A 55,041-nucleotide genomic window follows, 5' to 3' on the forward strand; every position below is an offset into this window, starting at 1 on the left:
CGCCGCCGACATCAGCGCCGAACAGGTGCAGAAAATGCGCGCCGACGCCGGACTCCCTCAGCCGCCGACGGTTTTGCAGGCCGACAACCCTTAACCGGCAGGCATTATCCCACCAGGGCAATGCCGCCGTTGCCCTGGTGAATCCCCTCTCACACTTCCCGCTGAAAATAATTGATTGTTTTGTCATAAGAATTTAGAACTGAACGACAATAATTCAAACACACGGGGATGGGGATGGGCACACAAACAACGGTTATCGACGCACGCCAGTCGCGTCAGGCATTGCTGGCCGGATCGGTCGGCAACTTTATCGAATGGTATGAATTCGGCGTTTACGGCTTCCTCGCGACCGTGATCGCCGCCAATTTTTTCACCCTGCAGGGTGAAAGTGAAATCACCAGCCTGATCCTCACCTATGCCGCCTTTGCGCTGGCCTTTTTCTGTCGCCCGATAGGCGCGGTGATTTTCGGCCGCATCGGCGATCGTATTGGTCGCCGACCGACGTTGATCGCGGTATTGCTGCTGATGACGGTGGCTACCGCCCTGATCGGCGTGATGCCGACCTATGCCTCGATCGGCGTTGCCGCCCCGCTGTTGCTGACCCTGCTGCGCATGTTTCAGGGGTTGTTTGCCGGCGGGGAGTTCGGCGGTGCGGTCTCGCTGATGACCGAGTTCGCGCCGAAGGGCAAACGCGGCCTGTTCGGGGCCTGGCAATCGCTGACCGTGGCCTTCGGGCTGCTGGCGGGGGCCGGACTGGTGGCCTTGTTAGCCGCGCTATTAACCCCCGAACAGTTGCATGACTGGGGCTGGCGCATTCCCTTCTTGCTGGCGCTGCCAATGGGGGCGGTAGCGCTGTGGCTGCGGCTGAAACTGCAGGAAACCCCGACCTTCACCCAGGCCCAACAAAATCGCGGCGCTACCGCCCAGGCCCCCACCGTGAAGCTGAGCGGCGTGGTGAAAACCATTGCGATCGGCATTGGCCGCATGATGGGCTGGTCCGCTGCCGGTTACACCTTTTTGGTGGTGATGCCGTCCTACCTGCAAACCTCGCTGCACGCCACCTTCCAACAGGCGCTGGTGGCCACGGTGCTGGCCAATATTGGCTTCGCCCTGACCATTTTGCCCGCCGGTATCCTCAGCGATAAGCTGGGACGCAAAACGGTGATGCTGACGGCGGTGGTGGCAGTGATCCTGTTTACCTTCCCGCTGCTGCACCTGCTGCAAGACCCGCAAAGTTCGCTGCTGGCCAAAGGCATCGCGGTAATGATCGCCGGGGCGGTCGTCGGTTTGCTGGCCGGCCCCGGCCCGGCAATGCTGGCAGAGATGTTCCCCACCCAGGTGCGCTATACCGGGCTGGGGTTGGCCTATTCGCTCTCCAACGCGGTGTTTTCCGGTTCGGCGGGGTTGATCATCACCGGCCTGATCAAACAGACCGGCAACCTCGACATCCCGGCCTACTACGTGGTCGCCACCTCGGTGGTCAGCCTGTTCGCGCTGATGACCCTGCGGCGCGACGACCATCTGCGCTCGCTCAACGAGCGTTAACTCCCCAGGGGCGTGCAGCGCCCCGCTATTCTCTCGCCGGGTGATTTAGATCACACCAGTAAAATGTTAACGTTAACTTTTGTGATTAACATCGCAATCCCTCGCATTGATGGCTTTATTTGCTTTAAAGTTAACGTTAACAATAGGGCCAATTTCATCCATCAGGGCATCTCCATGAACCGCGAAACAAAAAAATATTATGTGCTCCTCAGCGGCCTGTTGTTTTTCTTCTTTTTTACCTGGTCATCCAGCTTTTCACTGATCTCCATCTGGCTGAACCAGAAGATCGGCCTGAAGGGCACGGAAACCGGTCTGATCTTCTCGGCCATGTCGATCATGGCGCTGTGTGCGCAACCGCTGTACGGTTTTATTCAGGACAAACTCGGGCTGCGTAAACATCTGCTGATGTTTGTCGGTGTGTTGCTGTTGCTCACCGGCCCGTTCTTTATCTACGTCTACGCCCCGCTGCTGCAAACCAATCTGGTGGCCGGTGCCTTGGTCGGCGGCGTGTTCGTCAGTCTGGCATTCAACGCCGGGATTGGCGCGCTGGAATCCTATACCGAAAGGGTCAGCCGGATCGTCGGCTTCGAATTCGGCCGGGCGCGCATGTGGGGGTCACTGGGCTGGGCCAGCGCCACCTTCTTCGCCGGTTTCATCTACAACATCAACCCCAATATCAATTTCTGGATCGCCTCGGCCTCGGCGGCGGTGTTTCTGCTGTTGCTGTGGCAGGTGCGTGAACTGAAACCCAACGCCATGGCCGGTCTGGAATACGGCAAACCGGAAAACCTCAAGCTGCAGGACGCGCTGGCGTTACTGTGCCTGCCGGGGTTTTGGGCGCTGGTGGTGTTCGTGCTCGGCACCAGCATCTACGGTGTGTTCGACCAGCAGTTCCCGGTGTATTTCGCCTCGCAGTTTGCAACGCACGAAGAAGGCAACCGCATGTACGGTTTCCTTAACTCGCTACAGGTGTTTCTGGAAGCCGGCGGCATGTTCCTGGCCCCCCTGCTGGTCAATCGCATCGGCATCAAACAGAGTTTGCTGCTGGCCAGCAGCGTGATGGCGCTGCGCATGTTCGGTTCCGGCTTCGCCAGCGGCGCACTGATGATTTCCGCCATGAAACTGCTGCACGCCGTAGAGCTGCCGATCCTGCTGGTGGCGATGTTCAAGTACATCACCACCCGCTTTGACAGCCGCCTGTCCTCGACGCTGTACCTGGTGGGCTTCCAGTTTATCAGCCAGATCGTCGCCGGCTTGCTGGCACCGCTGGCCGGTTACGGCTACGACCGCATCGGCTTTGCCGACACCTATCTGCTGATGGGCTGCGCGGTGGCCGGTACCACGCTGATTTCCTGCTTCCTGCTGCGCGGTGAAACCATCGTCCGCACGCCTCAATTTCAATCAACGATAAAAACAAGTGAGCCAATCCAATGAAAAATGCCTTAGCTCAAGCCGACCACGCGGTCGAAGCACTGCGTGCACAGCGTCAGGACGATTACTACCCGCAATTTCATCTGGCGGCCGCCGCCGGCTGGATCAACGACCCCAACGGGCTGGTGTGCATTGACGGCGTCTACCATGCGTTTTACCAGCATCACCCCTATGACCAGAACTGGGGGCCGATGCACTGGGGACACGCCACCAGCCGGGATCTGGCGCACTGGCAGCACCAGCCGATCGCCCTGGCCCCCGGCGACAGCTACGACAAAGACGGCTGTTTCTCCGGCTGCGCAGTGGATGATAACGGCGTACTGACGCTGCTCTACACCGGCCACGTCTGGCTGGGCAAAGAAGGCGATGACGATCAGGTGCGCGAAGTGCAGTGCCTGGCCACCAGCGAAGACGGGGTGCATTTCATCAAGCACGGCCCGGTTTTGACGCCGCCGGAAGGCATTCAGCACTTTCGCGATCCGAAAGTCTGGCGGGCAGGAGATCGCTGGTGGATGGTGGTGGGTGCTAAAGAAAATGGCTTGGGTCAGGCGCGGCTTTATCGCTCGAACGACCTGCGCGATTGGCAGTTCGATCGCGTGCTGGCCGGCGCGCAGTCGTCGCATCAGGGTTATATGTGGGAGTGCCCGGATTTCTTCCCGCTCGGCGAAAAACAGGCTCTGCTGTTCTCGCCGCAGGGGCTGGCGGCACAGGGTTATCGCCATCGCAACCGCTTCCAAAGCGGCTACCTGCTGGGCCACTGGCAGCCGGATGAGGATTTCAGCGTCACTCAGCCATTTTGCGAACTGGATGGCGGACACGATTTCTATGCACCGCAAACCTTCACTGCCGCCGACGGTCGACGCATGTTGTTCGCCTGGATGGACATGTGGGAATCCCCGATGCCGAGCAAGCCGCACGGCTGGGCCGGTGCGCTCACCCTGCCCCGTGAATTGACGCTGTCATGCGAAGGCAACGTGCTGATGAACCCGGCACGGGAGTTGACGGCGTTACGCGGTCAGCCACAGGCGTTTGACGCCCTGTCGGTGCGCAACCAACGGCAGCCTCTGGCTGACGGGGTGCAAGAACTGGCGCTGACGCTGAATGTGGCGGCCAGCGATGCTGAACGCTACGGCATTGCCATCGGCACCGCCGCACGCCTGTACGTCGACAATCAAGCACGTCGGCTGGTATTGGAACGTTTCAGTGAGGAGCCGGGCTTGTGCGGCTGTCGCAGCGTGCCGCTGCCGGAGGCTGATATTTTATCGCTGCGGATATTTATCGACCGTTCATCGCTGGAAGTGTTCGTCAATCAGGGCGTAGCCTGCCTGACCAGCCGCATCTACCCGAGCGACGGGCAACGCGGCGTCAGCCTGTTTGCCGAGAGTGGATTGGCGCAGTTTGGCGCGGCGCAGGCCTGGGAGTTGGAAAGCATTTGGGCGTGATCTGAGACGAAATCGATGTGCAGGGCGCGGCGGTGAATGAACTGCGCCCTGTAGGGTCACAGTGAGTCGCGCAGTAACAGCGGACAAGCCACCTTCACCCTGTCACTGTGATCCAATTGATTAATCAGATGCAGCGCCGCCTGGCGGCCCAGTTCGTAATGCGGCAGTTGCACCGTGGTCAGCGGCGGCAGGAACAGTTGACCGATGCCGACCATATTGTCATAGCCCAGCACCCCGACCTGCTGAGGGATTTTCCAGCCCTGCGCCAACAGCACCTGATAGACCAAAAACGCCACCCGATCGTTCCCGCACACCACCACATCGCAATCGCGCTGCCCCGGTGAAAAATGCCGTTCCAGCAAGGCCACGCTGTCGCGGTAATGCTCGTCGCCCTCGGTCAGATCGAGATGGTATTGCCGTAATTGGTCGACCTCGCCGCCTGCTTCACGCCAGGCGCGTTCCAGCCCGTGACGCCGCAGCCCGGCCGCCAGGGTACTTTCGGGCAGGTGAATGCACAGCGGCGCGCGATAGCCTTTGGCGATCAGCGCGCGCATGGCGTCATACTGGCCCTGCTCATCATCGGGAATGTAACTGGCTACCGGATGCTCCTGGCTGAGGCAGTTGGCCATCACCAGTTTTTTATCCAGCAATTTAGCCGGCACCGCCACCTGGCGCAGCCCCATGGTGGTGAAAATCACCCCGTCCGGGCGGTGCGCCAGCAGCAGATCTATGGTGTGTTCCGCGCTGTCGTCGGCAAACAGGTTGACCACAAAGCTGTTCCAGCCGTGTTCACGCGCCGTTTTTTCAATCGACAGGATCATCTCCACCGAGAAAGGCGTCGTCGCGGTATCCAGCGCCAGTACGCCGATAGTCTGTACCCGACTGCTGTCGCCGCGAATACGCCGCGCGGCGAGATCGGGCACGTATTCCAACTGGTCGATCGCCAGTTTGACGCGTTGGTAGGTTTCCGGCCGCAGCTTATCGGGCTCGTTGATGGCGCGGGATACCGTCATCAAGGATACCCCGGCAAGTTTTGCAACGTCTTTCAGCGAGGCCATGCGCCCTTCTCAATCTGGGATAATGTGGGATAGAAGTGCAGATCATCCCACAACTTAGCGCTGGACTCTAGCGCGGTTTAGCCGGGTGTGATATCGGCCCACAGAATGACGCTATCTTCCGCCAATGGCGTCAATCTGCCACTGAACTCGCCCGCAGACCACCAAGCCCCCTGCCGTGCGCCCAGCGTGATGCCGTCCGCCAACCGCCAGCGCCCCTGCAATACATACAGCACCCCGGCATGGGGTTCCGGCAAGGTGGTCGCCGCAGTGATGCGCTGCACATTGGCCGCCCGGCGGCCGCGCCGGGTCATGATATTGAAATCCTGGCTGCTGCCCCCCAGCAAGGTCGCGTGCAACGCCACATCGCCGGAGAAGGCGAAGGGTTCGCCGACCTGCGACAAATGATGATCAATCTGCCCAGCGCTGAACAGGTGCACGCCATCGCCTTCCAGCAGGGTGATCGAACGGTCGATGCCGCTGAAGGCTGAAAATGGGCCATCCTGCGCGATGGTGGCGATACTGGCACGCCAGTCAAAATCCTGTGCGCCTGACGGCCAGCAGGCGATCTCTCGGGTTTCCCCACCGCCATTGCGCCAGGGCGTGACCGGCAGTGAGTCAAAATCAAAACGCGTCAGGTTCATCACGCCTCCTGCTGAAAGGTTTTCAATACCTGCAAGAACGCCGCGCTACTCTGTTGCTGCAATGCGTGACGCCCCTGGTCGATCACCTGTCGCCCGCCGACAAACACATCGCGGATCTGTTCTTTGCCACCGGCGAACAACCAGCGGTTGAGAATCGAAGCGTCTGGCGCCGCGGCCAGATAAGGATCGTCACCGTCCAGCACCAGCCAGTCGGCACGGTAGCCGCTCTGCAGCCGACCGATCGGCGCGCCGCAAGCCTGCGCCCCGCCCTGCAGGGCCTGCTGGTAGAGAACGTCGGCCACGGCCGGTTGCTCCAGGGTGGTCAGGCGGTTACGACGCTGGTCGCGCAGGCGCTGGCCGTATTCAAACCAGCGCAACTCCTCCACCACGTTGAGCGACACATGACTGTCGGAGCCGATGCCCCAGCGCCCCTGCTGCTGCAAGTAGGCGTCGCCGGGGAAGATGCCGTCACCCAGATTGGCCTCGGTGGTCAGACACAGGCCCGCCACCGCCTTGCTGCGCGCCAACTGCTCCAGCTCATCGCGATCGAGATGAGTGGCGTGCACCAGACACCAACGCGCATCCACCGGCAGATGATCGAACAACCAGGCCACCGGACGACGACCGCTCCAGGCCAGGCAGTCGTTAACCTCTTTCTGCTGCTCGGCAATGTGAATATGCACCGGCAGCGAAGAGTCCGATGCCGCCAGGATCTGCTGCATCTGACTCAGCTCCACCGCCCGCAGCGAGTGGAAACATAGCCCCTGATTCTGCAACGGCTGGTCCGCCAACTGCCGTGCGATCGCCTGCTGTTGCGCCAGATAGCAGTCCGCATCCTGAATAAAACGCTGTTGCCCCGGCTGGGCAGGCTGACCGCCGAAACCGGCGTAGCTGTACAATACCGGCAGCAGGGTCATGCCGATCCCCGCCTGCGCCGCCGCCTGGCTGAGTCGGCCGGTCATTTCGCCGCGATCGGCGTAAGGCTGTCCCTCGGTGCCGTGATGCAGATAGTGGAACTCGGCGACCTGGGTATATCCCCCCTTCAGCATTTCGATATACAGTTGACGGGCGATCACCTCCACCTGCTCCGGCGTCAAGCGCTGCACCAGGCGGTACATCAGATCACGCCAGGTCCAGAAACTGTCCTGCGGGTTGCCCGCAACCTCTGCCAGCCCGGCCATCGCACGCTGGAAGGCGTGAGAGTGGAGGTTCGGCATGCCCGGCACCGCGTCGCCGTGCAGACGGGTACAGCCTTCGGGATCGGCGTCGGCAGTCACCTGGGTCAGGTAACCTTGCGCATCCACGTCCAACCGGACGTTATGCGCCCAACCTTCAGGAAGCAGAGCGCGTGAGGCAAAATAAGCAGGCATGGCAGTATTCCACTGTTAGTGTAACGGCTAATAACGCGCGATAATCGCGCATCCGAAAATACACGGGCCCAGCGCATTGCTGTGGCGCACCGGCCCCTAGTTGTATATACATATACATACGCCGACATCAACAGTAAACTGGTGTTATTATTTTTTTATTTGACGAGGTTAACGTCGTGGTTGATCAACAGACCGTGCTGCAACTGGCTGCTGCAATGAGCGATACCCCCGCCCCTATTTATCAACGGGTCAAGCAGGCGATCGTGAACCAAATCCGTGCAGGCCATTGGGTGGCGCACCAACGCGTCCCCTCGGAAAGCGAACTGGTGGCCGAACTGGGCGTCAGCCGCATGACCATCAACCGCGCGCTGCGCGAGCTGACCACCGAAGGCTACCTGATCCGCATGCAGGGTGTTGGCACCTTCGTCGCCGAAGCCAAGGCGCACACCGCGCTGCTGGAAGTGCATAACATCGCCGATGAAATCGCCGCCCGCGGTCATCGTCACAGCAGCAAGATCCTGCAGCTGAAAGCACGCTCGGCCAGTGAAGAAGAAGCGCTGGCGTTGGGTATTCAGCCTGGCCAACAGCTTTTCTATTCGCAGATTGTGCATTACGAAAACGACCTGCCGGTGCAGGTGGAAGACCGTTGCGTCAATCCCCTGATCGCGCCCGACTACATGAAACAGGATTTCGACCGCGTCACGCCCTATATCTACCTGACGCAGGCCGCACCGCTGACCGCCGGTGAGCACATCGTCGAAGCGGTGGTACCGACCCGCCAGGAGCGTGAGCTGCTGCAGTTGGAAGACCACGAACCCGGCCTGTTGATCCACCGCCGCACCTGGTCCGGCAAAACCGTGGTGACCTCGGCGCGCCTGCTGTACCCCGGCAGCCGCTATCAACTGTTCGGCCGTTTCACCAGCGAAGTCTGATCCCCTGCGGGTGCCGTTTTTGCACCCGCCCTTCCACAACGATCACATCCCGATAACAAATTTTTATCCCGCCCCTTGTGACAACTCGATGAATGCGCTAGGTTGTTTTTAATTGTATATACAACCATGTGGGAGCCACGGCTCCGGCGGAGAAAAGCCATGACCTCTGAGATTCACTGCGACAGCCTGTGGCACGGGGCCGATGTCGTCACCATGCGCGACGGCAAATATCACACCATCAGCAACGGCGCGATCGCCGTGCGTGACGGCAAGATTGTCTGGCTGGGCGAACATGCGGCGTTACCGGCAACCTTGATCGCGGATGAAACGGTGAAATTCGACGGCGGCATCATCACGCCGGGCTTGGTCGACTGCCATACCCATCTGGTGTTCGGCGGCAACCGCAGCGGCGAATTCGAACAACGCCTGAACGGGGTGAGCTATGCCGATATCGCGGCCCAGGGCGGCGGCATCATTTCCACCGTAAAAGCCACCCGCGACGCCGATGAAGAACAACTGCTGGAGCAAGCGCTGTTCCGGCTGCGCCCGCTGCTGGCGGAAGGCGTAACCTGCGTGGAGATCAAATCCGGTTACGGGCTGACGCCGGAAAGCGAACTGAAAATGCTGCGCGTGGCACGCAAGCTGGGCGAACTGTTGCCGGTGGAAGTGAAAACCACCTGTCTGGCAGCACACGCGCTGCCGCCTGAGTACGCCCAGCGCGCCGACGACTATATCGATTTGGTGTGCAACACCATCATTCCACAGGCCGCCGCCGCCGGACTGGCGGATGCGGTGGATGCCTTCTGCGAGCATCTGGCGTTTTCGCCGGCGCAGGTGGCACGGGTATTCGCCGCCGCGGAAAAAGCCGGTCTGCCGGTGAAACTGCACGCCGAACAACTTTCCGCCCTGGGCGGCAGCGAATTGGCGGCACAGCACCATGCGCTTTCCGCCGATCACCTTGAATACGCGACCGAACAGGATGCCCGCGCGATGGGCGATGCCGGCACCGTTGCGGTGCTGCTGCCGGGGGCCTATTACCTGCTGCGTGAAACCCAATGCCCGCCGGTCGATCTGTTCCGCAAACACGGGGTGGCCATGGCGATCGCCAGCGACGCTAACCCCGGCACCTCACCGGCGCTGTCCTTGCGGTTGATGATCAACATGGCCTGTACGCTGTTCCGCCTGACGCCGGAAGAGGCGCTGGCGGGGGTAACGGTTCACGCGGCCAAAGCGCTGGGCCTGCAGGCCAGCCAGGGCACGCTGGAAACCGGCAAGCGAGCGGATTTCGTGCACTGGCCGCTGTCGCGTCCGGCTGAACTGGCTTATTGGTTGGGTGGACAACTGCCCTGTACGGTGATTTTCCGAGGAGAAGTACGTCAATGACCATTCGCGATGCTTTTGATTTCCACGCCGGCAGCCTGCCGCTGCTGATCAGTGTTCCCCACGCCGGCACCCGATTGACGCCGGCCGTCGAGGCCGGCTTGACCGACGAGGCACGGCCGCTGCCCGACACCGATTGGCATATCCCGCAGTTGTACGACTTTGCCCGCACCATGGGGGCCAGCGTACTGGTCGGCAATTATTCCCGCTTCGTGATCGACCTCAACCGCCCGGCCGATGACAAACCGCTGTACACCACCGCCACCACCGGCCTGTATCCCGACGTGTTGTTTGACGGCCGCCCGAGCTTTCTGCCCGGTAAAGCCCCATCAGACCAAGAGCGTGCCGGCTATCTGGAGCAGATCTGGCAGCCGTACCACCAACAGCTGCAAGACGAACTGGCACGTCTGAAAGCCAAGCACGGTTATGCGCTGCTGTTTGACGCGCACTCAATCGCTTCGGTGATCCCACGCTTGTTCGACGGCAAACTGCCGGACCTCAACCTGGGCACCAACGGCGGCGAAAGCTGCGCCCCGGCGCTGAGCGATCGTCTGGTCGCCTGCTGCGAGCAGCAACACCAATTCACCCACGTGCTTAACGGCCGCTTCAAAGGCGGTTACATCACCCGCGCGTATGGCCGACCGCAAGAGCAACAGCATGCCATTCAATTGGAGCTGGCGCAGGTGAACTACATGTCGGAACAGTATCCGTTTGCCTTTGAACCCCAGCGCGCGGCGTCCCTGCAGCGCCTGCTGAAACAAATGATCGACAGCCTGCTGGCCAGTGGCGGTCAGCTGCATTAATCCTGTTCGACTCTGATGCGGGGTGACGCTGGTGCCCCGCAGCAACCTTGCCTTCTCCGCACTCCGCAGCCCCCTCTTTAGCCTCCTGAGTTTGTGGCACACCTCTTGCTACCTCCCGGTCACCCTTTCGATTTGCGTACTGCATCGCAATTTTGATTGAAAATCACCGGATCTGGTCGGAACAGCGCACAAAACAGCGGCCCACCGATCGTCCGGTACGCGACAATCTGGCGAAAAGCCCGTCGAGGCACAAATTGACAAGAATACTCTGGAGGCCCCTATGTCCGAAATCCCGCTAAACTGGCGCACCGCTCAGGCCGTCGCCGATCGGCTGCTGGCTGATTGGCAATCCGACAACCAACCCGGTGGGGCGATAACCCTGTTCGACGCTGCACAAATGCGGGCGACCGCCTGTGCCGGACGGGCCGATCTGACGCAAAACACCCCCTTTACCGCAGACAGCGTGGTGCGTTACGCCTCGGTCACCAAACATATTTTCGCCGCGCTCGCGCTGAACGCCACTGACCACGCCCTGAGTCTGGAAGACCGCCTGGGCGATTTGCTGCCCGAGCTGCATGCTCCGCTGGCGGAGGTCACCGTAGGCCAGGCACTGGACATGACCAGCGGACTGCCTGACGTGCGTGAAACGCTGGGGCTGTTGGGGATTTCGGTACACACGCGCAGCGAGGCGCAACCGATTATGCAGTTCCTGCAGGGGCTTGGCGGGCTGAACTATCCGGCCGGCAGCGAGATCACCTATACCAATACCGGCTACCGGCTGGTTGAAGCGGCCCTGCAGGCCAAGGGGTATGACTTCGACAAACTGGTGCAACAGCACATCGCCCAGCCGTTGCAGGTGCAATTACGGGCACCGGAAAGCTGGTATGACGTGGTGCCGGGCTTGGCCCCCGGTTACTGGCACGCCGAACAGGGTTGGCAGTTGGCCAGCGCCGGTTTGCACCTTTCCGCCTCCGGCAGCCTGACCGGCAGTGCCAATGCCCTCACCCGCTGGCTGCAAACGCTGCTGGCCGATCAGGGCCCTGGCCGCGGCGTCCTCGCGCAACTGAGCGCGCCGCGCCGGCTCGACCAGGGGCAGCTCAGCGCTTACGGGCTGGGGCTGGCGCAAACGCCGCTGGGGGAACACCGCTTGTTGGGCCACGGCGGTTCGCACGCCGGCTACAAAACGTATTTCCTGTTGGCGCCCGATCGGCAGGCCGGTGTTGCGCTGGTGGCTAACCGCGAAGACTGCGACAGCTTTGGCATGGTGCTACAGGTGATGGCCGCCTTGCTGGGCGAAGCACTGCCGGAACGCAGCACCGCCATTCCCGACGGCGTTTACACCACGGTGGCAGAGCCTTACTGGCTGGAAGTGAAAGACGGCAACGTCGCCTATCTGGGAAGTGATGAGCCGCTGTATCAGGCCGATGACGGCTACGCGGTATCGCTTTGCGCCCATATGCCAATGCGGCTGAAATGGACCGGGGAAGCGGTTGAAGGTGAAGTGTGCCACGTGCCGCGCCGCTTTTTGCCGGTCACCGCCAACCGCGACTGCCTGAAACACGTGCAAGGCCTGTGGTATCACCCGCAGTACCGTACCGCCTTTGAGATTTGCGGTGACCGGATCCACATTGGTGTGGGTCCGGCGGCGCAAACCGGGACTATCAGCTCACTGGGCCAGGGCCGCATGCTGGTCGAAAGCCGCGACGGCCCGTGGTTGAAACGCTTTTGCCTGTATTTTCGCGGCTACAGCGTGGATTTGATCGCCAATCGCAGCCGGGTGCTGACCTTCCAGCGCAGCAACGTCGGTCGCGATTAGCGCTCTCGGCTCACCCTGCCTTGGCGGCCCTGACGGCCAATAAGGCGGTAAATAGCCGTTGCTTGTCGGCCTCGCTGAGGTTGTTCTGATCAAGGGCCTGAATAAAACGGCTGCGTGCGGCCTCCGTCAGCGGCCCGGTTTTCAACTCCTGAGCCAGTCGCTGCAAAATACGGCTGCTCAGCTCGGCGATCTGCGGCCGCACCTGATCGAGTGGGCGTGGCTGCCAGTCGCTTTCCGGCTGCGCCAGCCAGTCCGCGCGATAACGGTATTGAATCGCCTTGGCGGCGTCCATTTGCGCCACGATAAACGCCCGCACCGAAAGCGGATCCAAACCTAACCGCCCTGCCTCTGCCTGAGTGCTTGCCAACACCTTGGCTTCCTGCGCCAAGTCCTCGATCGGCAAATGCTGCTGCGCCTTGTAACCGGCCACGTCTTTCATATAAGCCAGCCGCTGATTGACCAGTTCACCCAGCGCCGTCCCCCCGTCCGCCAGCGCGGAAAAGCTGACCAGACAGCAGGCAATCAATAACATCCTGAACATCACAATTTCCTTATGCAGCGAAAATATCAGCAAAAGAGTTCACCACGATCCCCTGCTGCAGGCAAATAAAAAGCCCCGCCGAAGCGAGGCCTTAAAGCAGAATGACAGAAAATTAATCAAACACGCCGTTGATGACCGAAGCGACCAGAGCGGTACTCAACGCCACCAGCACCAGATCGTCACCGGCGATACGCCACTCATAGCCCGGATAATAAGGCAGATCGTGCAGCATTGAGGACGGTACCATTTTTTTGGCGATGCCCGGTGGCAACGGCTTGCCACGCGCCAGATTTTTGGCGATGCCCGGCGGCAAAGAACGGTAGCCGGTCAGGCCATAGTTTAATGCCAAAGAACGCGCTCGCTCATGGGAAATACTGACGGAAACCAACCCATGGTCGCTGTCGTTGCCTTTGGCCTTATTGCCATGTTTACCATTGTTGCCGTTATTACCATTATTACCGCTATTGCCGTGATTACCGCTGTTGCCATGGCCATTACCGCCGCCGTTGCCATTGCCCCCTTTATCGGCCAGCGCCGGTGTGGATGACAGGCCCAGCGAGGCAATCAGTGCCAACACTGTGAGAGTAGTACGACGTTTGCTCATTTTGTGACTTCCTGCGTGGGTTATTACATTCACTATAGATGTAATTTCCCCCATAAAGCATGAGGAAAACTCCGAGATATTGCCCGTTTGAGAAGCCGACAGTCAGGCCAGATGACAGAAGATTATCCCAACGCAAAACTATTCGAAAAAACCGAATTTCAGTCTAAGATTTTTCTTGCAGCGAAATAAGCCATGCAGTAGTTTGGCTAGGTCACAAAAAAGAGTTAGCCTGCTCTTTTTCGTCGCACCTCAAATCATCTTTTTATCACCCAAAGTGATATCACTGAATGCTTCCCGCCTCTCCGTGCGGGATTCTTTTTTACCCTGGCATCGACATTGGATGCACCATGGCGGTGCTTTTTGTTGAGATTTGGTTGCCAATACTTTAAATTCGGCGTCTGAGAAACCTTAACCTCCCACGGTGGCCAGTTGGCAACGGGTGGGCGTTCAGGAGCAAAAGACATGCAAATGACCCTCATGGAATACATCACGCAGCACTTTAATGGCGATCTTCACCGCTACGCGCAATCCGAAGGCGTTAGCCGTGAACAAATCATCAATTGGATCGATAATGAATGCCACGTAATCAAAGGACGATTATTTATGCCGGTGCGGCATCTGCCCGGTGAACACGCGCAGTGATGACGAAAAAAAACCCCGCCGAAGCGGGGTTTTCTGTTTCTGATACCACGGAAAATCAGAAGTTATAACCGGCCACGATGTAGTAGCCCCAGCCGGTAGATTTGATTGGACCCTGTGGGGTACCGATATCCACCCCATCCTGCCACTGGCCGCCGTTATGGAAGTAACGGGCCACGAACGAGTAGTGCCAGTGATCGTAGTTCAGCGCCAGAATGTGGCTGGAAGCGATTGAGTTGCTGGTGCGCGCCTGACGACCGTTAACGGTGAAGTCGTCTTTGCCCAGATCGGAACCAAAGTCAAAGTTGGTGAAACCGATGTAGCTCAGGTTGCCGCCCCACACCTGGGTCAACGGCACAAAGTATTTCACTTTGAAGCGGTAACCATCCCAGCTGTTTTCGTTGGCCGCCTGGTAGTTTTCCCACTGGTATTTGGCATAGATGTTCATCGACAGGCTCATTGGCAAGCCGGTATCGATGTCGGTACCCAGACCCATGTACCAGGTGTTCTGGCGACCGTCGGCGTTGTGGCCCAGGTCATAGATGTAGTTGTTGGCGAAGTACCATTCTTTGAACGGGCCGAAGCTCAGATCGGTGCCGGTCAGTTTGTCGATGGAGAAACGAGGTTCGATCTCCATAAACATCGGTGAGCCTTTGTCCCAGATACCGCGATCTGGCGTGTTGCCTACGCCGAAGAATTTAGGCACATCGACGTAGCCATAGAAGTCGAACCAATCTTTTTTAGCGAAGGCTTCATATTCCAGGTACAGATCATTATTCAACTGAGGTCCGAAACGGGTGTGGTAGCTGCCCACCACGTTAACGCTCTGGTGCCACCAATCCGAGACGTATTGGCTGTCTTTGCTATCAGCCATTGAAGATGCACTGTAAGACGCTGCGAGCAGTACACCTGCTGCGAGAGCTATTTTTTTCATTTTTATTACCACATGCTTAAAGGGCCATTTCCTGCCCGTTAGAAAAGATGACAATGAGTCTGACGACACCTGGCGTTGCCTTCGCTTACAAACTCTCGGGCGACGCGCGCATTATAGAAATCACTGGGTGTAAGAAACTGTGATCCAGTTATGCATTTCGCGAATAGGTAATCGATTGCGTTCACATTTGTCAAATTATGTTTCATGCAAATTCACGATCGCTGTGATTTTTGTCATGCCCGGTGATTTTTAAAGCAGTTTCTGTGCCAATTGTGTTCAACACAAAAAAGTAACCGGGTCTGTCAGGAAAATGAAAATGCCGGCGCTGCATACGCCGGCATGGTTTGGAATTTGACTGCGGTCAACGGGAAGACAGAACGCCTGACGGGATGAAACTCAGCGAACCGAGGGCAGCGCTTTGGCAATATTTTCCTGACGGAAAATCACCTCCTGCCCCGGTGCTACCTCCCACTCTTTGGGCGGAATATCCACTTTGGGTGCGGCAGCGATCACCGAACCAATGATCAGCTTGCCTTCCCGGCGTAAAATGCTGACATCCAGCTGGTATTCGTGGCGCAAATTGGCGGTGGTCAGGCGCACGGTATCACCGCGCATAAAGCTTTCGTCGTCAATCACTGGCTGCGGAATGAATTGGATATCGTCTCTCATTTTGTATGTTCCTTCAGGCAGAATCGCTAGTTAAATTCTAGTTCAACCTGGGCTGAGCGACGGATAATTTCCGTTAATTTCCTCGGGTTGCTCGCCAGCAAATGAGCGATCCCAGCGTGACCATCACCACACCTTGCCAAAAATTGACGGTCAGCACGGTATCCAGCACCAGCGCGGCAAATACCGCCGACAGCACCGGCGTAAAGTACGACGCCGTCGCCAACAAGGTCATGTTGCCGCGCAGAATACCGACGTTCCACGCCGCATAGCCCGCCCCCATCGCCATACCGGCACACAACAGCGTCAGAGTCACCGGCAGCGTGAATTGCATGCCGCTTTCACTGCTGAAGGCGTATTTCAGCCACAGCGCCACCGCGGTCAGCGTGATAAACACCACCACGCCGTTATGGCCCTGGGCGATTTTCTTGGTCAGATTGCAATACAGCGCCCAAATCACCGCACCGCCAAAGGCCAGCGAATAGCTCAGCGGATTGCTGCGCACGTTCTCCAGCATTTGCGTCGGCGACCAGCCGCCCTCGCCGCTCATGATCCAGCCAATGCCGAACAACGACAGCAACAGCCCGGGCAACAGCCACCATTTGGCCTTTTGCCCATTAAACACCAGCGCCATCAGCACGGTAAAACAGGGCCACAGGTAGTTGATCATCCCCACTTCGATCGCCTGCAGGCGAGTATGGGCATAGCCCAGCGACAGCGACAGGCAGATCTCATAGCTGACAAACAGCAGACTGCCGAGGATCAGGTAGGCTCGCGGGAACAATCGCAGCTTCGGCAAAGGCAGCACCAGCAACAAAAACACCGCGCTGACGCTGTAGATCATGGCCGCCCCGCCTATCGGGCCCAACCCTTCGCTGACGCTGCGTATCAGGCCGACCACGCTGCTCCACAGCAGGATCGCCAACAGACCCAGCAAAGTGGCTTTATAGTGCGCGGGGAGAGAAGACATGAAAGGGATCCAATCAGTTATTTTTTATCAGGATTTTCACTCTACTGCCCGGCGGAAAAAAAAGAAAGGCGGGAAACCCCGCCTGATGGGTTATTGCTGCGGTTGTCGTTCAAACTGCGGTGGCGGCTGACGGAAGCGCCGGGTGAGATACGCCAGATAGGCGAAGCCCAGCCCGGCCCAGATCAGCCCCATGGTCAGCGAGCTTTTTTCCAGGTTCAGCCACAGCACGCCGACCGTTAACGCCCCGACCAACGGCAGGAACAGGTAGTTAAAACGGTCCTTCCAGCTTTTGTTACGCCCCTCGCGGATATAGAAATGGCTGATCACCGACAGGTTAACGAAGGTGAAGGCCACCAGTGCCCCAAAGTTGATCAGCGCGGTGGCAGTGACCAGATCGAAAGACAGCGCGGACAGAGCCACCAGCCCAACCAGCAACACGTTCAATGACGGCGTGCGCCACTTCGGGTGGATATAACCGAAATACTTTTCCGGAAACACGTTATCGCGCCCCATCACATACAGCAGCCGCGAAACGCTGGCATGCGAGGCCAGACCTGACGCCAGGGTGTTGATAAAGGTAATGCACAGGAAGATCGACTGGAACAGCTTGCCGCCCACGTACAGCGCAATTTCCGGCAGCGCCGCGTCCGGTTGGTGAAAGCGCTGAATGGACGGGAAAAACAGCTGAATAAAGAACGAGACGCTGATGAAGATCACCCCGCCGTACAGCGCAGTCAGGAAGATAGCCTTCGGGATCACCTTGGCGGCATCGGGCGTTTCCTCACACAGGGTGGTGACCGCATCAAAGCCGAGGAACGAGAAACATAAAATGGTGGCCCCGGTAATGATCGGCAGCAAATGCGCATTTTCACTGATAAAGGGTTGCAGGCTCCACACCGTCCCCAGCCCTTCGCCGTTGTGCAGCCCGCGCACCACCAGGTAGATAAACACTACAATGATCGCGATCTGAGCCAAGACAAACAGGGTGTTAAAGTTAGCCACCAGATTGACGCTTTTCAGGTTGATGGCGGTAATGATGATCACAAAACCCACCACCCACACCCACGGCGGCACCTCGGGGAACAGCGCAGTCAGGTAAATCTTCGCCAACAGGGTATTGATCATCGGCAGGAACAGATAATCGAGCAGCGAGGACCATCCCACCAAAAAACCGACGTGCGGATTAATGGCTTTTTGCGCGTAGGTATAAGCAGAACCGGCGGTCGGGAACTTGCGCACCAGTTTGCCGTAACTGATGGCGGTGAACAGCACGCCGGCCAATGCCAGTAAATACGAGGCGGGTACATGACCGTCGGTCAGGCCGGAGACGATGCCAAAGGTGTCAAACACCGTCATTGGCGTCAGATAGGCCAGGCCCATCATCACCACTTGCCACAGTTTCAGGGACTTGCGCAGTTGCGGCTTGGCCGCCGGGTTGGCGTTAATCGCATTAATCGTCATAGCGCTTCCCCTCGTTGTCCTCTGCTGGTAACCGTTTAACGTCATTCAGAGAGGCCGCGGGGAAACTGCTGCTCAGGCGGCGGAAGGGGCGATGCAAAGACAAAAAAACTCGGCCAGCGGATGGCCCGTATTCACTGCGGCACAGGCAATCGCCCGCGCAGGCTGATGGTGCAGTTATGGCTGTCATGGTTCTTTCCTCGCCGGCGTCCTGTACGCCAAAGTGGAAGAAATGCTTTACCGCTGCGCGCAGCTTCGCAGGCCACAGGATAGCCGGCGGAATGCGCCAGACGCGCGCGGTAGGATCGGGATTGAGCGGGTTTAGGCGTTTTTCAACATCCACTCGATTTCGGTTTCGGTGATCAGGCGCTCAAATTGCACCAGCTCATCCGTTTTACAGGCCAGGTAAACATGGCTGAACCTTTCTCCCAGCAACGCATTCAGCACCGGCTGATGCTCAAATTCGTACAGCGCGTCGCTTTGGCGGATCGGGAACGGCAGGCCGTCCTGCTCCAGCCCGTTGCCGGTGACCGGTTCTTGCAGCGGCAGTGGCGTTTCCAGCCCGTAGACGATGCCCGCCAGAATGGTCGCCATCACCAGATAAGGGTTGGCATCGGCCCCGGCTACGCGGTACTCCACCCGGTGGCTGTCGCGATCGCCGCAGGGAATGCGCAACGCGACGGTGCGGTTGTTGTGGCCCCAGGACGCCTGGGTCGGCACATACATACCCGGCTGGAAGCGGCGGTAAGCGTTGACGTTCGGTGCCAACAGCGCAATAGAAGAAGGCATCAGGGCAATCATGCCCGCCAGCGCCTGTTTCAGCAGCGTCGAGTCTTCACCGTCGTCGTCGGCGAGGACGTTGTTGCCCTGCCGGTCCAGTATGCTGATATGCACATGCATGCCGCTACCGGCGTGTTCCTCGTACGGCTTGGCCATAAAGGTGGCTTGCATATTGTGGTTTTCCGCCACCATGCGGATCAGGCGCTTTAATGCCAGCGCATGGTCGCAGGCCTGCAGCACGTTGTCGGTATGGTGCAGGTTAACCTCAAACTGGCCGGGCGAGGCTTCCGCCACCGCGCCGTCCGCCGGCAGGCCCTGCATGCGCGCCAGTTCGTCGATCTCACTGAGCACCTCGGCAAAGTGGTTAAGGTTATCGACCGAATAAACCTGGCTCTGGGTGTTGCGTTCCTGGGTACCCGGCGCGCAAGGCGGCTGCAGATAACCTTCCGAATCGCGCTGACGATCGATGAGATAGAACTCCAACTCTACCGCTACTACGGGGGATAGCCCGCGCTGACGCAAACGCTGCCACACTCGGTTCAGCACATTGCGCGGTTCAACGTCAAAGGGAGTACCATCTTCATCCAGCATGGTGAGCAGAACCTGACCGATATATTGCGGGTCTGCCGCCGACGGCGTCAGCGTGCCCAGCACCGGTACGCAGATATGATCCGGCTCACCCAGTTCCTGCCCCAACCCGGCCTCTTCGACCACGTTGCCAAGAATGTCCATCGCAAACACCGACGCCGGGAAGTAACAGCCCTTCTCCAGCTTGCTCAGCCCGCCGACAGGAATGCGTTTGCCGCGGAAGCTGCCGTTAAGGTCGGTCAACAGAACGTCAACGTGCTGAGTTAATGGATAACGTTCCAGATACTTCTTCACTTCACGTTGGAACGCGCTACTTCGCTTTTCTTCGTGGTGCTGAACAAAGTTTTCCACTTCTACTATGTTGGTCTGCATGATTCACCCGCCATGTATGTTTTTGTCTGTGGTTCTCACACTTATTGCCGTCGATGTTTTTTGACCATCTTGCTCAATATAATGTCCACCAATGAAACATAGATGCAACAAAATTGTTTTGCAAGTGTTACTTTGAGTTTGAATATTGCCCACTTGACTGCTAGATTTATAAAATATTGAACGAAAACGGCAGTGGAGAAGCTTATCGTTCATAATTTCGAACATACCAAGGGGACAGCATGGGCAATATATTTAACAGACCAGTGGTCGGCGTAGTGATGTGCAGGTATAGGTTAAACGGGCACCTCACTCAGACCTTGCAAGAAAAGTACCTAAATGCCGTTATCGCCGCCGGCGGGCTGCCAATCGCCCTGCCACACGCACTGGCGGAACCGAAACTGCTCGAAGAATTACTGGGGCAACTCGACGGCATTCTGCTGCCGGGCAGCCCCAGCAATGTGCAGCCGCACCTTTATGGTGAAAACGGCGATGAGCCTGACGCCGATCCTGGGCGAGATGAATTGAGCCTGGCGCTGATCCGCCACTCGCTCGACAGGCGCATTCCCCTTTTCGCCATTTGCCGCGGTATGCAAGAAATGGTGGTCGCCACGCAAGGCGCCCTGCACCGCCGGCTGTATGAACTGCCCGAGCTGCTCGAACACCGTGAAGATCACGACTTGCCGCTGGAACAGCAATACGCCCCCGCTCATGAAGTTATCGTTCAGGAAGGGGGCTTACTCTCGCAACTGATACCGGATTGCAACAGATTCTGGGTGAACTCACTGCATGGCCAGGGCACGAAGAAACTGGGCCCCGACGTGCGGATCGAGGCCCACGCCGCCGACGGATTGGTGGAGGCCATCAGCCTGCGCGATCAGCCTTTTGCGCTGGGCGTGCAATGGCACCCGGAGTGGAACAGCGAGGAATACGCCCTGTCGCGCCTGCTGTTTGAAGGTTTCATTAGCGCTTGCCGGAACTATCAAAAGGAAAAACGCACATGAGCGATGTCAGCTTGGCACCGGGAAAACGTCTGTCGCAAATCCGCCAGCAATTGGGATTGTCACAGCGCCGCGCGGCCGAACTGTCTGGGTTAACCCACAGCGCCATCAGCACTATCGAACAGGACAAGGTCAGTCCGGCCATCAGCACCTTGCAAAAGCTGCTGACGGTGTACGGCCTGTCACTGTCGGCGTTTTTCGCCGAACCGGAAAAGCCGGATGAGCCGCAGATTGTTATCGATTACCAGGATCTGATCGAGATCGGCAGCCAGGGGGTGTCAATGAAACTGATCCACAACGGCGACCCCAATCGCACCCTGGCGATGATGATCGAAACCTATGAACCGGGCACCACCACCGGCGAACGTATCAAGCATCAGGGGGAAGAGATCGGCACCCTGCTGGAAGGCGAAGTGATCCTGCAGGTCAACGGGCAGGCTTATCCCCTGCTGGCCGGGCAGAGCTACGCCATCAACACCGGCATTCCCCACAGTTTCAGCAACACGTCGGCGCGGATTTGCCGGATTATCAGCGCCCACACGCCGACGACATTCTGATCAACGGAGCAAGGTATGGACTTCCACCACCTGCAGTATTGGCAACACCGGGCGCAAGCCCTGAATATTGAGAACCGACTGTTTATCAATGGCCGTTATCAGCAGGCCGCCGAGGGCGAAACCTTTGCCGTGGAGGATCCTGCCGCTCAACGAGAGTTGACTCAGGTGGCCCGGGGCAGCAGCGTCGATATCGATCTGGCGGTCAGCGCCGCGCGCGAGGTGTTTGAACGCGGCGACTGGTCGCGTGCGGCTCCGGCGCAACGCAAGGCCACCTTGCTGAAGCTGGCGGCGTTGATGGAACAACACCACGAAGAACTGGCACTGCTGGAGACGCTGGACACCGGCAAACCGATCCGCCACAGCCTGCGCGATGACGTGCCCGGCGCGATCCGCTGCCTGCGTTGGTATGCCGAGGCGATCGATAAGGTTTACGGTGAAATCGCCCCGACCGGCAGCGATGCGCTGGCATTGATCGAACGTGAACCCATTGGCGTGGTCGGCGCCATAGTGCCGTGGAACTTCCCGCTGTTGTTGGCCTGCTGGAAGCTCGGCCCGGCATTGGCCACCGGCAACAGCGTGGTCCTCAAGCCCTCGGAGAAGTCCCCGCTGACCGCGATCTTCCTGGGCCAACTGGCGCAACAGGCCGGGCTGCCGGACGGCGTGCTGAATATTGTTCCCGGTTATGGTTTTGATGCCGGTAAAGCGCTGGCACTGCATAACGACGTCGACGCACTCACCTTCACCGGCTCGACCCAGGTCGCCAAGCAACTGATGATCTACGCCGGTCAATCCAACATGAAACGGGTCTGGCTGGAGGCGGGCGGCAAAAGCGCCAATATCATCTTTGCCGACTGTCCGGATCTGGACAAGGCCGCGCAGAGCGCCGCCGCCGGCATTTTCTACAACCAGGGGCAAGTGTGCATCGCCGGTACCCGGCTGTTGGTGGAAGAGAGCATCCAGCAGGAATTCTTACAGGCATTGCGGCGGCATGCGGCGGCCTTCCCCCCTGGCGATCCCCTCGACCCGGCGACGGTAATGGGCACGCTGATCGACCAGGGGCACTGCGAAAAAGTGGCGGACTACATCGAGCAAGGGTTAAGCCAGGGCGCGGCACTGTTCCTCGACGGTCGCCAACACCCGCAAGGCGGGCATGGCGGCTACCTCGGCCCGACTATTCTCACCCAGGTGGATAACGCCATGAGCGTGGCGCGCGACGAGATCTTCGGCCCGGTGCTGGCGGTCACGTCGTTCAGCGGCGAACAACAGGCCATGCAACTGGCCAACGACAGCGACTACGGCCTGGGGGCCGCCATCTGGACCCGTGACCTGTCCCGTGCGCACCGTTTATCCCGCCAGTTAAAAGCCGGCACGGTGTTCGTCAATAACTATAACGACGGGGATATGACCGTTCCCTTCGGCGGCTACAAGCAAAGCGGCAACGGCCGCGACAAATCGCTGCATGCGCTGGATAAATTCACCGAACTGAAAACCACCTGGATTTCGTTGGAATAAGGGCAGATATCATGACTGAACACGTAAAAAGCTATTATGCGGCCTCGGCCAACAGCCACGCGCCCTACCCGCAATTAAATGAATCCATTGAATGCGACGTCTGTATCGTCGGCGGCGGCTACACCGGGCTGTCATCAGCACTGTTTCTGGTAGAAGCCGGTTACAACGTGGTGGTGCTGGAGTCTGCCCGCATCGGTTTCGGCGCCAGCGGACGTAACGGCGGCCAATTGGTGAACTCCTACAGTCGCGACATTGACGTGATTGAACAACGCTACGGCGCCGAAAGCGCCCGGCTGCTCGGCAGCATGATGTTTGAGGGCGCAGAGATCATTCGCAGCCGCATCCAAAGGTACGCCATCGAATGCGACTATCGCCCCGGCGGCATCTTTGCCGCGCTGAACAACCGGCAATATCATGCGCTGATCGAACAAAAACAGCATTGGGAGCGCTATGGCAATACCCAACTTGAATTGCTGGACGCCGAGCGCATCCGCCAAGAGGTCTATAGCGAGCGCTACGTCGGCGCGCTGCTGGATCACAGCGGCGGTCATATTCACCCGCTGAATCTGGCGCTCGGCGAAGCCGAAGCCATTCGCCTGCAAGGAGGCCGCATCTTCGAACAGTCCGCGGTCACTAACATCCGCCACGGCGAACCGGCGATCGTCAGCACCGCCAACGGCCAGGTAAAGGCGCGTTATGTGATCGTCGCGGGCAATGCTTATCTGGGCGATAAACTGGAGCCACGGCTGGCCAAACGCAGTATGCCGTGCGGCACCCAGGTGATCGCCACCGAACCGCTGGCACCGGAAGTGGCGCAGTCGCTGATCCCGCAAAATTACTGCGTCGAAGACTGTAACTACCTGCTGGATTATTACCGTATCACCGGCGATAACCGCCTGCTGTACGGCGGTGGCGTGGTGTATGGCGCGCGCGATCCGGACGATATCGACAACCTGATCCGCCCCAAGCTGCTGAAAACCTTCCCGCAGTTGAAAGGGGTAAATATCGACTACCGCTGGACCGGCAATTTCCTGCTGACGCTGTCGCGCATGCCGCAGTTCGGTCGCCTGGAGAATAACGTTTATTACATGCAGGGCTACAGCGGCCACGGCGTGACCTGTACCCATCTGGCGGGCAAGCTGATTGCTGAATTAATGCGAGGCGATGCGGAAAGGTTCGATGCCTTTGCCAAGCTGCCGCACCTGCCGTTCTTCGGCGGTCGCAACCTGCAAATTCCGTTCACCGCGATTGGTGCGGCCTACTACCAACTGCGGGATCGTATTGGGGTGTAACGCTATCAGGCCCGGCATGTGCCGGGCCTGATAATTACCGCTTAAACAATCTTCGGTTGGCCGTCCGAAGCGGTCGCCCCGCCGTCCACCGGGATGTTGGCGCCGTTGATAAAGCTGGCGTCGTCACTGGCCAGGAACGCCATCACCGCCGCCACTTCTTCCGGCTCCGCCGCGCGGCCCAGCGCAATACGCTCGTTGAACTTGTCGCGGATCTCCTGCGGCCAGCCGTTGGTCATATTGGTTTTCACCAGGCTCGGACACACCGAGTTCACCCGCACGCCGTCACCGCCATGATCCAGCGCCATGGCGCGCGTCAGGTTAACCACCGCCCCTTTCGCCGCGCAGTAGTATGCCGCCCCCCAGTCGCCACCCAGCCCGGAAACCGACGCGGTGTTAACGATGCAACCTTTGGTTTTCAGCAGATACGGCAGCGCGAATTTGGAACAGAACACCACGCCATCGATATCCACCCCGGCAATGCGCCGCCAGTCGGCGACGCTGGTTTCCAGTACGCTGCCCGCCACGTGTACCCCGGCGTTGTTTAACAACACGTCGATGCGGCCTAATTTCGCCGCCACGTCGTTCATCATTTTTTCAACCGCAACCGGGTCGGAAACGTCGATATGCACCGCCAGCGCCTTGCCTTTTGGCAGCGAGGCGGCAACCTTGTCTACCGCCTCCTTCGCCCAGTCAGCCAACACCACGGTAGCCCCTTCGGCAGAAAAACGGCGCGCCGCCGCTTCCCCCATCCCGTTGCCGGCGCCGGTGATCACGACCACTTTATTGTCGAAACGCATAAGACCTCCTCCATGTGAATGTATTTCTATAAATCATACAAATCTTAATGGTTCGAGGATAAAACTCATGGCCGAGGAGGGACAGTCAAAATGTGCGGTTTATTAATCAAAAAGAGGTATATGACGCTAATTCAATGCGCTAGGTCAGGCATTATCGGAATTACGCCAAGCATTTGATGACAAACATAAAATTCATCGGCGTGACTATCCATGTCGCTTATTATCGCCGTTCAATAAGTCCCGCTGTGGCGCAATCGCGCCGCCTGGATGCTTGAAAAGCCATCGCCACGGCACCTTAGCGGCGGCGATGGCAGAGGCTATTTCTTATCGATAGGGACCACCAACAGGTCAATGTTAAGCTGATTGATCGCCTGTCGGGTCGACGACACCAGCCGGCTCCAGAAGTCGTGATGATGACCAAAGATAATCAGATCAATCCCTTTCTCTTTCGCCGCCCGGTTCAATTCCTCGATCAGTTCACCCCGGCTGACAATCACTTCTTCAACCGGGTAGGAAGACTGTCCCTTGATCGCATTGAGCATGTTCTTTACACGTTCTGAAAAAGTACGATCGGTATAGTTGTATTCACCCACGCCCAGCTCGGCGTAATAGCCGGTACGGTGGATATCGATATAAATCAGGGATAGCCTGGCATTCAGCGCGCTGGCCAACTTTGCGCCCTTGCCGAGCAAAAACTCAGCGTCTTCGCTGAGATCGGTTGCCACAACGATATGTTGATAAGCCATGATTACAGCCCTCCGCATGGCGCTGGTGAACAAAATGGCGCTCCCTGCCAGGGGCCTGCCGCATGTTTCTTATGCCGTTTAAGTTTAGTTCAGCGCTGAAATTATCGCCTGCCCCGGCCTTTATCGTTCTTTATATAGAACGATGCATCCTGAGTTACCTCTCTAGCGGAATTCTCCGCTCCCCCTACACTGTTCACAAGCACTAAGACCAGCTCTTGGCTATCCAGCATTAATTAATTGTTATCAACTGTCCGATTACAGAGGTAAAAAAGATGAGCACTCCAGCAAACTTTAATGGTCAGCGTCCTGTTATTGATGCTAATGACGCCGTCATGCTGTTGATTGACCACCAGAGTGGCCTGTTCCAAACCGTCGGTGATATGCCAATGACCGAACTGCGCGCTCGCGCCGGTGCCTTGGCCAGCATCGCCACCCTGAGTCAATTGCCGGTGATTACCACCGCCTCCGTCCCGCAAGGCCCTAACGGCCCCCTGATCCCTGAAATCCACCAAAATGCGCCCCACGCACAGTACGTCGCCCGCAAAGGGGAGATCAACGCCTGGGATAACCCGGACTTTGTGGCCGCCGTTAAAGCAACCGGCCGGAAAACCCTGATTATCGCCGGTACCATTACCAGCGTTTGCATGGCCTTCCCGTCGATCAGCGCGGTCGCCGAAGGGTATAAGGTATTTGCGGTGATCGATGCCTCGGGCACCTATTCGAAAATGGCGCAGGAAATTACCCTGGCGCGGGTGGTTCAGGCAGGCGTAGTGCCGATCGATACCGCCGGTGTGGCCTCTGAACTGCAAGGCAGTTGGAACCGTGAGGATGCGCAGCAGTGGGCTGAGGTTTACACCAAAATTTTCCCAGCCTACCAACTGCTGATTGAAAGCTACGTAAAAGCCCAGAACGTGGCGAAAAATAACGAAGTGTTGGATTCCCAGCGCGGTTAATCGCAATAAACCTGACCCAGACCCGCTTAACGGCGGGTTTTTATTTTGTCGCCAAGGCGACGCAGCACCAGCCTATGCTGTAAACAGCCTTCAATGATGTTTTCCCTTCTGGTTAATAATGCCGCGTTCTTGTCGACGATCAAAAACTTTCGAATGAAAGTTGGATAGGATTATTCTTATCAAATTCGAAGTAACCTGTGCTCCGGAGATAAGCGCGCATGAAGACAGTTCAGTATCGTATTGAAGGCGATATATTTTTTTGCCCAAACACCCTGGGTTTTTATCATCAGGCGGTTCGGCATGAAATAGTCAGCATCTCTGCCGCCGCAGCCAGATTATTCGCCTTTTTATTGCAAAACCGGGGTGAGATTGTAGAGCGCGATATCTTGCTAAAGAAGGTGTGGGACGATTATGGCATGCAATCGAGCAACAATAATTTGAATCAATGCCTCAGTACCTTAAGACGCATCATTAAAACCATGGGCGTCGACAAGAACATTATCGAGACCATTCCCAAAATCGGCCTGCGGATTGCCGATGACGTGGATATCGAGGAAATCGTCGAGCAAGCTAAAACCGCCCCCGTCGTCGAGAACAAGAAAAGAAATAGCGGCAGAAGTCGACGTAAAAACCCCCTGCTTTACGGCCTGATGTTGTTGGTAGCCCTGCTGGCTATTGTCACCACGGTACATACGCTGCATCTTTATAATCATTATAAAAGTAACCATTTTTATAATGACTATCGGTTGGTGAGCAATGAGAACTGCGAAGCGCCACAGCTGCCGGCACTGTTTACGCTGTTTGGCTCATTGGGATAATCGGCTCACCGCAGGCGAACGCGGGGCATAAAAAACCCCGGCGTTCGGCCAGGGTCATCGGTGTTTGTCGGTCACTTTCCCGACTGTCATGTTATGGCGTAAGCGTCCATCCAACACTCCAACCTTACGCAGCCTAAGCACAACTTTTTCACAACAGAAAAATAGACTGGATCGGCTTGAACAATATTAAGTGCCAATCTGTTTTTCTGTTGCCAATAACTTTCGTTATTGCAGTAGGATAAAACTGAACATCTTATTTTCAGATAAACTCCGGGCAATCCCGGAGTTTATTCAGGCAATTATTCTATTTCTCATCTGCTCCGGCTTAAACCATCATCGCTATCGCAAGAAATAAAGCACTACCTGGAAATTATAAAACGACGACGTTGCCTGCAGAAGGGCCTTTCATGCCGTTTTCAACAGTGAACTCAACGCGCTGACCTTCATCAAGCGTTTTGAAATCATTGCTTTGGATAGCGGAGAAGTGTACGAACACGTCTTTGCTGCCGTCTTCCGGAGAGATAAAGCCAAAACCTTTACCTGCATCAAACCATTTTACCAAACCAGTCATTTTATTAGACATAGATATTTCCTTTATATTTTTGAGACGCCATAAGGCGATAGAGGTCTGTTTTTGTTGGAAACTTATTGGGCACTAGAGAAGGAAATTCGCGGGAGAAGAGCTATCTATGGGATATCACTAATACTGAGAACTGCTTTACTAAAACTGCTTTCATAAGGTCTGTACTACAAACCGATGACGCTATTTACACATAGCTGAATTATTTAAGCAAGGAATATTTGAGATTATATTATATGCCCCACCTATCATTCTAACCAATTAAGCGCCACCAGCCCGTCCGACAAGGGCCTTATGGCCCCGACGGGAGTGAGTAGGCTTAGCCGATTATCGCAATGCCTAAGCGTTCCATCAGCTGAAAGACCTGCTCGCTATCCAGCTTTACGCCCTGCAAGTCGGTGCCGCGCAGATCCAACTCGCCCAGCTCAGAGTTGGTCAGATCGCAATGGGTGAAATTGGCGGCCCGCCAGTCGAACGAGGCGAACTCGCCGCCGGACAGATCGGAGCCGCTAAAGGTCGCGCCGAGGATTTGCGCACTGTTCCAGCGATTTTCCCACAGCTCACACTTCTCCAGCACCACTTTCGAAAAGTTGGCGTAGCTCAGGTTACTTTTGGTGATGTAGGCGCTGCAGAACCAGGTGCGCGAGGTAATCATGTTCATAAAGCTGGCACCGCGAAAGTCCGCGCCCTGCGCCCGACACTCGCGGATTTCGATACCCAGGGCATCGGCATTTCTGAAGTCTGCCATCGACAGATCGCAATTTTTGAAGCTGGCGTCTTTGAGCACCGCACGGCTGAAGTTGCCGCCCTGCCGGCTCTCGCGATCGTAAAACTGACAGTCGATAAATTCGGTGCCGGTCAGATCAGCGCCCGAAAAATCGCAGTTAATAAAGCTGCCGTTCTCCACTTTCTCGCCGGTAAACCGGTTACGAGCAATCTTTTCACCCTTTAAAGCCAGCGCCATCGCACACACCTGTTTATTTGTACAGTCAATGGCGCAGTATAATCCTATATCTATCACAGAGAAAACCGCTTTGCCGGGTTTTCTCTGCCCCAGAGCACAAAAAAATAACCCTGCGGGGATAGATGAATTTTACGCCTGCCTGACCTGGATCCGGTTCATATTCAACCCAGCGGTCTGCGCCTGCACCACCCCTTGCTCAATCAAGGCGTACAACCTGAAATTCAAAAAGGTGTCGCCTACCGGATAAGGCGAATTCACCATCGCTTCGCCGATGACCCTGGAGCCCTGGGTGTAGTCGTTCGGGCAGGCATCCAGCAGCGGGCGGTCGTGAAAATCCAGCGCCTGCCCCTGCACGGCGTTTTCAGCGAAAATTCGCACCGGCGCGTTCTCCGTCAGCAAACGTTGCCAATCGGCAATCAGCGCGGCTTGCTCTTCCTGCGACAATTCACGCCGCAAGATCCACAGGGGTTCCAGCATTTCCGCCGGACACCAGTTGGTGGCCTCTCGCCCGGTGTGCGCGGTGACGTCGACCACGAAAACCCGGCGCTCGCCCAACAACGGCAGCAGCGCACGCAGCATCAGTTGTTCATCTGCGTTATCGCCAACCCACAGCGTCACCTGCCCGGTGACGGCAGCAAGCTGCGTTTTTAATTTCGCCATCCCTGCCGGCAGCGCTTCGGAGGTGTTCCACTCGGGAGCATGAACAGAATGATACAAATCGCGCAACCAGCGGGTTCGAACCTGCAGGCCCTGATCATCATCCAGCGCGTATAACGGCCCAAACGACAGGCTATCGGCGAAATCCAGTACATCTTCTCCCGGGTAGGCCAAGCGTACGCAGCCCCCCGACAGTGCGATATGCACATCCTTCATCAACGCTCTCCCACGCTATTCCTTAAGAAAATCCTGCGTCGAATTTTGCCAACTTTTGGCCGGTATCGCCAGGCAAACAATCTGAATTTGCCCGTTTGAACGATATAAAAAAACCGCCCTTGGGCGGTTGATGAGCCACACGGAGCGTTACTTGAGCGCTTCCTGGATAGCGTCGGCCATCGGGCCAATGTGCTTTTCAGCGGCCTTAAGCTGGAAGTCCACGCCGTTGCCGTCGTTGGTGTCGGACAGCGTAGCCTTGATCAGCTCCAGCGCCGCTTGCACCGCCACCAGCCTTTTATGCTGCTCGTCCGTGACCGGTTTGGAACTCAGGGTAGCCGGGTAATATTGCTCTAACATCGTTCTCTCCTTTTGATTACGCTAATAAGTAACTTAACAGAATTTAAAGTTTTATCTAAAGATAGCGAACCAGAGAGTCCCTACTGATATTAATGCGGTACCGCAATCAAACCAATATGGCGAATAAGTAAACTATAATTGGACGAAGTGAGATTCTCAGCAGGTAAACCATCATGCCATTCGAAGGAAGCTGCCACTGCGGCGCCGTCACCTTTAGGGTGAACGCCGATCTGCCCCATGAGGCCCTAAGCTGCAACTGTTCAATCTGCCGCCGCAAAGGCATGCTGTTGGCGTTCTTCCCGATCAACAGCTTTGTGCTGAACAGCGGTGAGGATGTGCTGCGCGGCTATACCTTTAACAAACACATTATTCAACACCAGTTCTGCCAAAAATGCGGCACTGAGGCCTTTGCTTACGGCAAAGGGCCGGACGGTGCCGCGATGTGTGCCATCAACCTGCGCTGTGTGCCTGAACTGGCGCTGGATTCATTGAAGATCCATCCGTTTGACGGTGCCAGCGCTTAAGCGGTAAAGGCCGGCACCGGGTTCACCTCAGCGGAATTCCACCCAGCCGGCACCGGCATCGGCGGAACGCACGCAGTTTTCTACCCAGCGCACTCCCATCGCCCCGGCATGCGCGTCGGGGTACCAAAAGTCGGCCAGAAACGCCGCGTCCCGCCGGTCGGTGGCGTCCATCGCCAGCGCAAAACGCCGGTAGAGATTCGACCAGGCTTCGAATAGCCCTTCGGCATGCCCGCCACCAATGCGATCGTCCGTCAACGCCATTGGGTCGAGATAGGACATGCCGCGTTCCAGAATACGCACCGGTTCGCCCTGCACTTCAAAGCGCAATTGGTTCGGCTGTTCGTCCCACCACTCCAGACTGGCCTTTTCGCCGACAATGCGCACCTTCTGGCCGTGCATTGAGCCGCTGTTGACCGCCGAACACCACATCGAACCGACCGCGCCGTTGTCGTACTCCATCAGCACGTAGGCGTTGTCTTCGAGCGGTGCACGGCTTTTGACAAAGCTCTGGCGGCTGCACATCAGCCGTTTGATCTTCAGCTGTGGCACCATGGTTTCCGCCAGGAATAGCGGATGAGTCGCCAAATCGCCCAATACATAGCTGGGGCCGACAAAACGCGGATCCACCCGCCAGCGCGTGCTGGGATTATCTTGCTCCACCGGCGCGGCATGGAACCCGTGGGAAAACTGCATGTTGATAATCCGTATCTCACCCAGTTGGCCCTCGGCAATCATCTGGCGGGCCTGAAGGATCAGTTGATGCCCGGAGTAGCCGTAGGTGACGCCGATAATTTTATGCTGTTTCTGGCTCAGTTCGACCAGTGTCTGCGCCTCTTCGGCGGTGAAACACAGCGGTTTTTCGCACACCACGTGCAGACCGGCTTCCAGCGCTGCCTGGCAGATAGCGAAATGGGTATTGTTTGGCGTGGCAATGGATACCGCCTCGATGCCGTCCGCGCGGGCGGCCTCTTCACGAAACAGCGTGGCGTAATCCGGGTAACAGCGTTCTGCCGCCACGCCCAGGCTTTGCCCGAAGCTGCGCCCGCGCGATGCGTCAATGTCGAACGCGCCGGCCAGCAGGGTGAAAGTGCCGTCGCGCAGTGCCGCAGAACGGTGAATATAGCCGATCTGGCTGGTACCGCCGCCGCCCACCATGCCCCAACGCAGGGAGCGCCCCAGAGGTTTAATACCGTTAATCATTTCGTTTCTCCTGATTAAAAACCGACGCTGCGTAAATAATTGAGGCTTTCCGTTACGTCGCGCAGGCTGCCCTGCACCTGACGCGGATCGCGTTCCTGCTCGATGGTGACCCAGCCCTGATAACCGCGCGCCGCCAATAACTCACGCACCGCCGGATAGTCGATCGCTCCCTGCCCCAGTGGGCACATCACCCCCTGGGCACAGGCGGTAAAGAAATCCAGCCCGTGCGCCAGCACATCACGCAATACCCGTGGGTTAACGTCCTTGAAATGCAGGTAATCAATGCGGGTGAAATAGCGCTCGAGCCAGGTGACCGGATCCATGCCGGAGTAATACAGGTGTCCGGTGTCCAGGCACAATCCGGCGGTTTGGTGTGGGATCTGGCTGGCCAACAGCTCGATTTCATCGGCGAATTCGATGCAGCCACCGGCATGCGGATGCACTACCGGCCGCACACCATATTCCCGCCAGGCAAGCTCGCTGAGGGTAATGATATGGTCGATCATCCGGTTCCAGTCGGCAGGCTCCAGCCGCGCTGCCTGCGAGGACTGCCCGGCGAACCTGGCCCGTTGCGGGTTGCCGAAGTCGATGATCACCAGATACGGCGGTGAAAAATGGCCTTCGCGCAGCGGCTGCGCCTTGGGGGCCTGCGATAAGTTGCGGCAGATGTTGTGGGTCAGCGTCAGGAGGTGCGCGAAGTTCTGCTCGCTGACCAGATCGTCAAAAAGGGTGCCTGCCACCAGCGACAGTTGGTGGTGTTGCAACACCTCGGTCAGGGTCGCGGCTTCGGTTGGCAGGTAGCCCCACGGCCCCAGCTCAATACTGTGATAGCCGGCGGTGCCGGCCTCCTGCAGCACTTTGGCGTAAGGCGGAAGATAAGGATTTTTGGGGTCATCCACTCCCCAACTGCAGGGAGCATTGGCAATCGGCAAGGTCATTTTTCGTTCCGTTTCGACGTGGGTGTGGCGTCAGTATCAAACAAAGGTTTCGAAACCGGCAATAATGAAACTTTCATTTTTTGATGGCGATCGCGTTAATTTTGATAGTTAAAATGATATTTTTCTATCAAATTCAGGCGGGCCGTAGCCTTAAAAGGAGCAGAGGATTTTGAGCGGGGAAATGGCTCCCGCGCAGGGAGCCGGCAATCAGATATTTTCTTTGGTGATCAGATCAAAACGGTTAATGGCGTGGATAAACCCCGAATGCTCACCGCCGGCGGCGCTGACAAAGGTGTCGATGATCGAGGCTGCGAACTCTTGGAGCCGGTGCCTCAACATCAGATCCAAGGTGCCGTCAATCAACGCCATTTCGCCCTCCTCAACCGGGCCATGGCCAATCAGCATCACCTCATGCTGCCTGCCGCTCTCGCGCAATGCAGCGATGATCCCCTCCACGCCGCCGCAGGGCGCATACAGGGCCACCAAATCAGGGTGCTGCTCCAGCAGGGTTTGGGTCACTTGTCTGGCGCTTTCGGCCTGTTCATGGCTGCGTAGCGGTTCAAGCACTCGCTGAGCGCTAAGATGTTCGCGCAGATAAGATCGGAAGCTGCTTTCACAGGTTTCCTGACACTGAAAGCGATTATCGCCGATGATCACCCCCACTTCGCCCTGCCGCCGACACAGACGCTCCACCGCCCAGGCGGCAGTGCGGCCGGCCTGTTGGTTATCCAACCCGATATACCCGGCGCGGCAGTGTACCGACAGATCCGACAGCAGCGTGAACACCTTTACGCCCTGCCGGGTCGCCTCTTCGACCGCATAGCGGATCATCGGGTTGTCCAGCGCCAGCACCCCAATAACGTCCACACTCTGGCTTAGCTGCGTGATGGCGGCGGCAGTGTCGCTGACGGCGCTGATATCATGAAAAATGAATTGGGGCGGACATTCGCGATCGTGGTAAGGCAAGGCCAGCTCCAGCAGGCTGTCTGCCAGCTGCGAGTAGAATGAATGCTCTTTTTGCAGCAGGATAAACCCCATTTTGAGCCGCACGGCAGGCTGCCTGGCGGCTTCAAACAGCCGGTGGGACTTTTCCAGCGCGAACCCCAGCTTTTGCGCTGCCGCGATGACTTTACGCTCCGTTTCCGGCCGCACCGCCGCGCGTTGGTTTATCACCCGATCAACCGTGGCGATACCGACATGCGCCTCTCTGGCGATCGCCGCCAGCGTGGTTTTTTTGCCTGCCATAATCATTCCCATCAGTATTTTGATAGAAACTATCATGGCAAACCGGTTGAAGGAAAGACGATGCTGGGGTTTGTGTGATCGGGCGCGTTAACCCGCTGGGCGGCAGCGGACCTCAGCGGTAGACGGAGAGTGTTACTCAGACTTCAATGATATTGATCATTATCGAAAACCCTGCCATGGGACCAAACAATAGCCAGGCGGATTGCAGTCATTATTGATAATCAATATCATATGCAACTTAGCGACAGGAGGTTGCCATGAAAATATATTGGTCAAGACGTCAAATCCCAGAACTGCAGACGCTCCCGCGTGCAGAGCGCAATCGTCATTATCGCGCCGCCTATTTTATGACCTATCGCCATTGGGAGGGGTGGGCAGGTTTGATGCTTTACATCGCCCTGATCTGGCTATTTATCCGTATCTCCTATCATTTTTACCCGCAAATCGAGGGAGATATTGGCCATTTTTTGCAAATTCTGCTCACCGTCTCTATCCCCGCCTTTATATGGAACCAGATTTCAATTTATCTGATGCGGAAATATTACCGGCACATCCTTATATACGGCACGCCATAGCCATTAAACTCGAAGTATGCCGTTGCGCCCCACTCTGCGGCCCGGATAACCTGACACAGTTTCACCGCACCTAAGGCCTCACAGAATGCCGCGTTATTAATAAGTTTTGTTAATTGTTCCCCTGTAAAATCCACTACCTGTTACAGGTTTGTGATGATAGTGTTTGTTCTTCAAGAAGTGTCAATGTCAGGCAATAGCGAGATTGGCAGGCAAAATCTATCATCAGAGGGACGGGTATGATGTCTACGGGTATTTCAAAGGGATTCTTTATTCTGATCCTTTTTATTGTTACCGCTGCTTTTCTGGACGTATTGGGGCCCTACTATTCGTCAGTGCTGTGGGCGATCATCCTGGCGGTGATTTTCCACCCTGTAAAACAAAAGCTTAAACAATATTTGGGTGAGCGAAACGGACTGGTTTCGCTGATAACGGTCGCCGTGATTTGCTTGATCGTGTTTACCCCGTTGGCAATCATCGCTTCGTCATTGGCGATGGAGCTGAACGTCGTTTACACCAAGCTGCAGACCAATAACACGCAGTTCCCGGTTATTGTGGCCGATACCCTGAAGTTACTCCCTGGCTGGGCGCGACATTTTCTGGCGGAGCATAATCTGGACAGCGCCGCAGAAATTCAGAAGCAGCTTTCCGAGCTGGCACTGAAAGGCGGCCAATATCTGGCCGGTAGCGTATTCCTGATTGGCAAAGGCACATTCAATTTCGCCGTTGGCTTTGGCGTCATGCTGTATCTGCTGTTCTTCCTGCTGAAAGATGGCCCTTACCTGGTCAATCTGACGCTCGAAGCCTTGCCGTTATCCGAGCATGTTAAGCATCACCTGTTTGTGAAGTTCGCTGCCGTTTCCCGCGCTACGGTGAAAGGCACGGTCGTGGTGGCGGTAGTGCAAGGTGCGCTCGGCGGCCTGGCGTTCTATTTCACCGGGATCGAAGGCAGCCTGCTGTGGGCCGCACTGATGGCATTCCTGTCCATCATCCCCGCCGTGGGTTCCGCCATTATCTGGGTGCCGGCAGCCATCTATTTCTTCGCCACCGGCATGCTGTGGAAAGGCCTGTTCCTGGTCGGTTTCTTTGTGGTGATCATCGGGTTGGTGGACAACATTCTTCGCCCGCTGTTGGTCGGCAAAGACACCAAAATGCCGGACTACCTGATTCTGATTTCAACCCTGGGTGGTATGGAAATTTACGGCATCAACGGCTTCGTGATCGGCCCCTTGATCGCCGCCTTGTTCATCGCCTGCTGGAATATTCTTTCCGGCCGTGACAGCAAGGAAACCACCGATGAGATCGATGAAGATTTTATCGAGGAAGGCAAGAACCATCCTGACGCCACCAAGGTGGATTAAGCATTAGTTCCCCTTGTCACCACAAGATTTAACCCTGCAATAAAAAACGAGGATCATCAGATTCTCGTTTTTTTTATCGATTCACACCCTCGACGAACGGCCCGATCGCGGCCTCTATCAAACCAGCGCACCATTAGCACTTCAAACTCTGTGGTTAATTAATTTATAATGTCTATTCTGATGTACAAAAACGAAAAATATTATGATTAAAAAATTAACAAATTTGGCCTCCGGTTGGAAGCCAGGCACAGCAGCCGAATATGGGAAGTGTTTTGATTTATATGGCGGGAATTTTGTCACTCATCCTGAAGTATTGGCGTTTCTGCATAGCAGACTCGATTGCCGCCCCCGTTACTTTATCAAGCAAAATAGTCATGGTAGTTTACTGGGGGCATTTTGCTCCTGGCGAAACAGCAATCTTGCCTGTGATGGCAAAACGGCGAAAGCGATAAAACTTGGTCATTATCAGTTTAATAAAGATGAAATCGCGCTGCCGTTTCATCCCAAACTTCGAACTGCGCTGCCCTTTAAAACCAAAATACTGTCCTCGTTAAATAGAAAAAACGTATTAAACGCAACCTATCGGTTAAATAGCCATCGCGCCATCTGCCTGGCAAAAGGATGCGGCAAGGAGGGTTTCTCTTCATCGACGAAAAACAGCAGAAAAAGAGAGCTGAACAAATTTATAAAAGCCGGCGGTGAAGTTTTCGACCAAAGCTGTTTCACTCCACAAGAGCTCATCACAATATACTTCGATCTGTTCGAAAAACGATGGGGGCATAGGCCAAGTCATTTTATTGAAACCGTTGATATGTTCACCTCCTTAAGATCATTTCACTTCGGCCATGTTTTATTCATCGCGGGTGAACCCTGCGCATTTCAGCTCATCACCAAAGCAGAAAGCCCTAAATGGATTAATTTCGATTATGTTAATGGCGGGTATGACCAGCGTCATGATGCGTTCTGCCCAGGAACCATCGTCACCTGGCTAAATGTAAAAACCGCGTATGAGTTGTGTGAGGCCGCAGGGAAAGCCATGCGTTATTCATTTGGCAAACCCACCGCGGGCTATAAAGATCGTTGGTGCTATCAAGATCCCCTCGGCCGGGTGTTATCTCTTTAAAAATACCCTCCATAAAAAACGGGAGCCCTGAGGCTCCCGTTCTGCTTCAAACGCTAAAACACCATTACATGTGTTTAACGATAGCGTCGCCAAACTCTGAACATTTCAGCAGTTTAGCGCCTTCCATCAGGCGTTCGAAGTCATAGGTCACGGTCTTGGCAGCGATAGCGCCTTCCATGCCTTTAACGATCAGGTCAGCCGCTTCGAACCAGCCCATGTGACGCAGCATCATTTCTGCCGACAGGATGATGGAACCTGGGTTCACTTTATCCTGGCCGGCATACTTAGGTGCAGTACCGTGGGTGGCTTCGAACAGCGCGCAATCGGAACCGATGTTGGCGCCAGGTGCGATACCGATACCGCCAACCTGTGCGGCCAGGGCGTCGGAGATGTAGTCACCGTTCAGGTTCATACAGGCGATCACGTCGTATTCAGCCGGACGCAGCAGGATTTGCTGCAGGAAGGCGTCGGCGATCACGTCTTTAACCACGATCTCTTTACCGGTGTTCGGGTTCTTGATTTTCAGCCATGGACCGCCGTCGATCAGTTCGCCGCCGAACTCTTCGCGCGCCAGTTCGTAGCCCCAATCCTTGAAGGCACCTTCGGTGAACTTCATGATGTTGCCTTTGTGAACCAGAGTCACAGAGTCACGGTCGTTGGTGATCGCGTATTCGATCGCCGCACGTACCAGACGCTTGGTCCCTTCTTCAGAGCATGGCTTCACGCCGATACCGCATTGCTCTGGGAAGCGAATTTTCTTCACGCCCATTTCGTCGCGCAGGAACTTGATCACTTTGTCTGCTTCGGCAGAACCGGCTTTCCATTCGATACCTGCATAGATGTCTTCGGCGTTTTCGCGGAAGATCACCATGTCGGTCAGCTCTGGCTGTTTAACCGGGCTTGGCGTGCCCTGGTAGTAACGCACCGGACGCAGACACACGTACAGGTCCAGTTGCTGGCGCAGGGCCACGTTCAGGGAGCGAATACCGCCACCGACCGGGGTAGTCAGCGGGCCTTTGATGGCAACGCGGTAGTCACGGATCAGATCCAGGGTTTCTTCCGGCAGCCACACGTCTTTCCCGTAAACGTGAGTGGATTTTTCGCCGGTGTAGATTTCCATCCAGGAGATTTTACGTTCGCCGTGGTAGGCTTTTTTCACTGCCGCATCAACCACGTGAATCATGGCAGGGGTAACGTCAACGCCAATACCGTCGCCTTCGATAAACGGAATGATCGGGTTATTCGGAACAACCAGTTTACCCTGGGCATCGACCGTAATCTTTTTACCTTCTGCCGGAACAACTACTTTGCTTTCCATCAACCTCTCCTTCAAGCGCAATTTTTGTTAATGCTTTGTAAGATGCGTGTAGATACTACTGGAATTTTCAGTCCGCGCCAATCCGAAACGGATTCGGTTATAATGCGCCTATCATCCGTAATCTCAACTGTTATGAAAAAATTCCCTGTTAAAAATCACAAAGTTAAACGATTCAGCAAGCCTGTGTCCGCCAAACCCGCTGTAGCACAGGGGCCGCGTCGCGTGGTGTTATTCAATAAGCCGTTCGATGTGCTCCCGCAATTTACCGATGAAGCCGGCCGCACCACGCTGAAAGAATTCATTCCGTTTCCTGATGTTTACGCCGCCGGGCGTCTGGATCGCGACAGCGAAGGATTATTGGTGCTAACCAATGACGGCAAGCTGCAGGCGCAGCTTACCCAACCGGGCAAAGGTACCGGCAAAGTCTATTACGTGCAGATTGAAGGCGCGCCGCAGGAAAGCGATCTGGCTCCCTTGCGTAGCGGCGTTACGCTCAAAGACGGGCCGACGCTGCCGGCCGGGGTGGAGTTGGTCGCGGAACCACAATGGCTGTGGCCGCGCAATCCGCCGATCCGCGAACGCAAGTCGATCCCCACGGCCTGGTTGAAAATCACCCTGTATGAGGGCCGAAACCGCCAGGTGCGTCGCATGACTGCGCATATCGGCTTTCCTACTCTGCGACTGATTCGCTACAGTATGGGTAATATTTCATTGGGTGAATTGCAGCCCGGTGAATGGAAAACCCTGGATTCACTGTAATCAGCCCGTGGAGCAGCAACGATGAAAACATTAACCGCGCTACTGTTCACCACCCTATTTTCGGCCTCTGTCGCCCAGGCTGCCAGTTTTGACTGCGCCAAAGCCGCCGGGGCCGACGAAAAAGCCATCTGCGCCAGCCGCACGCTGAGCGACAAAGACGTGGAAATGGCCACCAAATATCAGTTCCTGCATGGCCTGTTCGCCATGGGCGCTCGCGGAGAGATGCAAGACCAGCAGCAACGCTGGCTCTCGCAGCGCAAACTGTGCGGCAGCGACGTCAGCTGTCTGGCGGGCAGCTACCAAACCCGTATCGCCGAGCTGGATGATATTTATCAGCATATAAACAAGCCGCTGTAAGGGACTTTTATGTTTAAACCGCACGTCACCGTAGCCTGCGTGGTTCATGCCGCCGGCAAGTTTTTGATCGTCGAAGAGACGATTAATCATAAGGCGCTCTGGAATCAGCCGGCCGGCCACCTCGAGGCCGATGAAACCCTGGTGCAGGCCGCCGAACGCGAGCTGTGGGAAGAAACCGGTATCCGCGCCACGCCGCAGTCGTTCCTCAAACTGCATCAATGGATCGCGCCGGACAACACGCCTTTCCTGCGTTTTTGCTTTGTCATCGAGCTGGAACAGCCACTGCCGACCGAGCCGCACGACAGCGATATCGACCGCTGCCTGTGGTTAAGCGCCGACGAGATTTTGCAGGCCCCTAACCTGCGTTCCGCGCTGGTCGCCGAAAGCCTTCGCTGTTACCAGCAGCCGGAGCGTTATCCGCTGTCGCTGGTCGGCAGCTTTAACTGGCCGTTTTGAGATGAATAAGTGCCGTGCGCCGGGGCGGGCAACGTGGTAAAATCCTGCGCTTGTTTTTTATCAGCACGGTTCGTGTTCAAGTTCGTGAGATCCCCATGTCAGACAACAGCCAGAAAAAAGTAATCGTCGGTATGTCCGGCGGCGTCGACTCTTCCGTTACTGCCTATCTGTTACAGCAACAGGGCTATCAGGTCGCTGGGCTGTTTATGAAGAACTGGGAAGAGGACGATGATGAAGAGTACTGCTCCGCAGCGACCGATTTGGCCGATGCGCAAGCGGTATGCGACAAACTCGGCATCGAACTGCATACGGTGAACTTCGCGGCAGAGTACTGGGACAACGTCTTTGAACTGTTCCTGGAAGAGTACAAGGCCGGCCGCACGCCGAACCCGGACATCCTGTGCAATAAAGAAATCAAATTCAAAGCCTTCCTGGAATTCGCCGCAGAAGATCTGGGGGCTGACTTTATCGCCACCGGCCACTACGTACGTCGCCAGGACGTTGACGGCAAAAGCCGTCTGCTGCGCGGTGTCGACGGCAACAAAGACCAGAGCTATTTCCTCTACACCCTGAGCCACGAGCAGGTCGCGCAAAGCCTGTTCCCGGTCGGTGAGCTGGAAAAACCGGAGGTGCGCCGCATCGCCGAACAGCTTGATCTGGTCACCGCCAAGAAGAAAGACTCCACCGGCATCTGCTTTATCGGCGAGCGCAAATTCCGCGATTTCCTCGGCCGCTACCTGCCTGCACAGCCGGGCCCGATTGTCAGCGTCGACGGTCAGACCGTCGGTGAGCATCAGGGCCTGATGTACCACACCCTCGGTCAGCGTAAAGGGCTGGGCATCGGTGGCATGAAGGACAGCAGTGAAGATCCGTGGTACGTGGTGGACAAAGACGTCGCCAACAACGTGCTGGTGGTCGCCCAGGGGCATGAGCATCCACGTCTGATGTCCGTCGGCCTGGTAGCGCAGCAGTTGCATTGGGTCGATCGCCTGCCGCTGAGCGGCCCGTTCCGCTGTACGGTGAAAACCCGTTATCGCCAGCAGGACATTCCGTGCACCGTTACCCCGCTTGATGAACAGCGTATTGAAGTGCGTTTCGACGAGCCGGTTGCCGCCGTGACCCCAGGCCAGTCAGCCGTGTTCTATCAGGATGAAATCTGCCTCGGCGGCGGCATTATCGAACAGCGTTTACAGGAGTAATCGTGGCGAAGAACTATTATGACATTACGCTGGCCATGGCCGGAATCAGCCAGGCAGCGCTTATGGTCCAACAGTTGGCGCACGAAGGCCAATGCGATCGCGAAGCTTTCCATACCTCGCTGAACAGCCTGCTGCAGATGGATCCTTCTTCCACGCTGGCGGTGTTCGGCGGGGAAGAACGCAATCTGAAAGTGGGCCTCGAGACGCTGATGAGCGTGCTCAATGCCAACAATAAAGGGTTGGGCGCCGAGCTGACCCGCTACACCATCAGCCTGATGGTGCTGGAGCGCAAGCTCAACGCCAATAAACAGGCGATGAACCAGCTTGGCGAACGTCTCGGCCAGCTTGAACGCCAATTGGCGCATTTTGATCTGGAATCGGACACTATTATCAGCGCGCTGGCCGGCATTTATGTCGACGTGGTCAGCCCGCTCGGGCCGCGCATCCAGGTGACCGGCTCGCCGGCCATCCTGCAGAATCCGCAGGTGCAGGCCAAGGTTCGCGCCACTCTGCTGGCCGGCATCCGTGCCGCCGTACTGTGGCAACAGGTTGGCGGCAGCCGCCTGCAGTTAATGTTTTCCCGTAATCGTCTGTTCAAACAGGCGCAAAATATCGTTGCTCATTGTTAATAGATCCCAGGAGTTGCTACCGATGGAATTATCCTCACTGACCGCCGTCTCACCCGTTGATGGACGCTACGGTGATAAAGTCAGCGCACTGCGCGCCATTTTCAGCGAATACGGTCTGCTGAAATTCCGCGTGCAGGTTGAAGTACGTTGGCTGCAAAAACTGGCCGCCTGCGCAGAAATCAAAGAAGTTCCGGCTTTTGACGCCGACGCAAACGCTTTCCTCGACAAAATCGTCGCAGAATTCAGCGAAGAAGACGCGCAGCGTATCAAGACTATCGAACGCACCACCAACCACGACGTGAAAGCGGTTGAGTATTTCCTGAAAGAGAAAGTGGAAGCGATCCCTGCCCTGCAGGCGGTGTCCGAGTTTATCCACTTTGCCTGTACCTCAGAAGACATCAACAACCTGTCGCACGCGCTGATGCTGCAAACTGCGCGTCAGGACGTGGTGCTGCCGTACTGGCGCAAAATCATCGATTCTATCAAGGGCCTGGCGCTGGAATACCGTGATATTCCGCTGCTGTCCCGTACCCACGGTCAGCCGGCAACTCCGTCAACCGTCGGTAAAGAATTCGCCAACGTGGCTTACCGCATGGAACGTCAGTTCCGTCAGCTTGAGCGCGTGGAAATCATGGGCAAAATCAACGGTGCGGTCGGTAACTATAACGCCCACATCGTGGCTTACCCGGAAGTGGACTGGCATGTGTTCAGCGAAGACTTCGTGACTTCGCTGGGGATCACCTGGAACCCGTACACCACCCAAATCGAACCGCACGACTATATTGCCGAGCTGTTTGACTGCGTGGCGCGTTTCAACACCATTCTGATCGACTTTGACCGTGATATCTGGGGTTACATCGCCCTGAATCATTTCAAGCAGAAGACCATCGCCGGTGAAATCGGTTCTTCCACCATGCCGCACAAGGTTAACCCGATCGACTTCGAGAACTCCGAAGGCAACCTGGGCCTGTCTAATGCGGTGCTGGGCCATCTGGCCAGCAAACTGCCGGTTTCCCGCTGGCAGCGCGACCTGACCGACTCCACCGTGCTGCGTAACCTGGGCGTGGGCCTGGGCTATGCGTTGATCGCCTATCAGGCGACCATGAAAGGCATCAGCAAGCTGGAAGTGAACCAGGCACACCTGCTGGACGAACTGGATCACAACTGGGAAGTGTTGGCCGAGCCAATCCAGACCGTGATGCGTCGCTACGGCATCGAAAAGCCGTATGAAAAGCTGAAAGAGCTGACCCGTGGCAAACGCGTGGATGCTGCCGGCATGCAGGCGTTTATCGATGGTCTGGCGCTGCCGGAAGAAGAGAAAACCCGCCTGAAAGCCATGACCCCGGCGAACTACATTGGTCGCGCGGCGACCATGGTCGATGAGCTGAAGTAACCGCTTTGCTCCGATAGTAAAGAGGCGGCCAGTTGGCCGCCTCTTTTATTTCTATTCCATCCCCTCTTGCAGGCGTTTTATCTGCTGCCCTTGCGCAGTGAAATTGTCGGGGCTCAACCACCGCTCGAACCCGGCCTTGATTGCCGGCCAACGATCGGCGGTGATGGCAAACCAATCGGTGTCCCGGCTGCGACCCTTGGTGACCACCGCATATCTGAACGTGCCCTCGTGCCGGAAGCCAAACCTCGCGGCCGCCTGTTTGGAAGGGGCGTTATGGCTGTCACACTTCCATTCACAGCGGCGATAACCCAAATCCTCAAACAGGTGCCGCAGCATCAGATAAATCGCCTCAGTGGCGCTGGAGCGCTGTTTCATTGCCGGTGACCAACTGACGTGGCCAATCTCCGCCACCCCACTGCCTTCGTCGATACGCATATAGGCCACCGTCCCGACCGGCGTCTGGCTGGTCGCGTCAAATACCGTCAGGTTCGCCAGCGTAGCGTTCGCCTGCAAGCTGGTCAGGTGCTGCAACATCGCCGCCGGGCTGTCCGGCCGCTCTATCGATAAATACGTCCAATCCCGGCCATCCGCAGCCTGCTGGAACGCGCTGAACAAAGCCGCATGATCACGCTGCGGATCGAGCTGTTTCAGGCAGCAAAAGCGTCCGTTAAGCGTCTCGCCCGCCGGGCGTTTCGCCGCCCGCCAATCGGGTAATGGCTCGCCCACCGGCTGCCCAAATTGATTGATCACCATAAATCTCCTCGCCGCCTGCGTTAACGGGTGTAAACGATAAACGAACTTCTGTGGCCTATTTTGTCGTACAGCGATCGCGCCGGGGCGTTGTATTCCTGCGTCATCCAATAAACTCTGTCACTGCCCTTTTCATTTGCTAACTGATAGGCCTGTTCGAAGAGCTTTTCGGACACTTTCTTGCCGCGAGCCGCCGGTGAAACGTAAAGATCTTCAATATAACAATAACCGGTGGAGCTCCAGGTGGAAGGATGAAAAATCAGGTTCATCAATCCCAGCAGCTTGCCGTTTTGATCTTCCGCCACCAGACCATAGACCTGGGGGTCTTCGCATAAGCGTTCGAAGGTATGATCGGTAACCTGCGCCGAAATATCCGCACGATAAAAGTGAAGATATCCCTGCCACAGTTCCAGCCACTGCGGTTTATCCCCGTTTTGTATTTTGCGTACCACGGCTTCATGACTTATTGGGAGCATAGTGCCTCTCTGATATTAAGATGTTGTCCCCGCCGCCTTTCGAGCCGTCGCAATAGTGGCGACAACCTAAGGTTCCCGGGGGATTTTCTGAGGAAAAATAACGTAATACCAGCAGGATACCCCCAGCATCGCGAACTGAATACAGACCAATTAATAACAGTGAGCAGACCAATTTGGGTGTAGAACCGCCGCTACGCCGGGGCCGGCAGCGCGCTGAAAATAGACGATAACTTTTTGATGAATTTGACTATCTCGTCCGGGGTGTAGGCGGCAAAGCCGAATACCAGCGCCCCTTCGGTGGGCTGCCCGGTATAAAAATCTATCAATCCATAAACCTTCATGCCTTGCGCGGCGGCGGCCTGGAGCAAACGCCGTTCGGTTGCCGCATCCGCCAACGGGCAAACCAGTTGCAGCCCACCCTGCGGCAAGCGCGGTTGAGTCCAGGCGGACAGATATTGATGAACCGCCGCATGCAAAATCTCAAGCCGGGCCTGATAGGTTTTACGCATGTGCCTTAAATGCTCGGTGTGAAAATCGCCGTTTATAAATTTGAATAACGTCATTTGCGGCAGCGCGGAAGTATAGCCATCCTGGAATTGTTTGGCGGCCACCATGGGTTTTATCAACGGCGGGGGGACGATCATAAAACCGATACGCAACCCCGGAAATAAAGTCTTGCTGAAGGTCCCGATATATAAGGTGCGTTGGTGTTGATCCAGCCCCTGTAGCGACGCCCGGGTCAGGCCGTCGTAATTGAATTCGGAATCGTAATCATCTTCAATGATCCAGGCTTTTTCGCGTTGCGCCCAGGCCAATAACTTCAATCTTCTGTCGATACTGAGTGAATGCCCCAAGGGGTAGTGATGGGATGGCGTGATGTAAACGCCCCGTCCGCCCTTTCCCGCCTGAATCAATGCATCAATATCCATACCGGATTGATCCACCGCCATCGGCTCGGCGATTAACCCTGCCGACTGAACCAGTTTTTTTGCGCCCTGATACCCCGGTTCTTCAACAAACACCCGGTCACCGGGATTAAACAACAACTGCGTACACAGCGATAACGCCTGCTGGGAACTGGTCACCACGATCACCTGCTCCGCGCTGGCTTTTACGCCCCTTTCGCGCCGCAAATATTCAATGATCTCCTCCCTGAGCTCCACCAGCCCCTGCGGATCGGCATAGCCCAACAGGCGCTCGGCGCCCTGCCGCACCGCCTGCCTTTCCAATTGCAGCCAGCTATCGATAGGGAACAGGCGCAAATCGGGCAGCGAAGGGGTAAGTGACTCGTTGCGGTCGGTATGGGGAGCATGGGCGGCAATCAGCAAATCGCGGCCGCGCACACTCAATTCCTGTTCCGCCAGTTGGCCGCTTTCGGCCGACTCCGCCGCCAGCAGCTCACGGCCTATCAGGGTATTTTGCTGATAGCTGACAAAGCTGCCACGCCCTACCGCGCGGGCAATGTAACCTTCCGCCTCCAGTTGGGCATAAGTCAGTTCAACCGTGTCGCGCGACACCGTCAGCCGGGCGGCCAGTACCCGGCTGGGCGGCAGTTTCGCCAGATAATCCAGCGCTCCCGTCGTCACCAATTGCTTGATCGTCAGATGCAGCGCGGCTTTACGCGTCATTCCTGGTCGCAAATGCCGACTAAAGGTTGCCTGAATAGCATCCGCTCGGCTGTCGTTACTGTGCTTCATGGTGCTCCAGATCAGAGATCGGTCGCGTCAGGTCACCCGAGGGCACACCTGTGGCGAGCATGTTGATAAATTGATCTAAATCAACTTAATTGTGAACAAAATGTTTTGAAACAGATCATCGATTGTTTCATTCAGTTCGCCGGTCCTACACTGAAACAACCATACCAGTAGCTTGCTATTTATGTGGTTGTTTACTTTTTGTTTAACCCATCCCCGCCTGTTTACCGCTGCTGGACAGCCGCGGCGTAGACCTCTGTGGCCTGCGCAGGCATTTATTGTGAAGCATGTTCAAGGTGGAATTATGTCACAACAGCACGACGCTACGCCGCCCCGGCGTAACTTTCTAAAAAAGACTCTGGCGTTAATCCCGCTGGCCGCCGCCGGCAGCAGCATTATGGCGCTGGACGCCAAAGCAGCACCCGCCCCCGGCGTATCCGATCACTATGTTCCGGTCTATTTCAACGGCGACGAGTGGCGTTTTTTGCTGGCGGCCTGCGATCGGCTGATCCCCACGGATAATAACGGCCCCGGCGCGGTCGATCAGGGCGTGCCGATATTTATCGATCGGCAAATGGAAACGCCCTATGGCCACGGCGGGTTGTGGTATATGCACCCGCCGTTCGTTCCTTCGCCGCCGGAACTGGGCTATCAATCCAAGCTCACACCGCGTGAGACTTACCGTATCGGCATTCGCGCAGTCAATGCGCACTGTCGGCAGCAGTTTCAAAAGGTGTTTGCCGAACTCAGCCACGCCGAGCAGGAACAGCTGCTGACGGCGCTGGAGCACGGCCAGATAGACAGTGAAGCCCTGCCCGGCAAAGCGTTTTTCGACCAGCTGTTAACCAACACCAAAGAGGGCTATCTGGCCGATCCGGTGCATGGCGGCAACCAGACGTTGGCGTCCTGGAAGCTGATTGGTTTCCCCGGCGCGCGGGCGGATTACACCGACTGGGTCAATCGTCCCAATCAGCCCTATCCTCTCGGCCCGGTCAGTATTTCAAGCAAAAGGAATGCCTAAATGAGCGCAATTAAAAAACCACCGGTAGACGTGGTTATCGTCGGGTTTGGCTGGACCGGCGCCATAATGGGGATGGAGTTGACCGAAAGCGGCCTGAGCGTGCTGGCGCTGGAGCGAGGTGAGCAGCGCGAGACCTACCCGGATTTCGCCTATCCGCGCATTGCCGACGAACTGACCTATGGCATTCGCCTGAAACTGGCGCAGGAAATGGCGCACGAGACGGTCACGGTACGCCACACTCCGGCAGATTTTGCCGTGCCTTACCGCCAGTTGGGTTCATTTCTGCCGGGCAACGGCGTCGGCGGGGCCGGGGTGCACTGGAACGGTATGCATTGGCGCGCGTTGCCATCCGACTTAAAGCTGCACACCACCCTCAATGAAAAGTACGGTGCCAAATGGATCCCGGAAGGCATGACGCTGCAGGATTATCCGCTGAGCTATCAGGAGCTGGAGCCTTATTTCGACAAGTTCGAAAAGGTGTGCGGTACCTCCGGGCGAGCCGGCAACCTGCAAGGGAATATCATCAAGGGCGGCAATCCGTTTGAAGGGCCGCGCGCCAGCGAATACCCGACACCGGCGCTGAAACAGCTCTATTCCGGCTCGCTGTTCGGCACCGCCGCGGAGTCGCTGGGCTACCACCCGTTCGCCATTCCCGCCGCCAACTGCTCCGAGCCCTACACCAACCCTTACGGCGTGCAGCTCGGCCCCTGCAACTTTTGCGGTTACTGCGAACGCTTCGGCTGCTTTATGTATTCCAAAGCCTCGCCGCAAACCACCATTTTGCCGGTGCTGACCAAACGTAAAAACTTTGAGCTGCGCACCCAGTCGCAGGTGATCAAAGTGAATCTGGACAGCACGGGCAAGAAAGCCACCGGCGTCACCTATATCAACGCACAGGGACAGGAAGTGGAGCAACCGGCCGATCTGGTGATCCTCAGCGCCTTCCAGTTGCATAACGTTCGGCTGCTGCTGCTGTCCGGCATCGGCAAACCTTACAATCCGGTTACCGGGGAAGGCGTGGTCGGCAAGAACTACGCCTATCAGATGAACAGCGGCGTGTCGCTGTTTTACGACCAGAATACCCACTTCAACCCGTTTATCGGCGCAGGGGCGGCCGGCACGGTGATCGACGATCTCAACGGCGAGAATTTCGACCATGCCGATTTGGGCTTTATCGGCGGTGCCTATATCTCCGCCACCCGCACCGGCGGCCGGCCAATCCAGCAAATGACGCTGCCGCCGGGGACCCCGACCTGGGGCGGTGGCTGGAAACAGGGTATCAAGGATAACTACCCGCACTCGATGAGCATCGGCTCCGAAGGTTCGGTAATGCCCTACCGCGATTGCTATCTGGATCTGGATCCCACCTACAAGGACGGCTACGGCCTGCCGCTGCTGCGCATGACCTTTGACTGGAAAGACAACGAAATCAAAATGACCCAGCACATCACCAGCAAAATGGTGAATATCGCCAATGCCATGAACCCCAAACAGATAGCGGTATCGGTGAAAAAAACCGGCGATCATTACGATGTGCGTCCCTACCAGTCAACCCACACCACCGGCGGTGCCATTACCGGCGACAACCCGGCCACCAGCGTGGTGAATAAATACCTGCAGTGTTGGGACGTGCCAAACGTCTTCGTCACCGGTGCCTGCGCCTTTCCGCAGAACCTGGCCTACAACCCCACCGGCATTGTCGGGGCGTTGGCCTACTATTCGGCCGAAGCGATCCGCACGCAGTATTTGAAAAACCCCGGCCCCCTGGTTCAGGCCTGATAGCATAAGGAGCTTCACATGAAAGGATTTACCCCCTCGCTGCTGGCGCTGTTGATGCTGGGCACCGCGACGGTGCAGGCGGCCGATGATCCGCAATTGGCCGCCCGGCTCCTGCACGGGGAGTATCTGGCGCGCGCCGGTGACTGCGCCGCCTGCCACACCGCCCCAGGCGGTGCACCCTTTGCCGGTGGTCTGAAAATGACCACGCCGGTGGGAGCCATCTACTCCACCAACATCACCCCGGACAAACAAACCGGTATCGGTGAATACAGCCAGCAGGAGTTCAGTGACGCATTGCGCAAAGGCGTCGCGCGGGATGGCACCCGACTCTACCCGGCGATGCCCTATCCCTCTTTCGCCAAAATCAACGATCAGGACGTGCGCGATCTTTATCTGTATTTCACCCATCAGGTTGATCCCGTGGTTCAGCAGAACAAGGACAGCGATATTCCCTGGCCGCTGAACATGCGTTGGCCGCTGGCGATGTGGGATTTGGCGTTCCGTGAAGACGGCGCGTATCAGCCGGATGCCACACAGAGCAGCGAATGGAACCGCGGTGCCTATCTGGTTCAGGGGTTAGGCCACTGCGGCACCTGTCATACGCCACGCGGCATCGGTTTCCAGGAGAAGGCGCTGAACCAGAGCGACAGCGCCTACCTGAGCGGCGGCACGCTGGAAGGCTGGCATGCCGCCAACCTGCGGGCGGATGCGGTGAGCGGTTTGGGCGGCTGGAGCGCGGAAGATATCACCCGCTTCCTCAAGACCGGCCACAACAACCGGTTTGCCGCTTTCGGTTCGATGGTCGACGTGGTTCAGGACAGCACGCAATACCTGAACGATGCCGATCTGCGCCCCTCACTTCTCATATCCGGCGGCCGCAGTTGCGCCGCCGCATGAAATCCCCTTAAATAGGCTATCGCATTGAGGCAACAGGATTTCGGTCGGCTATGAGCATCGACACCAACCAGCATCTGCTGGACAAACTGCAGCAGGATTTGGCCAGTGCGGGCGCCATGCCGCTGTATCTGCGCTTTAACGAATCGGTGCGTCAGGCCATTGAGCAAGGGGTGCTGAACCCGGGGGATTTTCTACCCAGCGAACGCCATTTCACCGAACGACTGGGTATTTCACGCATCACGGTGCGCAAGGCGCTGGCCTGTCTGGAGCAGGACGGCATCATCGGCCGTTCGCGCGGTTACGGCACCTTTATCCAGCCCCAACCGGAGGCCAAACTGGCCTATTCATTGGCGGACGTTAAAGGATTCTCTCGCGAAGTGATGTTGCAGGGGCGTAAACCGGACACTCTGTGGATCAGCCGTGAGCAGGTGCCCGCTGACCGGGCGCTGGCAGAAAAGCTGGCGCTGACCGAAAATACGCCGGTGTATAAGCTAAAGCGTATTCACTTTATCGATAAGCGCCCCATGTCGGTGGCGGTGTCTTATGTGGTGGCTGAGGCGATCGCCAACGTCGAAGATATTGGCGTCTCGCTGTATGACTATTTTCGCCTGAACAACGTGGAATTGGGCTCGTTGCGTAGCCAGGTCAGCGCGGCGATGACCGACGAAGAGACGCTGCAAGCGCTGCAGTTGAAAGAGCCGATGCCGCTGCTGATCATTCGGCAAACGCTGTATGACCGCCAGAAAAAGCCGATCGAATACAGCGAAAGCTTCTGCCGCAGCGATATGTACGAGTTTATCAGCGAGGATTAATCCTCCTCGCTGGCCAGCAACTGAGGCAGCGTCGGCGCACAGTCGCCACCGGGTTGCGACACCACGTAACCGGCAATGCTGTTGGCCAGCATCATGGTCTGGCGCGTCGTCAGGCCCAGCGCCAAACCGGCCAGCAGCCCGGCACTGTGGCTGTCACCCGCCCCGATGCTGTCCACCACCTGAACCTTGCGCGCGGCGATCCAGCCGTAATCTTCATCACCGGCATGGTAGTAAACGCCCTGGGCACCGCAGCGCACCATCACCGGCTGGTGAGTGCGCTGCCACAGGCTGCGGCAGAAATGGGCGATATCCCCCTGCATACCTAAATGCTGTGCCTCGCGCTGGTTGAGCGTCAGGATCACGCCCGGACGGATCAGGCGCTGCAACAAAGCCGCATCCATCACGTCGATTCGTGGCCCGATATCCAACACCACCCGCACGCTCGGCGGCAGACGTAACATCCAGTCGATCAGCACCGCACCTTTGGCTGCGCTGAACTGATAACCGGAGAGGTAAACCAAGCCGTCGGTGGGCGTGGCCGGCTCCAGCCAGGCCGTTTGCCACTGGTTTTCTACACCGTCGATCGAGATGAAGGTACGCTCCCCGTCCGGTTCCACCAGCGCCATGCACCATCCGTTGTCCTCGCCCCCCACCTGCAGATCCGAATGCAGCCCACGCTTTGCCATTTCACCGCGCAGCCGATCGGCCCACGCACCTTCGCCGACCGGCAACAGGTTGCGGCTCTCGATACCCAGTTGTTTCAGCGCCATGGCAATATTCAGGGCGCAACCGCCAAGGTGGAAGCCCTGCATCCTGGCAGAGACGTCGCCACCGCGTGGTGGCAGCGCGTCGGCGCTGACCACCATATCCATCACCGCCGCACCGATCACCATCACCGGGCATTGCTGATGCCAACCGCCCTGCGTCAGGGTGCGCAACAGTTCATGCCGTTCGTTATTCATTCAGCCTCCTGCCAACGTTGGCGGAAGCGCAAAAAGGACTGCGCATAGGCGGTAACGTTCAAGGGATTCACCCGCTTCAACTCCGCCAGCAACTGAGTGTCGAAGGCATCGATGCCGTTCAGAGCGCCACAGATAGCCGTGGCCATCGCGCCGATGGTGTCGGTGTCGCCGCCCAGATTGGCGCACAGCACCGCACAACGGGTGGGATCGGTCTGCGCCAGCTGCACCATCGCCAACGCCGCCGGGACCGACTCAATGGTGCTGACGCCAGCACCGATCAACCGATAAACCCGCTCGGAAGCCTGCTCGGTGCCGATGGCCTCATCCACCACCTGAAACGCCAGTTCGATGCGTGCCGCCAGCGAGGCGCTGAAAGTGGTCTCCTGACGACGCTGAGCGTAGTCGGCTACGCCCGGCAGTGCCAGGCGGATCTCGTCCCAACTGGCCCCCTCCACCGCGCGCGCGACCGCCCAGGCGATCACCACCGCACCGGCGACGGCAATGTCGGATTTATGGGTCGGGCTGGAGGCCAGCCAGGTTTGCTGGCAAAAGCGTTCCAGCGGCGCCGAGGGCAGCACGCAGCCTAGCGGCGACACGCGCATCGCCGCACCGTTGGTGACGCCGTTGTTTTCCAATGCGTCGATCGGCGTGCCCTGCTTTTGTGCGCCCAACGCCTGTTTGGAACTGGGGCCGAGGATGTTTTTGTTGAAGGCATCGAAACTGTCCACCCAGCGGATCACGTTGCGGGCGATCAGCTCCGGCACCACCTGGCCCTCGGCTTCTACCAGGGCATCGGCCAGCGCCAACGCCATCGAGGTGTCGTCGGTGTACTGTCCGGCTTTGAAATAACAGGCGGCGTTATTCTCCGCCGGGCCGTCGAGAAAACGGTCGATCCAGCCAAAGTGACGTTTAACCCGCTCACGCGGCCACAGTTCGGAAGGCATGCCGAGCGCATCGCCCAGCATTTGCCCGTAAAGCGCGCCCACTACGCGTTGTTCCTGGGTTAACTGCTTCATCCGTTGCTCCTGAGTATTGTGCTGTGCCGGGCGTCAGGCCCGGCCGCTGAATTATGATTGGGTGATGCTGACCGGCGTAATGTTGTGGCTGCGCTCCCGAAAGAACAGCAGGAACAGCAGCATCACCGCCACCACCATCGCCGCTCCGACGCCCCAGACGGCGAACCAGTCGAAGGTCATGCCGTTGTGCGGCTGATCCAGAGCGAAGGTGGTCATCGCCCGGCCCCCCAGCCAGTTGCCGATAAAGCTGCCCAGTCCCTGACAAATCAGGGTGATTAACCCCTGTGCGGCGGTGCGCATATGCGGCGGCGCTTTTTTGTCGACGTAGATGTAGCCGGTGACAAAGTAAAAGTCATAGCTGACGCCGTGCAGCAGAATGCCGAGGAACAGCATGCTGTAGGCCCAAACGTCGGCGGTGCCACCGTAGATAAAGAACACATAGCGGATGGCGGCGGTGACAAAGCCGAGCATCAACACTTTCTTGATGCCAAAGCGTTTGAGCAACAGCGGCAATGCCAGCATCGCGAAGATTTCCGACACCTGGCCGAGCGTCATCCAGCCGGTGGCGTCCGGCAGGCCGACCTGCGTCAGGTAGCCATTGGCGAACTGGTAGTAAAACGCCAATGGCATGCAGAACAGGAAGGAACAGAGCGCAAAGGTAGCGAACGAGCGATCCTTCAGCAGGCCGAGCGCATTCAGACCAAGCAGCGCCTTGACGCTCACCGGGCCGCTGCCCTTGGCCGGCGTATTGGGCAGCGTGAAGCTGTACAAGCCGAGCAGCAGTGAAGCGATGCCGGTGATGATCAACGGCAGGTTGCCGTCGGAGATATTGGCGGTGCCCAGCAGCGGCGGCAGCATAAAGCCGATCACCAGCCCGGAGGCGATCCAGCCGAGCGTGCCCAGAACGCGGATCCGCGGAAACTCTTTTTCAGCATCGCCGATATTGGCAAAGGCGATGCTGTTGGTCAGCGCCACGGTCGGCATATAGGTGATGGCGTACAGCACCAGCAGCGGGAAGAAGCTGGAGAACTGGGTCTGCCAGGCAATGATGAACATCAACCCGCCGCCAACCAGATGCAGCCAGCCCAGTATTTTCTGCGCGGCGAAGTAGCGGTCGGCGATCACCCCCACCAGCACCGGCGAGAGGATAGCGGCAATGGCGGTGCTGCTGTAGGACCAGGCGATTTCCGCCGGGGTAAAACCCAGTTTGTTCAGGTACTGCCACAGGGGGACAAACCACGCCCCCCAGATAAACCATTCTACGAACATCATGACGGACAGCTTCAGATGAGGACGTTTCATTATTATATCCTTGCTGACTCAGAGCCGGCCGGAGGAACCGGGGCGGCAGTGTAAGGGTCTGGTGTTGGCATCAATGTGATACCTTAATAATACCTTAGTAATACCTTTGGTTTTTTTCAACGATCCTGCTCACACTTTATTCAATCGACAGAGATTCCTGTCGTTTAAGTTTGGTTTAACTTTGCCTCGTCATTGTTTATCCGGCGTTTATTTGTCGTTGTCGATAATGACGGCGAACCAAAATTCGATAGCGCTTATTTCCTACCAAGGTTCTGCGTCCCTTGCGGTAAGAGCAGGTTATACCTACCATAACGTCATTATCACGATCAGATGGCTTAGGTTGACGCACGCTATCCCTCACACGCTGCCGAGCGTGTTACCTTTACAGCGTGGGTGACAGGATGTTCACCCGCCGATCCACAGGAGTTCGCCATGCGAGTACTGGTTGTTGAAGATAACGGTTTATTGCGTCACCACCTCTCCGTACAGATGCGTGAAATGGGCCATCAGGTCGATGCAGCAGAGGACGCCAAAGAAGCCGATTATTTCCTGCAAGAGCATGCGCCTGACATCGCCATTGTCGATCTCGGCCTGCCGGGCGAAGACGGCCTGAGCCTGATCCGCCGCTGGCGCGCCCACCAAATGAAGCTGCCAATCCTGGTGCTGACCGCCCGTGAAAGCTGGCAGGACAAAGTGGCGGTGCTGGAAGCCGGTGCCGACGACTACGTCACCAAGCCGTTTCATCTGGAAGAAGTGATTGCCCGCATGCAGGCGCTGATGCGCCGTAACAGCGGTTTGGCTTCCCAGGTGATCAAGTTGCCTCCGTTCCAAATCGACCTTT

The 55,041-nt window shown here is 57.0% G+C and carries 56 protein-coding genes and 1 pseudogene (2 of these 57 cut by a window edge); 30 read left to right on the forward strand and 27 right to left on the reverse strand.

Features of this window, described 5'->3' with window-relative positions:
• The 4 genes from ACGS9J_RS11875 to ACGS9J_RS11890 all read left to right on the forward strand — a co-directional run.
• Positions 1-94, forward strand: partial view of a c-type cytochrome gene (locus ACGS9J_RS11875; protein WP_442231109.1) — the end only. It extends 1,205 nt beyond the left edge of the window; only the last 94 of its 1,299 coding nucleotides appear in the window; the start codon falls outside the window, past its left edge; its stop codon occupies positions 92-94.
• A 140-nt stretch (positions 95-234) separates the two neighbouring features.
• The gene (locus tag ACGS9J_RS11880; protein WP_442231110.1) at positions 235-1,545 is read left to right on the forward strand and encodes an MFS transporter; all 1,311 of its coding nucleotides are present in this window, start codon (positions 235-237) and stop codon (positions 1,543-1,545) included.
• A gap of 174 nt (positions 1,546-1,719) precedes the next feature.
• On the forward strand, positions 1,720-2,979 hold the full coding sequence (locus ACGS9J_RS11885) for an MFS transporter (protein ID WP_442231111.1): 1,260 nt from the start codon (positions 1,720-1,722) through the stop codon (positions 2,977-2,979).
• Complete coding sequence (locus ACGS9J_RS11890; protein ID WP_442231112.1) at positions 2,976-4,418, forward strand: glycoside hydrolase family 32 protein; 1,443 nt, start codon at positions 2,976-2,978, stop codon at positions 4,416-4,418. The genes ACGS9J_RS11885 and ACGS9J_RS11890 overlap by 4 nt, the downstream gene beginning before the upstream one ends.
• Positions 4,419-4,474: 56 nt before the next feature.
• Here the strand turns inward: ACGS9J_RS11890 and ACGS9J_RS11895 are convergent, their stop codons facing one another.
• The 3 genes from ACGS9J_RS11895 to ACGS9J_RS11905 all read right to left on the reverse strand — a co-directional run bounded on the left by ACGS9J_RS11895 (position 4,475) and on the right by ACGS9J_RS11905 (position 7,487).
• On the reverse strand, positions 4,475-5,476 hold the full coding sequence (locus tag ACGS9J_RS11895; protein WP_442231113.1) for a LacI family DNA-binding transcriptional regulator: 1,002 nt from the start codon (positions 5,474-5,476) through the stop codon (positions 4,475-4,477).
• A 77-nt stretch (positions 5,477-5,553) separates the two neighbouring features.
• A complete protein-coding gene (locus tag ACGS9J_RS11900; RefSeq protein ID WP_442231114.1) occupies positions 5,554-6,117 on the reverse strand; it encodes a HutD/Ves family protein in 564 nt (187 codons plus the stop codon).
• Positions 6,117-7,487, reverse strand: coding sequence for a formimidoylglutamate deiminase (locus tag ACGS9J_RS11905; protein WP_442231115.1), 1,371 nt, complete (start codon positions 7,485-7,487; stop codon positions 6,117-6,119). The genes ACGS9J_RS11900 and ACGS9J_RS11905 overlap by 1 nt, the downstream gene beginning before the upstream one ends.
• 176 nt (positions 7,488-7,663) lie before the next feature.
• Between ACGS9J_RS11905 and hutC the strand changes: the two genes are divergently transcribed.
• From hutC to ACGS9J_RS11925, 4 genes are all read left to right on the forward strand, one after another.
• A complete protein-coding gene (gene hutC, locus ACGS9J_RS11910; RefSeq protein ID WP_442231116.1) occupies positions 7,664-8,419 on the forward strand; it encodes a histidine utilization repressor in 756 nt (251 codons plus the stop codon).
• Between the two features lie 159 nt (positions 8,420-8,578).
• Positions 8,579-9,802 carry an imidazolonepropionase gene (gene hutI / locus ACGS9J_RS11915; protein WP_442231117.1) on the forward strand — a complete coding sequence of 408 codons (1,224 nt, stop codon included), beginning with the start codon at positions 8,579-8,581 and terminating at the stop codon, positions 9,800-9,802.
• Entirely contained in the window at positions 9,799-10,602 is an 804-nt protein-coding gene (hutG, locus tag ACGS9J_RS11920; RefSeq protein ID WP_442231118.1) for an N-formylglutamate deformylase, read from the forward strand. The genes hutI and hutG overlap by 4 nt, the downstream gene beginning before the upstream one ends.
• Before the next feature lie 280 nt (positions 10,603-10,882).
• Positions 10,883-12,418 carry a serine hydrolase domain-containing protein gene (locus tag ACGS9J_RS11925; RefSeq protein ID WP_442231119.1) on the forward strand — a complete coding sequence of 512 codons (1,536 nt, stop codon included), beginning with the start codon at positions 10,883-10,885 and terminating at the stop codon, positions 12,416-12,418.
• Between the two features lie 10 nt (positions 12,419-12,428).
• On the opposite strand, the gene ACGS9J_RS11930 is transcribed toward ACGS9J_RS11925, so the two are convergent.
• Together ACGS9J_RS11930 and ACGS9J_RS11935 are read right to left on the reverse strand one after the other, a co-directional pair.
• A complete protein-coding gene (locus ACGS9J_RS11930) occupies positions 12,429-12,959 on the reverse strand; it encodes a chorismate mutase (protein WP_442231120.1) in 531 nt (176 codons plus the stop codon).
• 112 nt (positions 12,960-13,071) lie between these two features.
• Positions 13,072-13,563 (reverse strand): anti-virulence regulator CigR family protein, encoded by a 492-nt coding sequence (locus ACGS9J_RS11935; RefSeq protein ID WP_442231121.1) that lies wholly within the window; start codon positions 13,561-13,563, stop codon positions 13,072-13,074.
• Positions 13,564-14,025: 462 nt separating this feature from the next.
• Here ACGS9J_RS11935 and ACGS9J_RS11940 point away from each other — a divergent pair, with 462 nt between their 5' ends.
• The gene (locus tag ACGS9J_RS11940; protein ID WP_442231122.1) at positions 14,026-14,205 is read left to right on the forward strand and encodes a hypothetical protein; all 180 of its coding nucleotides are present in this window, start codon (positions 14,026-14,028) and stop codon (positions 14,203-14,205) included.
• A 55-nt stretch (positions 14,206-14,260) separates the two neighbouring features.
• On the opposite strand, the gene ACGS9J_RS11945 is transcribed toward ACGS9J_RS11940, so the two are convergent.
• The 6 genes from ACGS9J_RS11945 to ACGS9J_RS11970 all read right to left on the reverse strand — a co-directional run bounded on the left by ACGS9J_RS11945 (position 14,261) and on the right by ACGS9J_RS11970 (position 19,970).
• Entirely contained in the window at positions 14,261-15,136 is an 876-nt protein-coding gene (locus ACGS9J_RS11945) for a nucleoside-specific channel-forming protein Tsx (RefSeq protein ID WP_269936226.1), read from the reverse strand.
• A 396-nt stretch (positions 15,137-15,532) separates the two neighbouring features.
• Positions 15,533-15,805, reverse strand: coding sequence for a hypothetical protein (locus ACGS9J_RS11950; RefSeq protein WP_442231123.1), 273 nt, complete (start codon positions 15,803-15,805; stop codon positions 15,533-15,535).
• 73 nt (positions 15,806-15,878) lie between these two features.
• Entirely contained in the window at positions 15,879-16,772 is an 894-nt protein-coding gene (yddG, locus tag ACGS9J_RS11955) for an aromatic amino acid DMT transporter YddG (RefSeq protein WP_442231124.1), read from the reverse strand.
• A gap of 90 nt (positions 16,773-16,862) precedes the next feature.
• The gene (locus ACGS9J_RS11960) at positions 16,863-18,233 is read right to left on the reverse strand and encodes an APC family permease (RefSeq protein ID WP_442231125.1); all 1,371 of its coding nucleotides are present in this window, start codon (positions 18,231-18,233) and stop codon (positions 16,863-16,865) included.
• Positions 18,223-18,573, reverse strand: coding sequence for a hypothetical protein (locus ACGS9J_RS11965; protein ID WP_442231250.1), 351 nt, complete (start codon positions 18,571-18,573; stop codon positions 18,223-18,225). Before ACGS9J_RS11965 ends, ACGS9J_RS11960 begins: the two co-directional genes overlap by 11 nt.
• The gene (locus tag ACGS9J_RS11970) at positions 18,552-19,970 is read right to left on the reverse strand and encodes a glutamine synthetase family protein (RefSeq protein ID WP_442231126.1); all 1,419 of its coding nucleotides are present in this window, start codon (positions 19,968-19,970) and stop codon (positions 18,552-18,554) included. The genes ACGS9J_RS11965 and ACGS9J_RS11970 overlap by 22 nt, the downstream gene beginning before the upstream one ends.
• Before the next feature lie 239 nt (positions 19,971-20,209).
• On the opposite strand from ACGS9J_RS11970, the gene puuD reads away from it, so the two are divergent.
• The 4 genes from puuD to ACGS9J_RS11990 are packed head-to-tail and all read left to right on the forward strand — an operon-like array spanning position 20,210 to position 24,329.
• Complete coding sequence (gene puuD, locus ACGS9J_RS11975) at positions 20,210-20,971, forward strand: gamma-glutamyl-gamma-aminobutyrate hydrolase (protein WP_442231127.1); 762 nt, start codon at positions 20,210-20,212, stop codon at positions 20,969-20,971.
• The gene (puuR, locus tag ACGS9J_RS11980) at positions 20,968-21,525 is read left to right on the forward strand and encodes an HTH-type transcriptional regulator PuuR (RefSeq protein WP_442231128.1); all 558 of its coding nucleotides are present in this window, start codon (positions 20,968-20,970) and stop codon (positions 21,523-21,525) included. Before puuD ends, puuR begins: the two co-directional genes overlap by 4 nt.
• A gap of 15 nt (positions 21,526-21,540) precedes the next feature.
• Positions 21,541-23,037 (forward strand): aldehyde dehydrogenase PuuC, encoded by a 1,497-nt coding sequence (puuC, locus tag ACGS9J_RS11985; protein ID WP_442231129.1) that lies wholly within the window; start codon positions 21,541-21,543, stop codon positions 23,035-23,037.
• An 11-nt stretch (positions 23,038-23,048) separates the two neighbouring features.
• Complete coding sequence (locus tag ACGS9J_RS11990) at positions 23,049-24,329, forward strand: NAD(P)/FAD-dependent oxidoreductase (RefSeq protein ID WP_442231130.1); 1,281 nt, start codon at positions 23,049-23,051, stop codon at positions 24,327-24,329.
• Between the two features lie 41 nt (positions 24,330-24,370).
• Here ACGS9J_RS11990 and ACGS9J_RS11995 read toward each other — a convergent pair whose 3' ends face one another.
• On the reverse strand, positions 24,371-25,126 hold the full coding sequence (locus tag ACGS9J_RS11995) for an SDR family NAD(P)-dependent oxidoreductase (RefSeq protein ID WP_442231131.1): 756 nt from the start codon (positions 25,124-25,126) through the stop codon (positions 24,371-24,373).
• A 317-nt stretch (positions 25,127-25,443) separates the two neighbouring features.
• Positions 25,444-25,872 (reverse strand): universal stress protein, encoded by a 429-nt coding sequence (locus ACGS9J_RS12000; protein WP_442231132.1) that lies wholly within the window; start codon positions 25,870-25,872, stop codon positions 25,444-25,446.
• A 272-nt stretch (positions 25,873-26,144) separates the two neighbouring features.
• On the opposite strand from ACGS9J_RS12000, the gene ACGS9J_RS12005 reads away from it, so the two are divergent.
• The gene (locus tag ACGS9J_RS12005; RefSeq protein WP_442231133.1) at positions 26,145-26,825 is read left to right on the forward strand and encodes a hydrolase; all 681 of its coding nucleotides are present in this window, start codon (positions 26,145-26,147) and stop codon (positions 26,823-26,825) included.
• A gap of 218 nt (positions 26,826-27,043) precedes the next feature.
• The gene (locus tag ACGS9J_RS12010; protein ID WP_442231134.1) at positions 27,044-27,643 is read left to right on the forward strand and encodes a winged helix-turn-helix domain-containing protein; all 600 of its coding nucleotides are present in this window, start codon (positions 27,044-27,046) and stop codon (positions 27,641-27,643) included.
• Between the two features lie 370 nt (positions 27,644-28,013).
• On the opposite strand, the gene cspE is transcribed toward ACGS9J_RS12010, so the two are convergent.
• The 4 genes from cspE to ACGS9J_RS12030 all read right to left on the reverse strand — a co-directional run bounded on the left by cspE (position 28,014) and on the right by ACGS9J_RS12030 (position 30,417).
• Positions 28,014-28,226, reverse strand: coding sequence for a transcription antiterminator/RNA stability regulator CspE (gene cspE / locus ACGS9J_RS12015; RefSeq protein WP_020826494.1), 213 nt, complete (start codon positions 28,224-28,226; stop codon positions 28,014-28,016).
• 316 nt (positions 28,227-28,542) lie between these two features.
• Positions 28,543-29,187: a Qnr family pentapeptide repeat protein gene (locus ACGS9J_RS12020; protein WP_442231135.1), complete on the reverse strand. Its 645-nt coding sequence runs from the start codon at positions 29,185-29,187 to the stop codon at positions 28,543-28,545.
• Between the two features lie 129 nt (positions 29,188-29,316).
• Entirely contained in the window at positions 29,317-30,060 is a 744-nt protein-coding gene (locus ACGS9J_RS12025) for a DUF3658 domain-containing protein (protein WP_442231136.1), read from the reverse strand.
• A gap of 147 nt (positions 30,061-30,207) precedes the next feature.
• Entirely contained in the window at positions 30,208-30,417 is a 210-nt protein-coding gene (locus tag ACGS9J_RS12030) for a hypothetical protein (protein WP_442231137.1), read from the reverse strand.
• 173 nt (positions 30,418-30,590) lie between these two features.
• Between ACGS9J_RS12030 and ACGS9J_RS12035 the strand changes: the two genes are divergently transcribed.
• Positions 30,591-30,941: a GFA family protein gene (locus ACGS9J_RS12035; RefSeq protein WP_442231138.1), complete on the forward strand. Its 351-nt coding sequence runs from the start codon at positions 30,591-30,593 to the stop codon at positions 30,939-30,941.
• A gap of 27 nt (positions 30,942-30,968) precedes the next feature.
• On the opposite strand, the gene ACGS9J_RS12040 is transcribed toward ACGS9J_RS12035, so the two are convergent.
• From ACGS9J_RS12040 to ACGS9J_RS12050, 3 genes are all read right to left on the reverse strand, one after another.
• Positions 30,969-32,141 carry a Gfo/Idh/MocA family protein gene (locus ACGS9J_RS12040; RefSeq protein WP_442231139.1) on the reverse strand — a complete coding sequence of 391 codons (1,173 nt, stop codon included), beginning with the start codon at positions 32,139-32,141 and terminating at the stop codon, positions 30,969-30,971.
• 14 nt (positions 32,142-32,155) lie between these two features.
• Complete coding sequence (locus ACGS9J_RS12045; protein WP_442231140.1) at positions 32,156-33,079, reverse strand: TIM barrel protein; 924 nt, start codon at positions 33,077-33,079, stop codon at positions 32,156-32,158.
• Between the two features lie 207 nt (positions 33,080-33,286).
• Entirely contained in the window at positions 33,287-34,324 is a 1,038-nt protein-coding gene (locus tag ACGS9J_RS12050; RefSeq protein WP_442231141.1) for a LacI family DNA-binding transcriptional regulator, read from the reverse strand.
• Between the two features lie 257 nt (positions 34,325-34,581).
• Here ACGS9J_RS12050 and ACGS9J_RS12055 point away from each other — a divergent pair, with 257 nt between their 5' ends.
• The 3 genes from ACGS9J_RS12055 to ACGS9J_RS12065 all read left to right on the forward strand — a co-directional run bounded on the left by ACGS9J_RS12055 (position 34,582) and on the right by ACGS9J_RS12065 (position 37,380).
• The gene (locus ACGS9J_RS12055) at positions 34,582-34,899 is read left to right on the forward strand and encodes a hypothetical protein (RefSeq protein ID WP_442231142.1); all 318 of its coding nucleotides are present in this window, start codon (positions 34,582-34,584) and stop codon (positions 34,897-34,899) included.
• A 236-nt stretch (positions 34,900-35,135) separates the two neighbouring features.
• Positions 35,136-36,257, forward strand: coding sequence for an AI-2E family transporter (locus ACGS9J_RS12060; RefSeq protein WP_442231143.1), 1,122 nt, complete (start codon positions 35,136-35,138; stop codon positions 36,255-36,257).
• Positions 36,258-36,459: 202 nt separating this feature from the next.
• The gene (locus ACGS9J_RS12065) at positions 36,460-37,380 is read left to right on the forward strand and encodes a GNAT family N-acetyltransferase (RefSeq protein WP_442231144.1); all 921 of its coding nucleotides are present in this window, start codon (positions 36,460-36,462) and stop codon (positions 37,378-37,380) included.
• Positions 37,381-37,444: 64 nt separating this feature from the next.
• On the opposite strand, the gene icd is transcribed toward ACGS9J_RS12065, so the two are convergent.
• Complete coding sequence (gene icd / locus ACGS9J_RS12070; protein ID WP_012006449.1) at positions 37,445-38,698, reverse strand: NADP-dependent isocitrate dehydrogenase; 1,254 nt, start codon at positions 38,696-38,698, stop codon at positions 37,445-37,447.
• A 132-nt stretch (positions 38,699-38,830) separates the two neighbouring features.
• Between icd and rluE the strand changes: the two genes are divergently transcribed.
• The 6 genes from rluE (at position 38,831) to purB (ending at position 43,491) form a co-directional block, all read left to right on the forward strand.
• Positions 38,831-39,457 (forward strand): 23S rRNA pseudouridine(2457) synthase RluE, encoded by a 627-nt coding sequence (rluE, locus tag ACGS9J_RS12075; protein ID WP_442231145.1) that lies wholly within the window; start codon positions 38,831-38,833, stop codon positions 39,455-39,457.
• 21 nt (positions 39,458-39,478) lie between these two features.
• The gene (locus ACGS9J_RS12080) at positions 39,479-39,814 is read left to right on the forward strand and encodes a lysozyme inhibitor LprI family protein (RefSeq protein ID WP_442231146.1); all 336 of its coding nucleotides are present in this window, start codon (positions 39,479-39,481) and stop codon (positions 39,812-39,814) included.
• A gap of 9 nt (positions 39,815-39,823) precedes the next feature.
• Positions 39,824-40,270: an NUDIX hydrolase gene (locus ACGS9J_RS12085; protein WP_442231147.1), complete on the forward strand. Its 447-nt coding sequence runs from the start codon at positions 39,824-39,826 to the stop codon at positions 40,268-40,270.
• Positions 40,271-40,365: 95 nt separating this feature from the next.
• Positions 40,366-41,469 (forward strand): tRNA 2-thiouridine(34) synthase MnmA, encoded by a 1,104-nt coding sequence (gene mnmA, locus ACGS9J_RS12090; RefSeq protein ID WP_442231148.1) that lies wholly within the window; start codon positions 40,366-40,368, stop codon positions 41,467-41,469.
• 2 nt (positions 41,470-41,471) lie between these two features.
• Positions 41,472-42,098, forward strand: coding sequence for a high frequency lysogenization protein HflD (gene hflD, locus ACGS9J_RS12095; RefSeq protein WP_020826477.1), 627 nt, complete (start codon positions 41,472-41,474; stop codon positions 42,096-42,098).
• A 22-nt stretch (positions 42,099-42,120) separates the two neighbouring features.
• A complete protein-coding gene (gene purB / locus ACGS9J_RS12100) occupies positions 42,121-43,491 on the forward strand; it encodes an adenylosuccinate lyase (RefSeq protein ID WP_442231149.1) in 1,371 nt (456 codons plus the stop codon).
• Positions 43,492-43,542: 51 nt separating this feature from the next.
• Here purB and ACGS9J_RS12105 read toward each other — a convergent pair whose 3' ends face one another.
• From ACGS9J_RS12105 to pdxR, 3 genes are all read right to left on the reverse strand, one after another.
• A complete protein-coding gene (locus tag ACGS9J_RS12105; RefSeq protein WP_442231150.1) occupies positions 43,543-44,244 on the reverse strand; it encodes a GNAT family N-acetyltransferase in 702 nt (233 codons plus the stop codon).
• A gap of 20 nt (positions 44,245-44,264) precedes the next feature.
• The gene (locus ACGS9J_RS12110; protein ID WP_442231151.1) at positions 44,265-44,717 is read right to left on the reverse strand and encodes a GNAT family N-acetyltransferase; all 453 of its coding nucleotides are present in this window, start codon (positions 44,715-44,717) and stop codon (positions 44,265-44,267) included.
• 191 nt (positions 44,718-44,908) lie between these two features.
• Positions 44,909-46,414: a MocR-like pyridoxine biosynthesis transcription factor PdxR gene (gene pdxR / locus ACGS9J_RS12115; RefSeq protein ID WP_442231152.1), complete on the reverse strand. Its 1,506-nt coding sequence runs from the start codon at positions 46,412-46,414 to the stop codon at positions 44,909-44,911.
• Between the two features lie 301 nt (positions 46,415-46,715).
• Between pdxR and ACGS9J_RS12120 the strand changes: the two genes are divergently transcribed.
• From ACGS9J_RS12120 to ACGS9J_RS12135, 4 genes and pseudogenes are all read left to right on the forward strand, one after another.
• Positions 46,716-47,432: a gluconate 2-dehydrogenase subunit 3 family protein gene (locus ACGS9J_RS12120; RefSeq protein ID WP_442231153.1), complete on the forward strand. Its 717-nt coding sequence runs from the start codon at positions 46,716-46,718 to the stop codon at positions 47,430-47,432.
• Entirely contained in the window at positions 47,433-49,211 is a 1,779-nt protein-coding gene (locus ACGS9J_RS12125; RefSeq protein ID WP_442231154.1) for a GMC family oxidoreductase, read from the forward strand. It begins immediately after the preceding gene.
• An 18-nt stretch (positions 49,212-49,229) separates the two neighbouring features.
• Positions 49,230-50,063 (forward strand): annotated as a pseudogene (locus ACGS9J_RS12130) (c-type cytochrome); the annotation flags it as partial.
• A 95-nt stretch (positions 50,064-50,158) separates the two neighbouring features.
• Positions 50,159-50,920: a GntR family transcriptional regulator gene (locus ACGS9J_RS12135; RefSeq protein ID WP_442231155.1), complete on the forward strand. Its 762-nt coding sequence runs from the start codon at positions 50,159-50,161 to the stop codon at positions 50,918-50,920.
• On the opposite strand, the gene ACGS9J_RS12140 is transcribed toward ACGS9J_RS12135, so the two are convergent.
• From ACGS9J_RS12140 to ACGS9J_RS12150, 3 genes are read right to left on the reverse strand one after another with little or no spacing between them, the layout of a single operon-like run.
• Positions 50,917-51,882, reverse strand: coding sequence for a PfkB family carbohydrate kinase (locus ACGS9J_RS12140; protein ID WP_442231156.1), 966 nt, complete (start codon positions 51,880-51,882; stop codon positions 50,917-50,919). The genes ACGS9J_RS12135 and ACGS9J_RS12140 overlap by 4 nt on opposite strands.
• Positions 51,879-52,898, reverse strand: coding sequence for an ADP-ribosylglycohydrolase family protein (locus ACGS9J_RS12145; RefSeq protein WP_442231157.1), 1,020 nt, complete (start codon positions 52,896-52,898; stop codon positions 51,879-51,881). Before ACGS9J_RS12145 ends, ACGS9J_RS12140 begins: the two co-directional genes overlap by 4 nt.
• Positions 52,899-52,949: 51 nt before the next feature.
• Positions 52,950-54,200: a nucleoside permease gene (locus ACGS9J_RS12150; RefSeq protein WP_442231158.1), complete on the reverse strand. Its 1,251-nt coding sequence runs from the start codon at positions 54,198-54,200 to the stop codon at positions 52,950-52,952.
• 432 nt (positions 54,201-54,632) lie between these two features.
• Between ACGS9J_RS12150 and phoP the strand changes: the two genes are divergently transcribed.
• Positions 54,633-55,041, forward strand: partial view of a two-component system response regulator PhoP gene (gene phoP / locus ACGS9J_RS12155; protein ID WP_442231159.1) — the 5' portion only. Its footprint extends 263 nt past the window's final position; 409 of the gene's 672 nt are visible here — the first part of the coding sequence; it begins with the start codon at positions 54,633-54,635; its stop codon lies beyond the right edge, outside the window.

The organism is Serratia quinivorans (assembly GCF_052113645.1).
Lineage (GTDB): Bacteria > Pseudomonadota > Gammaproteobacteria > Enterobacterales > Enterobacteriaceae > Serratia > Serratia quinivorans_B.

What these genes read in the sequence shown, in the direction of transcription:
- ACGS9J_RS11950 (WP_442231123.1), bottom strand. Translation starts at nt 15,805, where the DNA reads ATGAGAGACGATATCCAATTCATTCCGCAGCCAGTGATTGACGACGAA.
- ACGS9J_RS12135 (WP_442231155.1), top strand. Translation starts at nt 50,159, where the DNA reads ATGAGCATCGACACCAACCAGCATCTGCTGGACAAACTGCAGCAGGAT.
- puuD (WP_442231127.1), top strand. Translation starts at nt 20,210, where the DNA reads ATGGGCAATATATTTAACAGACCAGTGGTCGGCGTAGTGATGTGCAGG.
- ACGS9J_RS11905 (WP_442231115.1), bottom strand. Translation starts at nt 7,487, where the DNA reads ATGCCTGCTTATTTTGCCTCACGCGCTCTGCTTCCTGAAGGTTGGGCG.
- ACGS9J_RS11935 (WP_442231121.1), bottom strand. Translation starts at nt 13,563, where the DNA reads ATGAGCAAACGTCGTACTACTCTCACAGTGTTGGCACTGATTGCCTCG.
- ACGS9J_RS11990 (WP_442231130.1), top strand. Translation starts at nt 23,049, where the DNA reads ATGACTGAACACGTAAAAAGCTATTATGCGGCCTCGGCCAACAGCCAC.
- ACGS9J_RS12150 (WP_442231158.1), bottom strand. Translation starts at nt 54,200, where the DNA reads ATGAAACGTCCTCATCTGAAGCTGTCCGTCATGATGTTCGTAGAATGG.
- ACGS9J_RS12050 (WP_442231141.1), bottom strand. Translation starts at nt 34,324, where the DNA reads ATGGCAGGCAAAAAAACCACGCTGGCGGCGATCGCCAGAGAGGCGCAT.
- ACGS9J_RS12020 (WP_442231135.1), bottom strand. Translation starts at nt 29,187, where the DNA reads ATGGCGCTGGCTTTAAAGGGTGAAAAGATTGCTCGTAACCGGTTTACC.
- ACGS9J_RS12125 (WP_442231154.1), top strand. Translation starts at nt 47,433, where the DNA reads ATGAGCGCAATTAAAAAACCACCGGTAGACGTGGTTATCGTCGGGTTT.
- puuC (WP_442231129.1), top strand. Translation starts at nt 21,541, where the DNA reads ATGGACTTCCACCACCTGCAGTATTGGCAACACCGGGCGCAAGCCCTG.
- ACGS9J_RS11940 (WP_442231122.1), top strand. Translation starts at nt 14,026, where the DNA reads ATGCAAATGACCCTCATGGAATACATCACGCAGCACTTTAATGGCGAT.
- ACGS9J_RS12000 (WP_442231132.1), bottom strand. Translation starts at nt 25,872, where the DNA reads ATGGCTTATCAACATATCGTTGTGGCAACCGATCTCAGCGAAGACGCT.
- ACGS9J_RS11895 (WP_442231113.1), bottom strand. Translation starts at nt 5,476, where the DNA reads ATGGCCTCGCTGAAAGACGTTGCAAAACTTGCCGGGGTATCCTTGATG.
- ACGS9J_RS12065 (WP_442231144.1), top strand. Translation starts at nt 36,460, where the DNA reads ATGATTAAAAAATTAACAAATTTGGCCTCCGGTTGGAAGCCAGGCACA.
- ACGS9J_RS12045 (WP_442231140.1), bottom strand. Translation starts at nt 33,079, where the DNA reads ATGACCTTGCCGATTGCCAATGCTCCCTGCAGTTGGGGAGTGGATGAC.
- ACGS9J_RS11890 (WP_442231112.1), top strand. Translation starts at nt 2,976, where the DNA reads ATGAAAAATGCCTTAGCTCAAGCCGACCACGCGGTCGAAGCACTGCGT.
- puuR (WP_442231128.1), top strand. Translation starts at nt 20,968, where the DNA reads ATGAGCGATGTCAGCTTGGCACCGGGAAAACGTCTGTCGCAAATCCGC.
- ACGS9J_RS12105 (WP_442231150.1), bottom strand. Translation starts at nt 44,244, where the DNA reads ATGGTGATCAATCAATTTGGGCAGCCGGTGGGCGAGCCATTACCCGAT.
- ACGS9J_RS12010 (WP_442231134.1), top strand. Translation starts at nt 27,044, where the DNA reads ATGAAGACAGTTCAGTATCGTATTGAAGGCGATATATTTTTTTGCCCA.
- ACGS9J_RS11970 (WP_442231126.1), bottom strand. Translation starts at nt 19,970, where the DNA reads ATGCAGACCAACATAGTAGAAGTGGAAAACTTTGTTCAGCACCACGAA.
- ACGS9J_RS12085 (WP_442231147.1), top strand. Translation starts at nt 39,824, where the DNA reads ATGTTTAAACCGCACGTCACCGTAGCCTGCGTGGTTCATGCCGCCGGC.
- cspE (WP_020826494.1), bottom strand. Translation starts at nt 28,226, where the DNA reads ATGTCTAATAAAATGACTGGTTTGGTAAAATGGTTTGATGCAGGTAAA.
- ACGS9J_RS11930 (WP_442231120.1), bottom strand. Translation starts at nt 12,959, where the DNA reads ATGTTCAGGATGTTATTGATTGCCTGCTGTCTGGTCAGCTTTTCCGCG.
- ACGS9J_RS11995 (WP_442231131.1), bottom strand. Translation starts at nt 25,126, where the DNA reads ATGCGTTTCGACAATAAAGTGGTCGTGATCACCGGCGCCGGCAACGGG.
- hutG (WP_442231118.1), top strand. Translation starts at nt 9,799, where the DNA reads ATGACCATTCGCGATGCTTTTGATTTCCACGCCGGCAGCCTGCCGCTG.
- ACGS9J_RS12030 (WP_442231137.1), bottom strand. Translation starts at nt 30,417, where the DNA reads ATGTTAGAGCAATATTACCCGGCTACCCTGAGTTCCAAACCGGTCACG.
- ACGS9J_RS11960 (WP_442231125.1), bottom strand. Translation starts at nt 18,233, where the DNA reads ATGACGATTAATGCGATTAACGCCAACCCGGCGGCCAAGCCGCAACTG.
- ACGS9J_RS12035 (WP_442231138.1), top strand. Translation starts at nt 30,591, where the DNA reads ATGCCATTCGAAGGAAGCTGCCACTGCGGCGCCGTCACCTTTAGGGTG.
- mnmA (WP_442231148.1), top strand. Translation starts at nt 40,366, where the DNA reads ATGTCAGACAACAGCCAGAAAAAAGTAATCGTCGGTATGTCCGGCGGC.
- yddG (WP_442231124.1), bottom strand. Translation starts at nt 16,772, where the DNA reads ATGTCTTCTCTCCCCGCGCACTATAAAGCCACTTTGCTGGGTCTGTTG.
- ACGS9J_RS12140 (WP_442231156.1), bottom strand. Translation starts at nt 51,882, where the DNA reads ATGAATAACGAACGGCATGAACTGTTGCGCACCCTGACGCAGGGCGGT.
- ACGS9J_RS12145 (WP_442231157.1), bottom strand. Translation starts at nt 52,898, where the DNA reads ATGAAGCAGTTAACCCAGGAACAACGCGTAGTGGGCGCGCTTTACGGG.
- ACGS9J_RS11945 (WP_269936226.1), bottom strand. Translation starts at nt 15,136, where the DNA reads ATGAAAAAAATAGCTCTCGCAGCAGGTGTACTGCTCGCAGCGTCTTAC.
- icd (WP_012006449.1), bottom strand. Translation starts at nt 38,698, where the DNA reads ATGGAAAGCAAAGTAGTTGTTCCGGCAGAAGGTAAAAAGATTACGGTC.
- ACGS9J_RS12060 (WP_442231143.1), top strand. Translation starts at nt 35,136, where the DNA reads ATGATGTCTACGGGTATTTCAAAGGGATTCTTTATTCTGATCCTTTTT.
- rluE (WP_442231145.1), top strand. Translation starts at nt 38,831, where the DNA reads ATGAAAAAATTCCCTGTTAAAAATCACAAAGTTAAACGATTCAGCAAG.
- ACGS9J_RS11925 (WP_442231119.1), top strand. Translation starts at nt 10,883, where the DNA reads ATGTCCGAAATCCCGCTAAACTGGCGCACCGCTCAGGCCGTCGCCGAT.
- ACGS9J_RS12055 (WP_442231142.1), top strand. Translation starts at nt 34,582, where the DNA reads ATGAAAATATATTGGTCAAGACGTCAAATCCCAGAACTGCAGACGCTC.
- pdxR (WP_442231152.1), bottom strand. Translation starts at nt 46,414, where the DNA reads ATGAAGCACAGTAACGACAGCCGAGCGGATGCTATTCAGGCAACCTTT.
- ACGS9J_RS12025 (WP_442231136.1), bottom strand. Translation starts at nt 30,060, where the DNA reads ATGAAGGATGTGCATATCGCACTGTCGGGGGGCTGCGTACGCTTGGCC.
- ACGS9J_RS12120 (WP_442231153.1), top strand. Translation starts at nt 46,716, where the DNA reads ATGTCACAACAGCACGACGCTACGCCGCCCCGGCGTAACTTTCTAAAA.
- ACGS9J_RS11900 (WP_442231114.1), bottom strand. Translation starts at nt 6,117, where the DNA reads ATGAACCTGACGCGTTTTGATTTTGACTCACTGCCGGTCACGCCCTGG.
- hutI (WP_442231117.1), top strand. Translation starts at nt 8,579, where the DNA reads ATGACCTCTGAGATTCACTGCGACAGCCTGTGGCACGGGGCCGATGTC.
- purB (WP_442231149.1), top strand. Translation starts at nt 42,121, where the DNA reads ATGGAATTATCCTCACTGACCGCCGTCTCACCCGTTGATGGACGCTAC.
- ACGS9J_RS12005 (WP_442231133.1), top strand. Translation starts at nt 26,145, where the DNA reads ATGAGCACTCCAGCAAACTTTAATGGTCAGCGTCCTGTTATTGATGCT.
- ACGS9J_RS12080 (WP_442231146.1), top strand. Translation starts at nt 39,479, where the DNA reads ATGAAAACATTAACCGCGCTACTGTTCACCACCCTATTTTCGGCCTCT.
- ACGS9J_RS12110 (WP_442231151.1), bottom strand. Translation starts at nt 44,717, where the DNA reads ATGCTCCCAATAAGTCATGAAGCCGTGGTACGCAAAATACAAAACGGG.
- ACGS9J_RS11885 (WP_442231111.1), top strand. Translation starts at nt 1,720, where the DNA reads ATGAACCGCGAAACAAAAAAATATTATGTGCTCCTCAGCGGCCTGTTG.
- ACGS9J_RS12040 (WP_442231139.1), bottom strand. Translation starts at nt 32,141, where the DNA reads ATGATTAACGGTATTAAACCTCTGGGGCGCTCCCTGCGTTGGGGCATG.
- ACGS9J_RS11880 (WP_442231110.1), top strand. Translation starts at nt 235, where the DNA reads ATGGGCACACAAACAACGGTTATCGACGCACGCCAGTCGCGTCAGGCA.